Raw genomic sequence first — 57,671 nt, forward strand, 5'->3', positions numbered from 1 at the left:
GAGCAGCAAACTGGCTATCGCATCCGCTGGTAGGTCTTTAACACTTGCCGATAACGTAGTGCGCTTAGCACTTAGGCTGGTAAGCACAGCTTTAACTTATTTGGCTAAAGCTCCGTGTATGCGAGACCGGGGTTGCTTACAAGACCTTCCTACAGTAGATGGTGAATAGATCCTATCACGTTCAACTTAGGTAGGAGGCAATTCTTCACCTAAAACGTCTATACATAGTATGGACGAGGTATCCCGCCGCGAAAAATGGATGAAATGCAAACCGAAACGATTTCAGTTATTATTCCTGTTTTAAATGAAGCGAGTACGATTGGTTCGGTTTTAGAGAGGCTTATGGGTACTAATAATGTGGACGTTATTGTGGTAGATGGGGGGAGTCGCGATGAAACAGTCACCGTGGCGCGATCGCGAAATGTCCAGGTTATTTCTACCCCACCCGGTCGCGCCTGTCAAATGAATGCCGGTGCAGCGAGGGCGACGGGTGATATTCTCCTATTTCTCCACGCGGATACCCGTTTACCTGCCAATTTTGATTGTTTAGTTCGCCAAGCGCTGCAAGAACCCCAAACTATTGCGGGGGCGTTTGAATTACGCATTGATTCTCAACAGTTGGGTTTGCGCCTCATTGAACGACTGGTGAATTGGCGATCGCGTTTTTTTTCGATGCCTTATGGCGACCAAGCTATATTCTTAAAAGCGACCATCTTTCATAGCATAGGAGGTTTTCCTAATTTGCCAATTATGGAAGATTTTGAATTCATCCGCCGCTTGAAACATCAGGGACGAATTTCCATTGTTCCAGCATCTATTCTGACATCAGGACGACGGTGGGAACGGTTAGGAATCATCAAAACAACTTTAATTAACCAGCTTATTATTCTAGGGTATTTTTTCGGAGTTTCTCCTGACAAACTGGCGCGATGGTATAGGGGAAAAGGGTAAGGTCTTTGTGCCAATAAGTACCTGGACATAAATTCTGTCCGCTGTAGTCAGAAATGATAACAAGCGTCAAATGTTTACTGCTCCCTAAGCTACACCCTGACCGACCATTGTCAAAGGTTCAGGAACCGTCTGTGTCTCGGTTTCTATTGCTATTTTATAATGAGTAAATACAGGAATTACCAGTCCAGGAGCTTGCCAACCTGTCAAAGTTCCTGTATATACCTCTCCCTCTGGTGATAACAGCACTTCTCCGGCACTATTCAGTGGATTAAGACCATCACTGATCCCTAAATAGAACGTCTCGTTTTCAGCAAAATTGAACCCAACTTCTCCGATTCCTGCTGCTAGTCCTTTGCCCATTGCATCAAATAAAAACATAGACAAAGATGATAAAGATGATACAGATAATAAGGGATTTTGAACAACACGAAATTTAAAAAATGCTTGACGTTCAGATTCAAGTTGGTAGAGATCGATATCTGCCAGACTAAACAAACTGCCCTCAATTGTGTCAATCGTTGGCACTGCGATTGGACCTTGAGCGGATGAAATCAGTTGTCCTGTATCAACATCTTCAATAAAGGTTGATTCTGAGGCGGTGTTGTCTAATCCTCTGGGGAGAGTCTTCCCGCCCATCAACGTCGTTAATAATGATTTAAAATTTATCATCGGCTTTCTCCTAAAAAACGTTGAGACGAATCAAGTCAACTCAATTCGTCTGTTTGCCTAACCTTAAAATTATTTTCTTATCCTTTCAATTGATTTTATTGATTCTTAATTAAATTTAATTTAACTTGTTATTTCATTCAATAATGTTTACATTAAGTCAAGTTCTATCACCTATAATTTTACATTTAGAGACTGTAACTAACCTTATTCACCTGATACCAAGTTGCAGTTTAAAGTAGAATCTGTCATGCTGAGCAAAACGCATTGAAACCCTTAAACTCGTTCGAGGGCAGGCTCCGTGACGCGAAGCATCTGTCCAGATTATTCGCTTCGCTCTTCCTAGCTAGACATGATAGAACGCAACTTGGTATGAGATACAGTTAGACGTTTGTTTTCTGCTTTCTTCTTGTGTAAATCAGTCCCAATCCTAAAGCTACTCCTTGACCGACAATTGTAAAAGGTTCAGGAACAGTCTGTGTCTCAACCTCGATGGCTATTTCATAAGGGTTATCATTACTCTATCCTAGAGGAACGACATACACCCAATCTTGATAATTTGGATCGCGATTTTCCGTAATTGCCGTAATTTTGTCTCTCAGTTTCTCTGTGATGGGTCGGGTTTTAGGCAACTCATAATTCTCAATCCGTTTAATTGGAGTAATTTTAGCCGCCGTTCCACTTAAAAATGCTTCATCGGCAATAAATAACTCCGATTTATCCACAGGGCGTTCGATTGTGGGGATACCTAAATCCTTTGCCAGCGTCAGGATACTATCTCTGGTGATTCCTTCTAAAATATCTTGGTCATATCCCGGCGTAATCAGTTGTCCATTCCGCACCATAAAGATATTCATCCCCGATGCTTCACAAATTTTACCCTGAGAATTCATTAATAATGCTTCATCAAACCCGGATTCTACCGCTTCTGTTTTTGCCAGAGATGATGTGATGTAGGCTCCGCTAATTTTCCCTCTCAGGGGCAAACTGTGATCGGCTTGACGATACCAGGAACTAATCCGACAGCTTACCCCTTCTGGGGATAAATAATCACCAAGTTCTAATCCATAGACGAAAAAGTCTTTCTCGATCTTATGCAGTCTGGGGGCAATTCCCAAATCGGATGTATAAATAAAGGGTCGGATATAAAACGAGGTTTTAACTTGGTTTTTCTTGACGAATTCTACAATTATAGTTTTGATTTTATCAGCGGGTAAGTCGTAATGTAAATATTTTGCACTGTCACTTAATCGTTTACAATGGCGGTCTAAGCGAAACAGGAGAATTTGTTCGGGGTTTTGCGGATCAGGAATCCCGCGCAATCCGCCAAACGCGCCTGTGCCATAATGCAGCGCATGGGTAGCAATGGAAATCTTGGCATCATCGAAGGGAAGAAATTGATTTTTAAAGTAAGCGATTGGCAGAAATTTATGCATTTTTAAACTAGACAGTCAGGGCTACTGGAAGGTATGGTGATCGATTGTACTACAGCTCAGTGATTTTGCCAGGGACTAGAACATCGATTTAGAAGTCGGACAAATGAGGGAAAGGGAAGGTGGGTAGAGTTATTAATTCCCTGGGGTGTTCAACCACCCCGCTAAATTCTGTTTTTGAGTCGCTGAGGGATTTTCAATCTGTACAACTTGGTAACGGGTGGGTTGGGATTCGCCTAAGGTAACGGGTAAGGTACAAAGTTCGTCTTGGTGGAACACGGTTACCTGAATCGTGTCACCGGGATGATAATCTTTTAGGCGATCGCATAATTGATCTGCACTGACTCGCCAACCGTCTATTGCTAGTAACTGATCCCCAGCATCTACTCCGGCTATTCCCGCAGGAGAGGTGGCGTTGACAAATTTGACCACCTCTTGCCCATTTTCGCTCTTGACAATTAACCCCAAATAGGGTATTGATTCCTCGTCTTCCACCACCTTGATTTTTAAGCCAAAGGGTTTGAGATATTCATCAAAGGGCAATTCTTCTGTCCCTTCAATGTAGCGATGGAAGAAATCACCCAAATCGGTATCAGCGACAGACTCCAACACCTCTCGCAGTTGTTGGGGAGTAAAGCCAACTTCCTTGACGCCAAACTCTTGCCACATCCGCCGCATCACATCATCCAGGGAGCGCTGATTGCCATGACGCGATCGCACCAGCAAATCCAGTAAGAAGGATACCATTTCTCCTTTGAGATAATAGGAAATCTGACTATTATCACTATTGGCATCCCGGCGATATAACTTAATCCAAGCATCAAAACTGGACTCACTCAGGGGTTGCACCAAACGTCCTGGGAGCAGTTGCATCCGGGTAATTTCTTTACTCAACCCCTCTAAAAAAGTCTTGCTATCGTAAATCTTTGCCCGTAAGGGGAGGACTAAATCATAATAACTGGTTGTCCCTTCACAAAACCACAGGGATGTGGTATAGCTTTCTTGTTCATAGTTAAACCGTTCCAAGACTTTGGGTCGAATCCGCTTAACATTCCACAGGTGAAAGAACTCATGGGCGACTAATTGCATGAAACGATTGTATTTATCTTTCGCCCGGAAACTGAAACGGGGATAATTTAAGGAACAAGAGGTTTTATGTTCTAAACCACCAAAGCCTGTGGACGATAAATGCAGTAAAAACAAATATCGTTCGTAGGGTAATCCCCCATATAACTCGGCTTCTGTCTCGATAATTTTTGTCGTATCCGCAATAATCCGTTGGGGATCAGCATTTCCCTGTCCCCAAATTGCCAGTTGATGGGGTTTACCTAGAACTTCAAAATCGTAAACCTGCTGTGTGCCTATTTCAAAGGGACTATCGACTAAGGTGTCAAAATCACTTGCCTCAAAGGTATTCTCAGCACCATCGACGGCGGGTAAGGGTGTTGTCGTCTGCCAATCCGATTTAGGGGGTACAATCGTCACCTGAATCGGCTGTTGCTCAAAACCAGGGACAAACAGGAATAATGCCGCCCCATTAAAATAGCCGTGGGTTGCATCTAGGTGATTGGTGCGTACTGATAATTCATTGGCAAAGACGCGGTAGCGGACAACGATGTTTGAAGCGTCTGTAGTTTGAATCTGCCAGTGATTTTTACTCTGTTTATCCCAGGGTAAGGGTTGGTTCTCTTGGACAGATTCAACCTTGAAATCCTGTAGGTGTTTGGCATATTCCCGCACTAGATAAGACCCTGGAGTCCAAACGGGCATTTTTAAATCTAGCACTGATTCAGACCAACCATTCACCTGTAGCGTCACCTCAAACAGATGAGATTGAGGTTGAGGCATCGCGACGTGATAATGAAAGGTGGGTTTAGTCATTCGTCCTTTGTCATTCGTCATTTGTCATTCATCATTTGTCAGAGAACGGGGAACCGGGAACGGGGAAAAAGTTTTGACCCTTCACTTGGGAAAGAGGGAACCTAGCGGTAGAGGTATGTAGGGGTGGGTTTCACTTATCCTTTTTTACCTCATCCAGAGGTGGCTAAACCCGCCCCCATCTTCCCCATCTCCCCTATAGTTATCCTAAAGCCGTCCAGCTAGATGGGTTAGTTGTTTGAGATTAATCAGACAAAGTTTTTGGTCTTGGGATTCAACGTTAATCCAGCCTTTACTGTCTAGCTTTTTCATGATTTTGGCTGTATCTTCAACACTGATATCTGTAACATCAGCCAAGTCTTTATAGGGAATGTTATAGATTTCGGTTCCCTTTTCCCCCACTTGACCATAATTCTCTGCTAAGTTGACTAAAGTATTGGCTAACTTAATCGCCGGCGGTTGATGGCGTCGTTGAAAGCGGACATTAGTCTGACGTAGCCGTCTGACCATCAGTTGTAGCATCCTGTGGTGTAACTGGGGATCTTTGAACAGAGTTTGAATGAAGCGCTGGGCAGAGACGCTGAGTAATTTGACCGATGAAAGGGCGACAACATCTGTAGAACGGGGAGATTCATCCAAGATTGCCATCTCGCCAAAAAAATCTCCCCGACCCAAAATGGCTAAAGTAACGGCGTTGTCCCCATATAGGCGTCGAACTTTGACCCAACCGGACATGATAAAGTAAACAGCATTACCCCAGGCATCTTCCATTAAGACGGCTCGCCCTGTGGGATACTCATGTTCGACTCCAACTGACAAAAGCCATTCTAATGTCTCGGGGTTTGCCGTATTAAATAGGGGGAAAAGCTCACTAAAAGCTTTGGTGTGCATGAAAGGTTTATTAAAGTTGGATCATCTAAGATTCCATTACACCACACCAGAACAACAGTCCCCAACTTCCTTGAGTTAGTGGTCTGTGAGCAGGGGTGTAGGAGTGCAAAGGGGCAGAGGGTGCCGGGGGGTTAACCGTAAGTTAATTGACCAACAGTGTTTTTATTATCGCAGAGAAACGACGCGATCGCCCTTTTCTAAGTTCTCATAAATCCGCAATACTTCCTGTCTTGCCCAGCGATCGGCGGCTAGAATATCTTCTAGTCCAGGATCAGGGCAGTTGTCGTGGGCGTGGCGATCGCAGGTTTGCTCAATACACCGGGCAATGTCTAAATATTGGATTTTCTCCTCTAAAAACAGTGCCACGGCTTGCTCATTAGCGGCGTTTAATACAGCCGGCATTGAACCTCCAGCCCGCCCTGCGGCGTAGGCTAATTGCATACAGGGATATTTATCATGGTCGGGTTCTTTAAATGTCAATGTCCCCGCCTTGACTAAATCCAAGGGTTCCCAGTCTGTATAGATGCGATGGGGCCAGGATAAGGCATAGAGTAGGGGTAAGCGCATATCGGGCCACCCTAACTGGGCTAAGACGGAGGTATCTTGTAATTCGATTAAGGAGTGAATAATGCTCTGGGGATGGATGACAATATCGATATCGTCATAATCCATACCGAAGAGGAAGTGTGCCTCAATTACCTCTAGCCCCTTATTCATCAAGGTAGCGGAATCGACGGTAATTTTGCGCCCCATCGACCAGTTGGGATGCTTAATCGCATCGGCGACGGTTACCTCCCCTAACCTGTCCACCGACCAATCCCGGAAAGCGCCCCCAGATGCGGTGAGGATAATGCGCCGTAATCCTCCCTCTGGGACTCCCTGAAGGCATTGGAAGATGGCAGAATGTTCCGAGTCAGCCGGAAGCAGTTTAACGCCATGTTTTTCAATCAGGGGATTGACAACCGGTCCACCTGCGATTAGGGTTTCCTTGTTGGCTAAGGCAATATCTTTTCCCGCTTCAATGGCGGCAATGGTGGGTAGCAATCCCGCACAACCGACAATCCCAGTGACTACCGCTTCAGCATCACCATAACGGGCAACTTCTACCACACCCGCTTCTCCCGCCACCAGAATCGGTTGGGGATCAAGATCTGCGATCGCGGCTTTTAGGTCAGGTAATTTTTCAGCATCACAAATTGCTACGATTTCCGGTCGAAACTGCCGAATCTGGGCAGCTAATAGTTCCACATTGCGCCGGGAAGCCAATCCCACCAACCGAAATTGGTCTGGATGGTGAGTCAGAATCTCTAGGGTTTGGGTGCCAATCGATCCAGTGGAGCCGAGGAGAGTAATTGATTTCACAACAGTTTCTTAAGAATTCGCCGCTCTTTATTACTATAGGATTATTTTGCACATCGTTCATCAGATTTCAGCCCAGAACTCAAGTTCCGCGTCAAAGCTTAAACCCGTTAAAACGGGTTCACCGGAAACCGTAGGGGCGCATGGCGTGCGCCCGATTCAATGGTAAAATCTATTTCACAATTTTAGGTCAGTCCAGTAGATTGGGTTGACGCTAGGAAACCCAACACCATTATTGATTGGCTGGTTACGGTTTTTAGTCATGCGATCGCGTATGGCGAAGACAACGCAATGACAAGCTCAAGATATTACTCCCCTGTCTCTCTAGCAAACCAGCGCCGGATTAACTCCACGGCGATGGACAAGAATATGGTCTAATCTGGGTTTGTTGACACTCCCCGGTCTAAAGACGCGGGGATTCTTGGTTCTCCGATCCGCCGTTAGACGACAGGATTGCTCCAATCGCCCAAGAGGGCAGGTCTCCCCAAGCGTAGTTTCCGGCATGCCCTGCCGTACTCAATCCTTTTTGAAGGATGTTTAGACTGGCTGCGATATCCCTGTCTTCAATGTATCCACAGTTTCCACAAACATGGGTTCGTTGAGATAGAGATTTTTTGACTCGATAGTGACACTTTGGACAATCTTGAGAGGTGTAGTGCGGAGGAACTGCCACCGTCACCTTTGCGTATTTATGTCCGAAGTATTCTAGCCATTGCCGAAACGTAGACCAGCCAGCGTCAGAAATAGACTTAGACAAGTGACGATTTCTTACCAACCCTTTGACATTCAAGTCTTCGTATGCTACCAAATCGTTAGATTGGATAACGGAATATGCAACTCGCTTGCAGTATTCTTTTCGCTGCCTACTTACTCTTAAATGCTTCCGGGCATATCGTTTTCTTTCCTTATGATAATTTTTAGATTGTGGTTTTACTCCTTTTCGGTACTTCTTAGACTTCTTGCGATTAGCTCGATTGAGTTGCCTTTCCGATTTGCGGTAAAACTTTGGAGACTCCTCAGTGTTGCCATTAGAATCAGCTAGAAAGTATTTAATCCCTAGGTCTAACCCAATGGTTTTCCCAGTAGGCTTAGTTTCAACCCGCACATCAGCCTTAACCGCAAATTGTGCATAATAGCCATCGGCACGTCTAACCAACCTTACTCGCTTGATTTGGTCAATAGAGTAGAAGTTTAGGTCATAAGTGCCTTTCAGTTTTAGTCGCCCTATTACTTTTTTGCCGGTGAAAGTTATGGCTTTCCGATTCTCCGATAGCTTCCATCCTGATGTTTTGTACTCAACCGAACGGCTGTTTTTCTTGAACTTGGGAAAACCCTTTTTACCTTTAACCTTTTTTCGACAATTTTCGTAGAAGCGACTAATAGCACTCCAAGCACGATCAGCCGACGCTTGACGCGCTTGAGAATTGAGTTCCGCCGCAAAGCCAAACTCTTTCGCCAACACACGGCAATATTTGCTGAGGTCATACTTATCGATACCTTTGTTATCCATCCAGTACCGCAAGCATTTATTTCGGACAAACTGCGCTGTCCGAATTGCCTCATCAATAGCTGCGTATTGAGCAGGTTTAGCTTTGATTTTGAACTCAAAGACTATCATGGCCATCTTCTTGATTACGCTACTTATTATAGCGTAAATTCGATAATTGTACTAGACTCGCAACTAAAGTTGCGAAGAGCTAAACGCCTTGCTCGGTTTCATCCCTCGGATAAATCACGAGGGAGCCTGCACCATCGCTTATCATGTAATTTGTGAAAGAAATATGTTGAGGAGAGAAACTTGGAGCGGACATTTCTAATGATTAAGCCAGATGGCGTCCAGCGTAATCTGGTGGGTGAAATTATCCAACGGTTTGAGACTAAAGGCTTTACCCTGGTGGGACTTAAGCTGATGAGTGTTAGCCGCGAATTGGCAGAACAACATTATGCGGTTCACAAAGACAAGGGTTTTTTTGCTGGACTGATTGAATTCATTACCTCTGGTCCTGTTGTGGCAATGGTTTGGGAAGGCAATGGTATTATTGCCTCTGCCCGGAAAATCATTGGTGCAACCAATCCCCTCAACGCTGAACCTGGAACGATTCGTGGCGATTTTGGCGTCACCGTTGGTCGCAACCTGATCCACGGTTCGGATGCGTTAGAAACCGCCCAACAGGAAATTAAGCTCTGGTTTAAGGATGAGGAACTGGTAAGCTGGCAACCAACCATCAACCCTTGGATCTACGAATAAGGATGCTAGATAACTGTAGGGGTTTGGTAACCAAACCCCTACGGCGTGGTGAGGATGTCAAACACGAATACCCAAAGCGTTAATAGAACAAACACCCCAGACGCGGCTGGTAGTCTGGGGATTTTCATGATTGACTCAAGCAACTAAAGCTGGACGCTGATGAATCCCAGGATTTGTCGCTTCTAACCGGGTAGCTAACGCAATCAGCGTGGCTTCGGCTGCGGGGCGTCCCACAAGCTGAACCCCCACAGGCAAACCCTTTGAGTCAAATCCGGTGGGAATTGCGATCGCGGGTAGTCCACTTGCATTAAACGGAGGACAGGGCGCAATCCAACGAATAATATTTTGCAACGTTTCCTCTGGACTTAAATCCGCCCACTCACCCACACGAATCGTTGGCTGCATATAAACCGGAAGCACTAGCACCTGAAACTTCTCAAAAAAACCGACAATCTGTCGCGATATAATCTGCATTTGGGCAACGGCTTGCAAATACTCCCCAGCCGAACCGGATTGGGCAGCAATCCACTGGTTCATCGGACTCAACGCCGCCACGGGAATTCCTGTAGCCGTTACCCCCGCTTGCCACACCTTTTGAAAAGGTTCCACTAAACCACTAAAATCGGGACAACCCGGTTCTACCTCATGTCCCATATCTTCCAATCGCCGCACCGTTTCATGCACCGCCTGCTGACAAACCTCTGCGGCATCCCCTAGAGGGGGTATCGCTGTAGAAAAGGCAATTCTCAACTGACCTAGGGGTTGACGAGTGGCTTCCAGAAACGATACCTCCGGATCAGGTAACCAATAGGGATCACCCGGAATATAGCCCGACATCACATCCAGCAACGCCGCCGCATCTGCAACCGTGCGGGCTAAAGCACCATTACTGGCAATTCCACTTTGGCGATCGCCTACAGGGGCAAAGGATACTCGACCCCGTGAGGGTTTAATCCCCACCACGCCGCAGCAGGAGGCAGGTCCGCGAACTGAACCGCCCCCATCAGAACCCTGAGCGATCGCGCATAATCCGGCGGCGACAGCAGCGGCTGCACCCCCACTTGATCCGCCTGGAGTGTACTCTAAATTCCAGGGATTACGGGCTGGGGGAAATCCTGGGGGTTCGGTATAGGGAAGAGAACCGACTTCTGAGGTGGCGGTTTTGCCTAAAATAATGAATCCGGCTTGTTTAATCCGGGTGACGACTCCATCATCATAAGGTGCTATTTTATCTTTGAGAATTGGTGTGCCGTAGCTACAGGGCAACCCCTGCACAGAAGTGAGGTCTTTGATAGAAATGGGTACGCCAAAAAAGGGGGGCAGTTCAGCGTTATCTCTTATCTGTGTCAACTGTTCAGTTTTGGCTTTGGCATCTGCTAGCGCCATCTCAGTGGCGACACTAAAATAACTGCCCAGTTGAGGATTAAACTTTTGAATGCGTGCTAAATAAAGTTCGACTAATTCTAAGGGGGATAGTTGACCTTGGCGAATTAATTGCGCTTGTTCTAAGGCGGATGTGAATGCTAAATCTTTGTTTGTCATTTTTCAGGGAACTCTTAACAGGGAACAGGGAACAGGGGATAGAGAATTCTCATTCATAATTGATAATTCATACGTCCTTTGTCATTCGTCATTTGTCAAATAATTCAAAACTTAGTCGGGGCGGGTTGAGTTGCATCTGGGTAAGGTCAGAAACGATAGTAGTGAAAAGATCCCCTACACAACATTCACAATTACAATAATAGGCAATTGAGCCAATGACGCAGGGGTTTGGGTTGGTTGGGTTCTTGATAGTTATTGGGTAAGAGTTTGATCAGCGCTTCTTGTAAAGTCTCCATCGCCTTCTGGACTTCTCCAGGTTTTGGTCGGTGGGATTGGGGAAAGTGCAAAGGTTCGCCAAATCGAAGAGTTAATGGCTTGCGAAAATAAAGGTCATGGGTGCCAATCAACGCTACGGGTACAATGGGTACGCCAGCCCGTAAAGCGTACATCATACCGCCTCGCGCTAAGGGTAATTGCAATTCACCTTCAACCTCACCCAGTCTCCCCTCTGGAAAGATTAAAATGCCATCCCCACGGGCAAAAATTGCCTGAACCGCCCGTTCTACCTGTCGCATTGTACCCAGTCCGGAGTTACTTGGCACATCCTCTTCAATCGCGGTGGCTAAGTCGGCTAAATCTTCACGCCCTGATTGGGCGGCTTCGATGACTGCTTTTTCTTCTTTCCAGCGCCGTTCTAGGGGAATTACACCCCCAGCCCAACCCAAAATCCGGCGTTTCCACCAATTGTTATAGAGAGTACGAGCATCAGCCGGAGTATAGTAGTAGGGACGTCCTGGAACTTCGGCAAGAATCAGTAATGGATCAATGTGATTGAGATGGTTCGCGGCGAGTAGTGCGGGTTGAGTGGGGATATGTTCCGGATTTTCTATTCCCACGGGGAACAGAAGATGAATGAACGATCGCAGGATGAAACGCCTTACCCTTGGGCTGACTCGCTGATCACAATCCCCTTTTGCGATCGCCTCAAGATTATTCCTCGCATTTTCGACAGCATAACGCACTCTGCGATCGCGGGCAGCACTCAATCCTTCCTTCACCCGTTGAATCATTGCAGGTGTCAGGGGTGGCGGTTGGGTTTGTTGGGTTTGCTGATTCTCTACAGGGGGACTCATAAGCAATTCGGGAAACAGGGGAAACCAAGGTAGCCAAGAGAGACTTCATCATTCATCTTTGATAACGTCTTTCCGGGATAGGAGATGCAATAGCCCAGTTTTTCCTTTGTCACCCTCTTCACTCCGTTGCTTCAGTTACACAATCCTGAACGGCTTGGATTCGCAGCGGTTCAAGTCACAACAGTAGCATAGACAGTTAAAAAACTGGCATACTATTACATACCCGTTTTTTAGCTCGTTATAGGAGGTTCAGCTCCTACACCATCCTCAATCAGCCCATCTAATGTAGTGGCGTGACACATCTAATTGGATGGATTAGAACTGTAGAGTAGCACCGACGTGCGCCCGATGTAACCGTAAAATCGATTCCACCATTTTAGCTGTGTCCATCCAGTCGGATGGGTTAGACAACAGCTACAAAAGAAGCCAAACATTGAGCAATGGTACATTAGACCAAAAAAATTAACGTTTTTTCCCATGAAATCTATGAGCAAATACAGTCGATTTCTTGTTTCTCTTTTCGCCTTAATCATCGGGTTTTGGTGTCTTAACCTTCCCAACCCTTCCAGCCTAGCTACGGCTGCGCCCCTACCCCAATTCCTTACCACTACTCAAGTAAGCCTAGCATCAGTCGATTCATCCCTGTTGGAAACATTACTCAAACGCTCTTATGTGAGAGCCATTGAAGATGCCCAAGTCGCGGATGAGTCAGAAATCTACACAACTCTCCAAGCTATTTCCGCCAACAATCCCAATTTAAAATGGAGAGATTACCAGGGGCAAAAACAAGTATTAATGGTTACCTGGACATCCTGGAATGGCTATGATACTCAAATTGGCTTACCGATGGAATTAAGCCGAGAAACTTGGGTAACGTCGGTTCCTGAACTGCAAACCTTTGCCCGAACCTTAAACCTTGACTCAGAAAGCCTCGCCTTACGCCTAGAACAATACCTCGGTTTACCACCTCACAATGGCAAAACCAAATTTGTGGAAATGTGGGTGAATGTCTCTGATCTATTTCGTCCTTGTCCCGATGCAGAAACCAACGATACTCGCTGTGAGGTGAAATTCCCTGAGACTGTTGATCTGCAACATCAGGATTGGATCAATAATTTACAGTTAGCCTCTTATGAGACTAATGGTTATCCTTGGACACGATTAGGTTATAGCTATGACTGGGGAAGTCTTGAGGGTGAAATTGGTGCCAGTGAATTTGTCGTCAGAAAAGGCGCAAACATTACTATTGAATCTGTGAAAAACACTGTAGACTACTGCAAAGCTTAGGGATACCTGGAAGTAACCTAAATTACCAGGGGAGCTTCTCAGTTGCCAAAAGAAGCTCCCCAAGCTTTTATTTGCATTAATTCTCTGGAGAATCCTCATCTGTAGGAGGTTTAATGTCAACATCAGGCGCTGTAATCGTCTTTTCTTCTTGGGTAACTTCAACTTCAGGAACAGTAATGGTTTTTTCCTGAGTTCCTACATCAACTTCCGGACCCTCAACTTCATATTCGGGCACCTTCCCCGGATCTACGTTAACATCAACCTCCGGGGCTTCCCCTGCTTGCTCTTTTTCCACGCGACAACCTGTTGAAACAACAAGCAGTAAAGCCAGAGGAAGTAATAGAAGGGGTCGTTTTAGAAAAAACATAATTTTTGAATAGAATGCGTTATCTCATGGCTAGGGTATTTACCTAACGTAATAACGCTTAGAACAGAGACTCCATAATTATATCCCATAGGGTCAACTTAAGCTTATATCTTTAGGATGAAATAATTTGAAGGAACCCCTTTTTTGCCCTGGCGACTATAAGTCGCAGCTACACAAACAAAGTCCGCCTGCGCGGACTAGCTTATAAAGGGGGTGGCTAACCCGGATTTGGTATGACACCATAGCTGCTAATATTATTAATTTTGTCATCTCGGCTCATTTCTTCGAGTTCTTCAACGATGGCTAATGCTCCTTTAGTATCACCTTTTAAGAGTAGTCTTTTAAGTTCAAGTAATTCTTCCATAATAAAGTTTAGCTAGCTTAGGGACTATTATTTATTTGTTTCAAGTTTATCAAGACATTTGGCTGCGGCAATGCTCTAAACTTCTACGGACTTTAACCGTTTCTGGATGTTCGGTTCTTAGACGTTTTTCAAGAATATTCAAGGCTTGTAAATATAACTGCTCAGATTCTGTCTGGGAATAATATCCCAAAATGTGTAAATGAGCTAAACTATTGAGAAGTATTCCAAAATTTTGATGATCTTCTCCCAGAGTTTTTTGCACCAGTTCTAAAGCATCTTTATAAGTTCTCTCTGCTGCTGGCAAATTACCACACTTTAGGTAAAAATATGCAAAACTATCCAGTATACACATAGTTAAAGCAAAATTTATATCGGGAGGTAGGCTTTGACTAATTTGTAGAGCTTCCTCTAACTTCAGTTGAGCCTGATCCTGATCCCAATTATCTTGTTCACAGTAAACTTTTCCCTGCGTATTTAAGTTTGTAGCCTTACGTTCAAGAAGTTTATTGTAAGAAGTTGGATCAACTATTGAAGGTACAGTTGAACAGGATTGTAAAAGTTTATTTAAATTTACTATAACCTGATTTAACTCTTCTAATGCTTGCTCTGAAACAGATAAAGCTTGAGAGTATCTCTTTTGTTCACAGTAAATTCTCCCCAGAGTAGTGCGAATAGCTGTAGTGGGAATAGCTGCACGATAATCAATTGAAATATTATCCTTTCTTAGTCTTTCTGTCTTTTCTAAAGCTTTCATACATAAATTTTCTGCTTGAGTATAATTACTTTCATGAATATAGACAATAGCTTGATTGTTCAGCATGGTTATAGCTGGAACATTACGAGTTTCAGCGATAGAAAAGAATTCATCAAACCAATGTTTTGCCTGATCATAAAATCCTTGACTTTGGTAGAAGCTAACCAAACATAGAAAAGGTTGTGGCAAATCCTGATCGATTATAAACTCTTTTATAACTGTAGCTACTTCTTCCATGTGGGGAATAACGATAGAAAATTCTTTAATCAACTCCAAAGTAGAGTTTTGTGGTATTTCTGTTGCTACTTTTGCCATTGCTCTACACATTCCTTGTTTTATCTCATCCGCCGACTCGATTCCTTCCAGCTTATCCTTGAAATAATCCCGAATTAACGGATGTAAACTGTAGGTTGTATGTTCTCTATTAAGCAAACTTAGCTTGATTAAATTCCTTCTCGGTTTTTCCAAGTCTTCCAAATCAAACTCATTACCTTGCCAAAACTTGTAAACTCCTTCAACCAATTCCCACGGAATCGGCGCTAAAGCAAACAACGAAAGCAGACATCCCAACTGTTGAGAATTTTTATCCAAGCGTTCCCAACTTAATTCAAAAGCAGCAGCGACACCGAGTTTTGCTGTCATCATCGGATCAGCTTCCATTAAAACGGGATCTCGATGTCCTTTCCGTTGCAACCGTTCCATCATTTGGGCAATCGAGATCGGCTCATCTGCCAAATATCGCCCCACTAACTCTAACCCCAAAGGCAAATAACCCAGATCTTTACATAGTTCAGCCGCAGCGTCTAATTCTTGTTCAACTCGTTCATTCCCTAATAAAAATTTCAATAAGTCCAACGCCTGATCAGGTTTAAGGACTTCTAAGTCTAGGCGTACAATTGGCTTGCCCAATTGTTCTCGCGTAGTAATCAGTACTTTAAATCGATGTGATTCGGGTAAAGGATGTACCTGTTGCTTATAGTTAGTAACATTATCTACTATCAGTAAAACTTCACCTTCAGCCCAATGTTGCCAACAATAGCGCACTCGTTCCAGTGGAGACAAGTTATCTAAGTTGATATTGGGGAAAAAATGCGGATGGGCAAATTCCACTAACTTTGAGGCAAAATCATTCGCTGGTAACCAACAAACTCCTCCCTGATAAGTGCTTAAATGTTCCCGTGCATATTGAATCGCCAGTTCAGTTTTACCCACTCCTCCCATCCCAACAACCGCCGCCGTGATAGCAACTTGAGAATTTTGTTGCAACAAATGGTGTAGGTGAATCAGTTCGCGATCGCGCCCTTTAAACTGTTGACGCTGAATCCCTTTGCGACTCAGGTTTTCGTAGGCTGTGGGTTGGATAGGGATAGATGTAGCCGATAAAGTATTGATTTGAGACTTAGCTTTTCTTGCATACGCTTGCGATTTTTGTGGTCTCTTTTTGTCCCACTCAATCTCAAACTGCCTCAAGTTTTCTTCTTGATCCTTCTCCCACAAGTTCAGTGTGAAGTGCCAATCCTCTGAACCTTGAGTCGTTGTGCGGTGATCATCCAAAATTCCCAAGAAAACATTCAAAGACTTAATAGCCTCCCTGACTTGGGCTGCGGTTAACTTGCCCGTATACTTATCTTTAGCCGTCAATTCTTCTAGATATCTGCGCTTTGCCCTGACAACTAGCTGCTTCTCATTTTGCCACTTGTACTGAATGTCAATAGCCTTTCCATTGTCATATTTATCATTAGCGTAAGCTAGCAAATCCTCAAATAGCCGCTTTACTCGTTGCTTAACATCATCACCGCAGGTAAGCCGTGCCATCGATTACATGTATCCGTGGGAACTTTATATACATTCTGCTACAGGAATGAGTTGAGCGGCAAGTTTGCCGAAAAGTTTGGGGCGATTCCTAAACTTTGATCTACCCCAAACTGCTTAGATGCTTAGGATAAAGGCATTTTAGCGATTGTTTGGGTACTGTTGCTTTAGTCTACTGCACCAAATTTAGCCTTGCATCATCCTCAACGTAAGGCTAAATCATGAATACCAAAACTTCACAACGAATAAAAAAACAGATTATTCTTACTGGTGAATTTGCTCTCCCTATCTTGGCGGAACTCCTGTATCCCGGATTAGGATTTGCGATCAATGCTATCCTTTTTGCCTGGTACTTTTTGAAAAAAGATAACCCAAAGAATAGCAAATAGACACAAGTTCCCTAAAATACAGGATGTGGGCGATTCATGAATTGCCCCTACTGGCGTGACCCAGCTAAAATTGTGGAATAGGTTGTAGGTTGGGTTGAGGAACGAAACCCAACAAAAGATCTGACTTTTCACGGTATCTGGTGCAATGTGAGTGTGAATTGTGTAGGGGCGGGTTTCACGGCTATCTTTTCGGTTGCACAAGAGATGTAACTAAACCCGCCCCGACTCAGGTTTTTAGACTTCCCGTGAAAAGTCAGAACAAAAGATAGGGCTCGCATCCCTTACTACGAACCCAAGTTAATCTATCAAATTAGGTGTGCCACGCCCCTACTGAACCTTACACAAATCGATGCATAAACTCATAAGTCAAATCGACTCGTCCTTTACGTAACATCGCGGGGTCGAATCGTTCTGTGGTATTACAAGTCATTAATACCACTAATTTTTGCTGCGCTTTAATCCCGGTTTCATCAATCACACTTTGATATAACGTTCCATCCAGCAAACTGAGAATATGCTCCGTTTTATTATTCCATTGCGCCACTTCACTGGCTCTATTTTTGGCTAAGTTATCCGCTTCATTAATAATTAGGGCAACTCGTTCTAAATAACTCGGCGGCACAAAATTTTCTACGGCATCGTGATCGAGAATGAAAATAGTATACCCCAACGGAACCAGAATTTCCTTTGCCACTGCTTGTGTCCATACCGTTTTCCCGGTTCCCGGTTCACCATGCACCACAATCGCTAATTGATTTTGGTCTAGAATTGCCTGCTGAACTGTATCCGTAAAGCGTTGAATATCACTGGGAAAATCTCTAATCTGAAACTGACTGTAAACCTGTCCCACTCGACTTTGATAGCCACTCAGCATCACCGCTACATTATACGTAGCTTTATTCACCAAAGGTCGAATATCATCAGCCATTAAACAGTAGCAGCGCCGTCCTTGACCCTGGTTATTAATTTGTAACCAAATTTCTGGATTAGACCAGTAGCCATAGACTGTGCCGAAAACCTCTAAGCGTTCCCAGTTGACAAACTTTTCTATGGGATAATAAAAGCGGCGATCCATGTAATCTTGAGTAATTAAATCGGGATTGCCCAGAATATTCAAAACTTTAAATAAGGTGACTTCTTGCAGTCGATTCAGGACATACTCAATGGGAATACTCTCGCGGGTGACTGTTTGGGTGACGGGCGTATTGACGAATATCGCTTCTCTCTGAGAATGATTGGGGGCTGGCGGGTCAGGGGTAATGTACTCCCAAAACTCATCCCACTCATAACGCATATTTTCGGAAAATAAGCTCAAAACATTGGCAAAAATATTATAGTGATTTCGCCCTAATGTATCAGCAATATCACTGGTAAAATCCAGGGTTTTTTGCAATAACTCTGAGGTGTCATTTTGAAGTAAATGTAAAATAAAATCCAAATCAAACTGCCGAGATAAAGGACGCCAACCCGCTCCCAATAAACCCTTAGCTTGCCGATCGTTCTGATGAGAATTTTCTTTAGACCAAACCTGTTCTGAATTCATCACTATTTTTTCCTGCTGAGTTTGAGACTCCTGGCGGATTAGAATTGCTGTAGATATTCAGGGGGAACAAAATCTACCAACCACACCCCATTGTCGGAACAGTAGAATGTATGACCCTTCTCGGACATCGCTTTAGCATCGATAACCAAGACTACCGGACGACCATGACGCTGTCCTACTTTTTTTGCGGTTGCGATATCCTGGGATAAGTGGACGTGATGCCGGGACATTTTACATAAGCCTTGACGCTGAATCGATTCAACACTTGGGTGACCTGTCCCGTGATAAAGTACTTCTGGTGGAATGGTTGGTTCTAACTGTAAATCAACTGAGATACTATGCCCTTGATTGGCGCGAATCCGTGTTTGTGTCCCATCAAAGGAAAAGCGTTGTTTATCATTTTGGGCAACGACTTCTTTAAGTTCATTGAGAGTAAGAGGAAAGGAATACTGTTTACAGGCGGATAGCAGTTGATCAACTTTGACCCAACCCCCTGGTTCTAAGGTTAACCCAATCCGTTCGGGTTGATGCCGCAGATGTTTGCTGAGATATTTGCTAATTTTAACCAGGCGGGTAGAGTTCATGGTTGATTGATTCAATAGCTTTTAATTATGGTTTAGCTAACCATAAATAATGGTTGGGTAACCTTGTCTTAAGTCTGAGTCGGATCAATGGGTTTATACTCAGGGGTGAGGATTATGTGAACTTGTATTATATAATACTACAATTGATAAAAATTGTCTACCTGTAAACTATTCTGTCGCGATTGAATCAGTTCTCGCGCCGAGAACCCTACTGGTAACTCGTTGGGCATTGTTTGGGGTTGCATGGCTTTGCCAACAGGATCATACTTTTGAGGATTCCTTGGTGAGAGAGAATTGGGGACGAGGAATGCCTGTTTCTATAGCTGAGGGAGTGTAATTAACGCCACCTGCTAAGGGATGAGTTGCTAGGGATGTAAGATTCATCCTTCGGATATAGATACTCCGCGATCGCACGATAGTCACGATAGCCACGGTAGTGTAGTGTAAAGATGTTTTTTTCCGGGTGAGTTGATACAATTAACCAGGCGTAGGATGATTCTATGGCAAATCCATCAACCTCTAGCTATGGTGTAGTCTTGGTAACGGCAACGTCAAAAGAAGAAGCAGACGCGATCGCTTCATCCTTGGTGGAAGCGCGAATGGCAGCTTGTGTCAGTATTACGCCCGTGCGATCGATTTATACCTGGGATGGAAAGGTGAATCGCGATCAAGAGTGGCAATTGGTGATTAAAACAGATTTATCTCAATTTGACCAGTTAGCTGCCAAAATTCAGGAGTTGCATAGTTACGAGGTTCCCGAAATTATTGCCCTGCCGATTATTGCTGGATCTGAGGCTTATTTACAGTGGATTTCAGAAAATGTATCTGTTCGATGAGAGATACAAGCCTTTTGATTGTTGAAGGTTGTAGGGGCGGGTTTTACAACTATCGTTTCTTTTAGACCCAGATTTGACTAAACCCGCCCCTACCACTGGGCTAGTTTAGGGACTTTCGTTTTGCCATTGATGATAACGTTGAATCAAAACCCGCCCTGACCTAATTTTAAATGTATGTATAGGGATGAGGGATAAGTAATTTCTTGATGCCCTTTGTCCTCAGATGTGGGATAATCAGACTTTTGAGGAAGTCGCCAATTTTTTCAAGTTGTACACCGTCACATTTCACTCTGTTTAATGTCTACTTATGACCTCTCACAGCGTATCCAATCCTTCTGGAAATTTCTGGTCAAATTATTAACCCGCCATTGGCGTTCTCTGGTTTTATTATTTCTGGCTGTCTATGTCCCCGTGCAAATCTTCGGAGAATTAGCTGAGGAGATTTGGGAAAAGGAAGGGGGTTTTCCCTGGGATGTGCCAATTTTATTAGCGATTCGTAGTACAACCTCACCCCAACTCGATGGGTTTGTGATAACCCTGACGAACTTGGGTGCCTATTGGGGGGTATTGCCCTTATCTGTGGCGATAGTACTCCTATTGGCATTCCGACGCCAGTGGCGATTCCTCACCTATGCGCTGATAACTTTATTAGGCAGTGTTATTATTAATCGTGCTGCTAAGTTAACTTTCCAGCGAGTACGCCCGAGTTTGTGGGAATCCCCTGCGCCAGAGCCTGATTATGCGTTTCCCAGTGGACACGCGATGGGAAGCATGACGTTTGCGATTGTATTAATTATTTTGACCTGGAATACCCGTTGGCGTTGGCTGACGGTTATTGGGGGTCTCATGTTTGCGATCGCGATCGGTTGGACTCGGATGTATTTAGGGGTTCACTACCCCAGTGATATTATTGCAGGTTGGATGGCATCCATTGCTTGGGCGGTTGGCGTCTGTTTGGTGATTAGACCCCACAGGAGTCAGCGACGACTTGAACAAGAAGAGACAATACCAAACGTATAGCAACCGCCACAACAGTTGGGACACCAACGGTGTATCGAAACAATAGATTGACACTCCCATCGCTTTCAGCGATGGATTCTTCTTTAAGCCAAACACCGAACCGTAGGGGCGCACCGACGTGCGCCCTTTTACCACACCAATGTGCGCCCGATTTAACTAAAGTTACCTCAAATTTAGTAACCTTTGAGAATATCACGTATTAGACGGTAAAGTACGAATCCTACTATATAAATATCCTAATGCAATTGATTTTAATATAATAAAAAGATATGTTTTTTTCACTGGACGTTGTGAAATTGCAATGCTACAGTTAAGTAAAAGTTAAGATTTAGTAAAAAATTAAATTGATACCAGCTTTTTGAACAAAATTACTGATGAAACGTGAAATATGTTCAATGAGTAATTGAATCAGGACTCCCATCTATTAACGGTAAAGCATCAGATTTTTGCAGTGTTTCCTTTACTCGTGCATAACGGAAAAAATTACTGATCACCTCCGTGTCCCCAGAAAAGTAGAAGATCAGAACTGATTTTCCATTGTCAGGTATTTTTTCCTGCTTGCCCTGTAATATTTAATTAGATTTAAACTATATTTAAACAGCGGTCAAATAACAGTAACACTCTTTAAATTATCCTATGTATGAATGAAACAGATTTTCAGATTAGCTCTCGTTTTACTAAGCTTACAATTGTTAACATTATCTCCAATATTATTGTTCCGTTAGTCGGGTTAGTCGATCTAGCCTTCTTAGGACATTTAAGCGATATTCGCTATCTAGCGGGAGTCGCTATTGCGGTCATTCTCTTCGATTACCTTTACCGCACTTGTAAGTTTTTACGCATGGCAACGACTGGTTCAACGGCTCAGGCTGTGGGACGTTCAGACCACGATGCTGTGTTATTGATCTTGTTGCGAAACGGTTTAGTCGCACTCGTGGTTGCGGCAATTATTCTACTCTTACAGTACCCCATTAGAGAACTCGGTTTTACCCTACTCAGTGCGGCACCAGAAGTAAAAGCCGCTGCGAGAGACTACTACAATACCCGGATTTGGGCAGCACCCGCCGCGTTATCTAATCTCGTGCTAATAGGTTGGCTTTTAGGGCAATCTCAGAGTAATAAAGTGCTAGCTCTATCCATCATTAGCAATGGCACCAATATTGTTTTAGATTACTTATTTATTGTCCAGTGGGGATGGAATAGTGCGGGAGCGGGTGCAGCAACGGCAATTAGTCAGTATGTGATGTTCGTTTTAGCGCTAATACTGATAGCTGGAGATGGTTATTTGCAAAAACTACCAGCCGTAGCCAGACAAATTATTGACCCTGTAGCGCTAAAATCCACATTTCAGATGAATTTCGATGTATTGATCCGCTCGCTGGGAACAATTACAACGTTTGCGATCTTTGCAAGCTTGAGTGGTTTTCTGGGAACCGTCGTTTTAGCGGGCAACAGTTTAATGGTGGAAGTGGTCAATCTCGCCGTATTTTTAATTGAGGGTTCAGCATTTGCGACGGAAACCTTAGCTGGAAATTTTCACGGTGAGGGGTGCCACGAGAAGTTGCTTCCCCTACTGCGCTTGTCTGGGGGAACGAGCTTGAGTTTAGGATTAGCTCTGGCATTGGTTTTTATTTCCTTTCCCGAAAAAATGTTTGGCTTATTAACCAATCATTTAGAGGTAATTGACCAAATTAATGACTATGTTTTATGGCTATTTCCTGTGTTAGTTATGGTAGGATTTGTGTATATGCTAGAAGGATATTTTTTGGGGTTAACTCAAATGTTTGTCCTCCGAAATGGTATCCTAGCCGCGTTTTTTATCGGATTTGTTCCTTTAGTGATTGCGGCATGGCAGTTCCAGAATGTTCATCTATTGTGGTTGGGGTTATTAGTGTTTATGCTGATCCGAGCGATTACATTGGCTCTCTACGTACCGTCAACTCTAAAACCGGATGATGGTTTGGAGTTCAATCTAGGTACAAGAGTAGGCTCACTGAAAAATAATTAAGGGAATAAAACAAGATGAATCAAACTAAAACCGCCGCCAAAAAATCACCGATGATGGCTTTTGTTGAACTGGTGAGTGGATTTTGGATTTCCCAGGCGATGAATGTAGCGGCTAAATTAGGTATCGCTGATTTATTGACAGAAGAAGCGAAGAGTGTTGACGAGCTGGCACAAGCTACCAACACTCATGCGCCATCGCTTTAATGGTTGGAAACTTTTTCTGTGGGGACTCCCAGCAGCCTCATGGAATTAGCACCCGTGTAATTGTCATCTAAAAAATTTACCACTATTCACGTTTAGAAGAGATTTAAATGACGAAAGAAATTAACTATCACATGTCCCCCGAAGAATTTCGTCGTCGGGGATATCAAACAATTGATTGGATCGCTAACTACATGCAGAAGGTAGAGGATTTACCCGTTCTGTCTCAAGTTAAACCTGGAGAGATTAGAGCCAATTTGCCCGATGCTGCCCCCCAAACCGGTGAATCCTATGATGCGATTTTAAATGATATTGATCGGATCATTGTGCCGGGACTAACCCACTGGCAATCGCCTAACTTTTTTGCCTTCTTTCCAGCGGGTGCGTCTGCTCCCTCAATATTAGGAGAATTAATGAGTGCGGGTATGGGGGTGTTAGGATTTTTGTGGGCAACCTCTCCCGCTTGTACAGAGCTAGAAACCCATGTACTCGACTGGCTGGTTGATATGTTGGGATTACCCTCCCACTTTAAATCCTCAGAAACTGGGGGAGGAGTATTACAAGATTCAGCCTGTAGCGCGGCTGTGGTTTCTCTGATCGCCGCTAGAGAACAAGCTCAAGCTGATATTAATCGGTTGGTAGCGTACACGTCAAAAGAGGCGCACTGCTCCATTGAAAGAGCCGCAAAAATTGTTGGGTTGCGTCCGGAAAACGTGCGTTTAATTGAGGTGGATGAGCATTATGCGATGTGTCCAGAAGAACTCCAACAGCGTATTGAAGCAGATATCCAAGCTGGTTTGATTCCCTGTTACTTAGCCGCAACCGTGGGAACCACCTCCTCCAACGGAATTGACCCGATCGCCAAGTTGGGAGCGATCGCGCAAGAATATCACCTCTGGTTCCATGTGGATGCAGCCATGAGTGGTACCGCTGCTTTATGTCCAGAGTTCCGCTGGATTCACCAGGGATTAGAACAAGCTGATAGCTATTGCTTCAATCCCCATAAATGGATGATGACAAACTTTGACTGTAATTGCTTCTATGTCAAACATCGGGAAAAATTAGTTCAAGCCCTCTCGATCATGCCAGACTACCTGAAAAATGAAGCCACGGAATCTGGACAGGTGATTGACTATCGAGACTGGCAGATTCCCCTCGCTCGCCGCTTCAAAAGCCTCAAGTTGTGGTTTGTGATTCGCCATTATGGGATTGAAGGTTTACAACATTATATTCGCAAACATGTTGCCTTAGCCCAAGAGTTTGCCCAATGGGTCAACTCTGATCCACGCTTTGAGTTAGTTGTCGATCCTCCCCTGAATTTAGTTTGCTTTCGACTCAAGGGTGGCGACTCCGTGAATCAGGCACTGCTCCAACATCTGAATGCGTCTGGAAAACTCTACTTAAGCCCAACCCGACTCAATCATAAACTCACCTTACGTCTGTCAATTGGTCAAGCCCAAACCGATCGAAATCATGTTAAGCAGGCTTGGCAATTAATCTGCAATTATGCTGATGTATTAATCCAACAACCTAGCACAAAGTTTGTTGAAGTAAAACTGGCTAACCATTTCCGATAAAAACATCAACGTTACGATCAAATATCTTGACACTTTAGCTGCAATTTGAAAACAGAATCAACAACCATCATTACAAATACACACCATGATTCAATTAAAACCGCTCACAGTTGGACCCATTCTCGGACATGTGACTGACCAAAGCGCCCGTATATTTGGACGGGCTGAATATCTGCCATCACCTCATGCGTTACCCCCAGGGTGGGGTGTGCAAACCCATCAACTGTTTCAACCCTGTTTTGGTGTAGCTCGTATCCGTGCCGTGGGAGAGTCAGAGTTTCAGCCATCCCAATTCTTTAAAATGAATCCAAATTTTGATATGTCTGGGGTCATCACGTTTACCGGACTCAAACCTGAAACCGACTATGAGTATCAAATGGGTTGGTTTGTCTGTGAAGATGAACCCGATTCCAAACTAAAAATAGACTGGTCAAAAGCCAATCAACAACGCTTTAAATCCGGCAGTAATGATTCCCAGCGTCCTCGTTCCTTTGTCTATGGAGCCTGCCGTTATATGCAGCGACTAGCGCCCGGAGTGTGGCGATATGTCGAAGATGGAGAGCAAACCTTTGCGGCAATTAATCAACAAATTGAGCAAGGGATTGCCACGGATGCGTTTCTTTTACTGGGTGACCAAATTTATGCCGACGATAACTTCGACGAAGTTGCTGACACTGACTTAACCGTTGAGCGATATTTTGACCGCTATCGAACCACCTTTTCGCAACCCAACGTGCGGCAACTGATGGCACAAGTCCCCACCTACATGACCCTGGATGACCATGATATCCTGGACAATTGGCCCGGTAATGCTGGGGACAAAGAATGGCAACTTGTGTATCCCGCCGCGCTTCAAGCCTATGAAACCTACCAAATGAGTCATGGTCCTTTATTCCCTGCACTCGAGGAGGATGAACGAGAACGGTATAGTGGCTACTGGGGGAATTGCCGCCTGTGGTACACCTTTGAAGATGGCTGCTGTGACTTTTTCGCCCTAGACTGTCGCACAGAACGGCAGTTAGGTGATACGACAGAAACCCGTGCCATGCTAGGCGAGACACAAATGGAGGCTTTAAAAGCCTGGTTATGTGATGGTTCAAGTCGGGTTAAATGTGTGATGACGTCCGTTCCCTTTTTTCCGGATAAGTTGTCTGGAGAGGGACTCGATTCAGACAAATGGGGCGGGTTTCTAAAGCAACGTACAGAACTGCTCGATTTAATTTTCGACCATGATATCAAACGGGTCGTCTTTTTAGCCGGAGATGTCGCTTGTGGCATGAGTGCGGAATTACGGTGTCAGGAGAAGCCGGATTTTAAAATAATTTCGGTTATCTCTTCAGGTCTGTCTTGGCCCCTGATTCACAGGAAAGCGAAGCACTTCCAGATGGAGGGTAAATTGGTCACGCTTTCAACTCACCGTTACGAGTTAGCTGAAGCCGGTCCAGTGGTTTCCGTTGATCTGTTCACACGAGTCACCATTGATTTAGATGGATTGACGGTGGAGATATTTTCTAGCCAAGGAAAATTGATGAATAAAAAAGTACATAAGTTTTAAGGAGAATATCACTGATTTAATCTAGGTTTGTAGTTGCGCTTTAGCGCCTTAACGCCCAATCGTTGACTACAAAAATTTAGGTCAGTGATAGTTTTGGCAAGTGGAATGTCGCTAATTTTCTAAAGATAGTCCACTTTAAGTTGTTTAGCTAATGTTTGGCTTTCGATCAAATTTGGCGGTTCAAGTCCCACACGACTACATTTGATCGAAGCTGTAGCTGTCGCAAACCGTGCCATCGTCTCCAAACTCCACCCCTTAAGATAGCCGTAGATAAAACCGGCTGAGAACGTAGCACCTGCACCAAATGAATCAATTGCCTGAATTGAGGGAGCATGAACCCGAATCGCCTTCTGCTCCTGTGCGACCAAGCATCCTTCTCCGGCTAGAGTGATCAGTGCTGTTTTTATGCCCGCATCCAACAAGGTTTGGGCTACCGCTAAAGGCGATTGATCACCCCGTTGGGCAGAATCTGTAATGGCTTGACACATTGTCGCGCGTCCCGCATAACGGGCTAAAATATCGGGATCTTCGTGCAAATGTTCCAGGTTTAAAAAGACAGGAATATTGAGTTTAATCGCTTCATCCATAGGACGGAGAATGTGATCTTCGTCATACCAATCGACATACAGGAGACGGCTTCCGTTTAACAGAGACAAATCAGCCGTATCTAACGTCGCCAATAATTTTTTATCCGGTTGCCAAAAGTAAGTGCGACCCCCCATAGCATCTGAAATCAACACCACGGGTACTGTTGAAAGTTGCGAATCTAGGCGCACTTCACCTAAGACACCTGCCGATTTAAGGTGTTCTGCCAGCCATCGTCCTCGATAGTCTTCCGCCAAGGCTGAACCAATCAAACCACTATGAATATCCCACCCGTGCAATATTGTGGCAATCATGGCGGCATCTTGTCCCAAACTATCTCGTTGTTCCTGATATATGCAGCCAAAATTCCGTTGGGGCCATTCATCGATTACGAATAACTCCATTACCATCAGCGAACCAAAACAAACAATTTCTGCTGTGGTTGGACGTTTGACATCACGTTGGGTATATTTTTCTGTCGTCACTTTTGTATTTTCTAATTTAACTCGATACAATTAGATAGTAGGGGTGTCCTGCTAATAGCTCAGGGATAATTAATTCGTTAGGACTATAATATCATTTATGAGTGTCAACTGAAAGCTGAAGTTCCTCTGATTAACATCTGTACCACCCCGACGCCGATTTCGCGATCGCGCTACCCCACCTACTTCAGATATGCGCCCGGTGATGAAACTTAAGTCTCAGGGATTGAGGGGGCAAAATAGTCGCTTATGGCACTAAAGTGCCTACTACGAACCTAAATGAAGTCTGGGACATTCTATTCAAATACGTCATCGTCTATAAAAATATTTTTCGCCTGAATTCCTTCGTCAAAGGGTGAATTGTAGGGGCGGGTTTAGCCATTAATGTCAATTATTCACCAATAACTGAACAACAAAACCCGCCCTTGTCCAACGATAAACCCTAAAAAACCAGCCTTTGTTAATCATTCATAATCAAAAAATTTTAGTTGCGAATATTACCATTGAATTTGTTTTTTGAATTGAATTTAAACGCCAGTCGTAAGGGATGCGATTCTTCAATTTGGTTGGGTTTCCTATCGTCAACCCAACCTACAACCTGTTCCACGTAGGGGCGCACCGACGTGCGCCCGGTTTAACCGTCAAATCTATTCCACAACACAATTTTCGCCGTGCCGCGCCAGTGGAGGGCGACCCGATCCAATTAAGTTTATTGGTGTTGTTCATTAGTGCAAGTAAAGCCCCTACAATGACCAATAACCAATGACCATCAACCCGTATTCCGCATTCCTGCAGCAATACCGTTAATCGTCAACAAAGCACCCCGCAGTAACTCACCTTTACTATACCGAGATTGAACAAACCCCGATGCCATCTGAGTGCTATGCTGGCGCAACCGTTTCAGCAAAGAGACTTGCAAGAAACCCAGGGGAACAATCGTACCATTCCGCAATTGTACCGATCGCTGTAACTCTGGATCACCATCCAGTAACTGCTTGTGTCCGGTAATTAACGAGATTAACTCACGAGTCAGGTTAAATTCATCGGTAATTTGCTGGAATAACCGATCAAACCGTTCTCGATCATCGGGATGGGACAATTTCTCCACATAATGACCCGCAATTTGCAGATCCACTTTTGCCAACGTCATCTCTACCTTAGAGATAACCATCTTAAAAAAGGGCCACTTGAAGTAAAAATAACGCAACAGCTTCAAATTTTCTTCGGGTTCCTCATCCAAAAACCCTTTCAACGCCGCACCCACACCATACCAACTCGGTAATAAGAAACGACTTTGCGTCCAACTAAACACCCAAGGAATTGCCCGCAGACTGGTAAAATCTTTCTTACCACCGCGACGGGTGGGACGGGAACTGATTTGCAACTGACTAATTTCCTGAATTGGCGTCACTTCATTAAAGAAATCCAAGAAATCCGGCTGCTCATACACAAACCCCCGATAATGTTGGCGCGATCGCACCGCCAATTCTTCCATTATTTCGTTCCACGGTTCCAGGTTATCAAAGCCGCTTCCCAGCAAACTCGCTTGAATCACCGCCGTGGTTACGGTTTCTAGGTGATAAAGTGCCAACTCCGGCAAAGAATACTTAGACGCGAGCACCTCACCCTGTTCCGTAATCTTAATCCGTCCCTGGATACTCCGCCCCGGCTGCGCCAGAATCGCCTCATAGGTCGGTCCACCGCCACGCCCCACGGAACCGCCGCGTCCGTGGAAAATACGTACAGCAATCCCATAGTCTTCCGCAATTTGCTGTAGGGCTTTTTGCGCTTTGTGAATTTCCCAATTACTGCTTAAGAACCCAGAATCCTTGTTACTGTCTGAGTAGCCCAGCATTATCTCCTGCAACGGTTGAGGATAAGAGGGGAAAGTCGGGGAACCCTTTTCAGCTATCGTCTTTTCGTAATCCTTCAGCGCCTCATAACCACCTGCTAAACAGGCTCGATACAGGGGTAACTCAAACAGGGATTTCATCACCTTTGGCGCCCGTTGCAAGTCGTCTACCGTTTCAAATAAGGGGACAACTTGAATAGTACTCTTCCCAGTTGCTGGATCATAGAGTCCAGCTTCTTGAGCCAAAAGCAACACTTCCAACAAGTCACTGGCTTCGTGGCTCATGCTAATAATGTATGTTTGGCAAATTTGTTCACCAAACTCTTGTTGCAGCCGTCGCAACATGCGGAAGGTTTCAATAATCTCGCAGGCTTCGGGAGAAAAGGGGAGTTCACCAGGAATTAAGGGGCGTCGTGTGGGTAACTCGTTAGTTAACCATTCGGTGCGTTCGGCTTCAGATAATTCGTTATAGGGCTTGGGTAGAATTTGCAGATAGTCGGTAATCTCGTGCATCGTATCACTATGACGAGAACTTTCCTGCCGAATATCTAGGTGTGCCAGATTAAACCCATAAATTTCCACCTGACAGATCAGCGTATCGAGTTCCTGACAACTTAATCCCGTCTCCGCTAAGTTACGTTGAATTAATTGCAACTCTGCCAAAAATTCCTGATCCGATTGGTAAATGCAGGGGTTAGTCGTTTCCAGAGCCATTGGCTGTAGCGGTTGGCTCTGAGAAAGGTGGAGATTACGCGCCAGGGTATTTTCCAGTCGTTGCTGAATATAGGAGAGTTTGAGACGATAGGGTTCTTGGCGGTAGCGAATTGCCAGTTCCTCATAAACCTCCGGTATTTGGGAGCGATCTTGCTCCAGAGAGTCCAATAATTCGGGTAAGACATCACTCCAGTGCAATGACAAGCTCAACAAATTGGTCAGATGTTTAACGGAGTGGATATATTTTTCCAGAACCAGATTTCGCTGATAGCAAGCCGTTTGCCAGGTCACTTCCGGTTTAACGGAGGGGTTCCCATCTCGGTCAGATCCCACCCAAGAGCCAAACTTACAGAAATTTTTCCGGGGTGGATTCAGCCAAGGAAAGGACGATTGTATACTCTGTTTTAAGCGGTGATAGAGTTGGGGAATGGCATCAAACAGGACTTCTTGAAAATAGTGGAGGGTGTAATCCACCTCATCCAAAACCGTGGGCTTAAATTGATGCAGTTCATCGGTACGCCACCACAGCCGAATCTCTTCTCTGAGTTGTTCGGTGTAGTCTTCCACTTCCCAGGATGAGTTGAGACCTAAGGCGCGGGATGCTTCCTCCGCTTGGTCAAGCTGTTGCAGGATTGTCGAAATACGCCGTTGTTTTTGCCGAATCGTGTGTCGGACAATTTCTGTCGGGTGCGCGGTAAAGACTAGGCGAATATCCAGATTGTCAATTAGCCGCTGAATATGCTGGGGGGGTACGTTGAGGTCGCGCAGATAAGGAAATAGCCAATGGAAGGTACTGTTGGTATTTGCGGATTTTCTATCGTCCTGCCAACGTTTTTCTAATAAATCCGCCATCGGTTCACTCCCGGATGGTTTAGCATCGTCACTGTTGTTGGATGCTTCGAGTGAACTGCCATTAGCTTTCATCGAGGTGCGATTGCTCCCCGCTAATGTATTGTAGGTAGCCCGCCGTAAAAGTTGTTGATCGCGTTGTTCGTAGTGTTGTTCGACACCGTTAATCAGTTGGAAATAAAGCGCAAAAGCACGAGATGCCCGAATCGCGGCGTTGAGGTCAAGCCGTTCGATCACTTCCGGAATCGATGAAAGCGAAAACCCTGTGGCTTGTCCTTCTGGCGAACTTAATTGGCGCAAAGACGCCAGCAAATCGACCAGTTCCTGACCGCATTCAGAAAGGAGAACCGACTCCCACAACTGTTCCACAACTTTGATGCGATGACGCAACAGGAGCTTGGATGTAGATGGGATGGCAAATTCCTGATCGGATGAGTGGAGGAGGGAACTCATAGGGTCTGTTTGCAGTAAGACAAGGATGATCCATTTTAGGGGGTTAATGCTAACCTGTATAGTTTTATTCTTGACAAATTTCTGGGAAGGGAATCTCGAAGGGAACAGGGAACGGGGAAAACAGGTACAGCAGGGTACAGGTGCTCATGAAGCTAAGGACAAATAATCACCCATGAGGATCACAGCCGTTAACTTGAAATTTTCCCACCTACTTAGTCGTCGTTAGAGGATGAGGGAGGCGTATCCGGGAAGGGAAGAATCGGTAAGCGCTCCCCACGAAAAACTTCTTCGCTGGCTTCTCCTACTTGTTGCAGCCATGAACCAATCCTGTTTAGGGAAATCACCCCCACAAGCATCGGGCCTGTGGCTAAACTTAAGAAGAGTTCTGCTGAATGTTTAACGGACTCCGGTAATGGGTTAACTTTTACCTGTGGATTTTGGTTCACCGATGCCATATATAAAATTCAACCTCCCACGAACAACGGTTAATCGTATACAAAAGACCTACCCCATATTTGATCATAGAGTGAAATTGGGATAGGTGCATCTCAATGCCAGCAAAATTAGGGGAAAGAAAAGCCACAGTGCAAGCGTAAACATCTTAATCGCTGACTTGATTTTACTCCCCTCCCTAACTCAAAACTTGGTTGGGGCGGGCGCGAGTCACATCTGAGTGAAAAGAAAACTATAGTAGTAAAACCCGTCCCTACACACTCAAAACTCAAAACTCCCCCCCCAACTCCCCCGTTTTTCACTCTCATGTGCAATCATGAGAGGAAAAATCAGCCGCCGTTATCAGTCCAGGTAACAAATTTGTAATGTTGGATGTCGAAGAGCGCAACTACAACAATCGTCCGTCCTCTTTGGCTCAATGGGTATACGATACCATCGGTCAACCGGGGGTGTGCCTGAGAGTCCGGTTACGAGGGAATAATTTGCATATTCTCTGTGAAAGCCGTGAAAGTATTCCGGCTCAAAGGGTAGTCAATCAATTGCTCCAAGCTCTCAAACCGGAAACCGCGACTTTTCCTGTCGATCTGGAAAGCCCTATCTACCAAATTATTATCTACGGGCGTAAAGTTTCCCAGGCACATCCAGAATGGGTCAAGGAAATTCGCCTCAACACAGATACCAATAACACAGAATCTGTCCCTGAACCATCCTGGGAAACGACACCCGCTCAATCGGCGTTTATCATCTCCCATGAAAGTCTCGCCCGTTCCGGTTCCCCAGACGCGATCGCACGGTATCTGAGTGCTAATCTGAGTCATTTGGGTGTGAGTGTCAATATCCAGATTCAGGACTTGCCAACTAAGGACAATCGAGAACAGTCTCTGGTCAAGCAAAAACCCAAAATCCCCTCCCAGTCCTCACCACCTTACCATCGGCGGCTGTGGGTTATCTGTACCTCGAACTATAGTCCCGATTCAGCGTTACTGTCTGAGCCAATTGTTCAGCTTTTACGCTCTCTAGAACTGACTGAGTTTAGAGACGCCGCCATAAGCGCTCAAGTGAGGGGAGAAGCCACTCCAGAATGGATGGTGCGGGTGGATTTGACGCCCACTGACGTGATGCTAAAGGATTGGGCGCGTTGGGGAGATGTGCAAGCGATCGCGACGCTATCGAATCAGATGCTAGCGCAAGTCGGGATGACGGTGCGGGCTGTATTGAAAGAGACAACTCTACATCTGTTTTGCTCTGCCTTGGATCTGGGCAAAACCCCCGTTCCGGATCAAGCCACTGCCATGAATGCGATCGCGCCTCTACTCAAATCATTAAAGCCCCAAGGCATTAAAGCGGCAACTATTTATGGCGTTGAATCCGATTACTTTTCCCTCGAACCCGAACCGGAAAAACCTGTCTGGGTGGATTGGGTAACTTTACCCGCGAGTGAACAACCCCAACTCGCCTCATCCAGCTATTCCTTAGGGCAACAAGGCAATCTTAATGCCCTGACCTTTTTGCTACAACGGTTGCTCAATCCCGATTTGGAGCAGCGACTAGCAACGGGTGGGATTCAGATCAAAGTGCGCCGTCAGCAAGACTTGCTGCACATTATGAGCGAAGCACCCTTATGTCCCTCTAAAGCCCAAGTGAGTCTACCCATCGTTCGGTTTGTGCGTCAGCTTGCCATCTCCACTATCGCTGGAGTACGGATTTACGGACGCTCTGCTGGCGCAACATCTCCCGCCTGGAATTATGGTGTAGATTTTGCGGAACGCCGACGGTTGGCATTAGAAACTACCCCAGAATTTGTTTCATCGGATACAGACATTAGCGAGCTAGTGGTTCCCACCGAGGAATCGGTGTCACGTCCGCATAGAACAGACAAAACGCTCAAAGAGGGTTTACCACGTCAGTCAAATACCGCCGTTGGCACAATTGGACGTTGGTTGTGTTCGAGCCAACTTTTTGTTCCCACCCCAGACAATCAACGTGTAGCAGTTGATACTCAACGCACGAGTTCTGAATCGTCACAAGCGGTTAAAGTGGCATTGGTGTGGGGGATTATGGGATTATTGCTGATGTTTCTGTTTGATCGACCCGTTGGTCGCATCCTGCAACCCCAAGGCAACTTTTCCCAGCGAGATGCTGTATCGGCAGCACAGGAGTCACCGATTCCTGTAGACTTGTCCCAACTTTCGTTACAACAGGATAACAATCAGAATAGCCAAGACTTCAACGCCTCTGGGTTTACCCGCGAAGGAGACAAAAGTATCATCATTGATGATTCCTTGCCCTCCCAGCGAAAAGATGCGACTCAAGCTGCCATGTTAGCCCTCGCCCGTTCCTCTAATCCCCCGTTTAATAACCAACTGCTCGATCAAAAGTTAGCCCTTTACCAAGAGCGCCTGCAACAAGGAAATCGCCCCGATGTGCTAATTATGGGCAGTTCTCGAGCCATGCGCGGCATTGATCCGGTGGCATTAGAAGAGGCATTAGCGGTTGAGGGGTATTCAGACATTGATGTCTTTAATTTTGGCATTAATGGTGCCACGGCTCAAATTGTGGACTTAATGACGCGCCGGATTCTCACCCCGGATCAATTACCGAAATTAATTATCGTGGCAGATGGCGCTCGCGCCTTTAACAGTGGTCGAGTTGATGCTACCTTTGAGGCGATCGCGGATTCAGAAGGCTACCGTCAGCTTAATGCTGGCACATTTCCCGGTACCTCCACTCAGACGTCCGCCCAAGCCAACCAAACCTCCCAACCGTTGGCAGCGTTGAAAAGAAGTTATCAATCCATTGACGATGGGATGAATCAACTTCTGGCAGGATTATCCTCAACTTACCCCCAACGGGATCAACTCAAATCCCTGTTAAGAGATCAGTTTGTCTCCGTGGTTAAAACATTGCCCAATACCTCCAATTCAACTGAAGCCGAGCAAGGCTTAGACAAGGATATGTCCATTGATATGGATGGCTTCCTGCCCTTATCCATTCGCTTTGACCCAGAAACGTACTACCAGAACCATCCCAGAGTGACGGGGGCGTATGATGGCGATTATCAATCCTTCCAACTTCGGGGTAAGCAAGATCAGGCATTTGACGCCCTATTAACATTTGCTCAGGAACATGACATTACTGTAGTTTTTGTGAATCTACCCTTGACCAACGATTACTTAGATCCAGTCCGCCTTAAGTACGAACAGCAATTTAAGCAATACATGCACGCGAATGCTGTTGAACGGGAACTCATTTTTCGGGATTTAAGTGGATTGTTATTCGATAAACCCGATCATTTTTCTGACCCCAGTCATCTCAATCGCTTCGGAGGGTATGAAGTTTCTAATCAGTTGGCAAAAGACCCGATGATTCCCTGGGCATTATTCGCTGGGGATTAGTTATTGGTCATTTGTCATTGGTCATTTGTCATACTCGCTCCCGAAAAGAAGCAAGCTACGTCATTCGTCCTTTGTCAGGGAATCGGTAAGGTAGAACTTTGAGTTAACTCCCCCGGCTCCCCCAGCTCCCCCAGCTTCCCCGGCTCCATATTCCCTGTTCCTTGTTCCCTATTTTAAAAAATGGCATTTATTTCCATCACTTATGGATTCTTTCTGCTGGGTGTCCTGCTGATTTACTGGACTCAGCGTTCTTCATCAGGGCGATTATGGGTACTCCTAATTGCCAGTTTACTCTTTTACAGCAGCTTACAAATTCAATACATTCCGCTGCTCTTATTCGTAGTTTGGCTCAATTTTTACTTAGGGCAGAGAATTGCGGTCAATACATCACCTGGGTCGCATCTCAACAATAACCATCTCTCCAATGAAGAGTGGTTAATGGAACAGGAACTTTGGAATCAGAGACGTTTGAGACTCCTGTGGCTGGGGATTGGATTAAATATTCTCTGTTTAGTCAGCTTCAAGTATGTTCCGTTTATCCTGACGAATATCTCCGCCCCCTTGAATTTACCCGTGGCGCGAGAGGGGGCAAGCTGGATTAGCGATCACTTAATTGCTCCCTTGGGACTTTCGTTTTTTGTTTTTGAATGTATTGCCTATCTAATTGATGTATATCGGGGGGCACCCGCCACACGCCAAAGCTTACAATTTGCTACCTACAAATTATTTTTCCCGAAACTAATTTCAGGACCCATTACTCGCTACCATCAGTTTTCTAGCGAGTTGAAAGATATCCAATTTCCCAGTTTTGACCGCCTGAGTGAGGGGCTATGGTTGATTGCCAGTGGTGCGGTTAAAAAGGCACTTTTAGCGGATCGGATCGGAATTTTTGTTGATCTGTGTTTTGGCAGCGTAGAACGGGCAGGTAGTGGTGATTTGTGGCTGGCTATTTTTGCCTATGGTTTACAACTGTATCTGGATTTTAGCGGCTATGTGGATATTGCCCGGGGGAGTGCTATCCTCATGGGATTTAACCTGCCAGAAAACTTTAATTTTCCGTACTTTAGTACCAGCATTGCAGATTTCTGGCGACGCTGGCATATTACGTTAGGCGATTGGATTCGTAACTATCTTTATTTTCCCTTAGGCGGGTCACGCAAAGGATTAGGTCGAACCTGTCTGAACTTGTTTGTTGTCATGCTAATTATTGGCATTTGGCATGGTGCGGCTTGGGGATTTGTCGTGTGGGGAGGATTGCACGGTTTAGCTTTGGTGGTGCATCGTTTAACCCAAACCCTATCAGACCGCTTTGCTTGGTTAAAGGGATGGTGGCAAACCGGATTCGGTGTGCTAGTGGCGTGGGCAATTACTCAATGGATGGTGTTCATGTCCTGGATTTTCTTCCGCTTACCTAATCTCAAACAAGCCGGCTTTGTCATCCAGAATCTCTGGGGTCAACCCGCCGATGTCCAGTTTGCCGAAAATGTTTATTTGACTGCGTTTGGCTTACAACGCTTTGAGTTGACACTGCTGTTGGTCATCGTCGCCCTTTTAATGGCGGGTGTTTATGGGATTCATCGGGGTCTGAAGTTACAACTCAACTGGCCCCTGAAGTTGCTATTGGTGCCTCTATGCCTTTATACGGTGTGGTTGTTGGCGCCTTCAGGCGGTTTACCTTATATCTACTTTGACTTTTGATTGATAAGTTAACCTAATGCAAGTCATACAATGAATTAATAAAACCGTTGGATGATTCAAATGAATATGAATACCATTAAAGGTAGGGCAAAAGTTTTGCCTTGCTTCAATCAATCGCTAATGAAGTAATAGCACTAATTGAATTATGACTACCACAGTACAACGTCGCGATAGCGCGTCTTTGTGGGAACGGTTCTGTAATTGGGTCACTTCCACCGAAAACCGCCTGTATATCGGCTGGTTTGGTGTACTGATGATCCCAACTCTCTTAACCGCCACCACCTGTTTCATCATCGCCTTCATCGCCGCTCCCCCTGTGGACATCGATGGAATCCGCGAGCCTGTTGCTGGAAGCTTACTGTACGGTAACAACATCATCTCTGGTGCTGTTGTACCTTCCTCCAACGCCATCGGCTTGCACTTCTATCCCATCTGGGAAGCTGCTTCCTTAGATGAGTGGCTCTACAACGGTGGTCCTTACCAGTTGGTAGCCTTCCACTTCCTCATCGGCATCTTCTGCTACATGGGGAGAGAGTGGGAACTTTCCTACCGCTTAGGTATGCGTCCTTGGATTTGCGTAGCTTACAGCGCACCTGTAGCTGCTGCTACCGCCGTGTTCCTCATCTACCCCATCGGTCAAGGTTCTTTCTCCGATGGAATGCCTCTGGGCATCTCTGGAACCTTCAACTTCATGTTCGTGTTCCAAGCTGAGCACAACATCCTGATGCACCCGTTCCACATGCTCGGTGTGGCTGGCGTATTCGGCGGTGCATTGTTCAGCGCGATGCACGGTTCTTTGGTAACCAGCTCTCTGGTACGTGAAACCACCGAAGTTGAATCTCAGAACTACGGCTACAAGTTCGGGCAAGAAGAAGAAACCTACAACATCGTTGCCGCTCACGGTTACTTTGGTCGGTTAATCTTCCAATACGCTTCCTTCAACAACAGCCGTTCTCTGCACTTCTTCTTAGGTGCATGGCCCGTGGTTGGTATCTGGTTCACAGCACTGGGTATCAGCACCATGGCATTCAACCTCAACGGATTCAACTTTAACCAGTCGATTCTGGATTCCCAAGGTCGTGTAGTCAACACCTGGGCAGATGTACTCAACCGCGCCAACTTAGGCTTTGAAGTCATGCACGAGCGCAACGCTCACAACTTCCCCTTAGACTTGGCGGCGGGTGAAACCACCCCGGTAGCATTGACTGCTCCTAGCATCAACGGCTAATCAGAAACAAAGAGGACGGCGCGACGAACGTAACACAGATGCGACTGTTCGCGTCACCTTAACTGAATAAACACAAAAAGCGCTCTCCCATAACGGGGGGCGCTTTTTGGTATGGATTGGCGCAGGACATGCAGTGGCAAAGACATTCCGCAGCAATGCAGCAATGCAGTAATGCAATAGTGCAGTAAGTAATGCAATAATGCAGTAATTACGCACTTAATTCATTATTCGCCTTAACCCTAAGAGTCATTCGTGGGCAAAATTATAGGCTTCTTGAACCAAAAAGGCGGCTGCGGCAAATCCACCACAGCCGTTCACTTCACGCATTGGCTAGCCACCAAACAGAAAAAAAATGTGCTGCTCGTCGATGCCGATTCCCAGCAGTCCAGCTCAGCCTGGTTAGCCGGCATGGAATTATCCATTCCCTATAAAGTGGTGCAAACTCCTGATGACTTACTCGAACGCCTGCCAGAACTAGAAAAACAATACGACCAGCTCGTTGTCGATGGTCCAGCCTCCTTAGCCGAAGCCACCCGAGCCATTCTGTTTCGCGCTGTCCTGGCTATCGTCCCCGTTCAGCCCACAGGTGTAGATTTGCGATCGGCGTCTGATGCAGTGCGGTTAATCAAACAAGCCCAGTCCGTTCGCGGCGGTCCCCCCATGGCGGCGATGTTTGTCTCCCGAGCCGTCAAAGGCACCAAACTCAAAGATGAGGCGATCGCGCTTTTGAGCCAAACCCAAGACGTCACTCTACTCAAAACAGTGATTCATCAAAAACAAGCGATCGCGGATACCTCCGGTCAGTCCGCAACCGTCTGGGATTTGCCCAGTCGCCCCGCCAAAGAGTCAGCGCGGGAATACGAGCGATTGTTCAAAGAAATTATGGCACTATTATGAGTCAAAAGAAAAATCGCAAGCCCCTTACCGATACCCTGGCACAACAGTTTGTCTATGGTGAGAACCCCAAAGACACTACATCAGACTCTTCCCAGAAACCAACACCCACTCAACCCAAAGAAGACAAAACCCCACCCAGAAGGAGCGAAACCAAACGCGATCGCTCTTCGAGTCAAGCGCTCTTCCCAGATAGCACTCCTTCCACCTCAGAACCCATGTCAGAGAACAACTCCAAAACCTTGGGGGTCAAACTCCCTTCCCAGTCTAAACTGATGGATAAGTTCCAAGTACCCTCCAAAGAGGCGACGGTACGCTTTACAGTAGATTTGCCCATATCAATGCACCGCAAGCTGTCACTCTTAGCCGCGAGGACTGGTAAGAAAAAGGCGGAGATTGTGCGAGTGTTATTGGATGAGACATTAAAGGATTTAGAGAGCGATTGACCGCTAATCAGCCAATTCGCGTAGTCATATTAAGAAATATTGCTGATGTAGGCATCATTGAACAGAGACGATAATTGTATCTAGGCACCGAGAAATAAATTGGCATACCGGGGTTTGCGCCGTGAGAATTCAGTCTCCGAATCGATACGCAAGCCCTTTGTTTCTTGATATCTTTGACATCCTCCCCGCGAAATCATACCAAGTTGCGTTCTAACGTGTCATATTGAAATTTCTCTTCCAGCACCAAGGTTATCCAGATTAACAGGGACAACTCATGAAAAGCTTGGGTAAAGTAGAGATCAGCAAAAAGCTTTTCTTTGCTCATTGCCACTCCTCTAAAACATGAGCAGTTATTCCCTCAGCAATATTCTCTTACCGGCTGTATTTATCTCCAGTGCTGTCTTTTCTACATTGACAGTACCCTTTGCTTTAATCGGGAAAGAACCCGTCATTATTGAACTCTCCCCCTTTTATAGTGGGGAAATTCAACCGATCTTTGATGGCAATCACAAAGAGGTAGCCATTCCCTATATCGGATTCTCCATCGTCGTCAGCGTAGGAGCTGGCATGGCTACAGTCGAAATGATTCGACGGTGGAATCAATGGAGTGAATCAACGACTGAAGAAGAGGAGTCATCAAATTCGCCGCCCAATTCACCCGAAAACCCAATTCAGCCCGAACCCCTCGACCACCCAGAATACCGACCGGAAGTTTCGGCAATAGACCTACCCCCTTCAGATGAGGGTTTCGACAGTCCATTGCTAACGCCTCCAGAAGCCGTTGGAGAAGAGCCAGACGTACCTGTTGAACCTGAACCACTCTTAGTTCAGCCTCCACCCACTCTACCTCATCCGACAGGGGCGCTGAGTGTCATGTCAGAAGCACCCGACTTATCCCCAGTGCCAGAAGGGAATAAGGTGATTCAGTTTACACCACGTCACGCCAATCAATCTGCTACTCTTTCTTTAGACGTAATTGAAAGTGAAATCCTAGAATCTCGCGACCAGTACAAAACCTGCCGGATTCAAACACCCCATTTAAAACGACGCTTATTTGCCATCGCCGTTGAGGGTCAATACTACAGCTTTTTGAGAGCCGAGAAAACCAAAGAGAAGGTACTAGAAATCCTGACCCGGCTAGGTGATAGCGTTCAGAAAACAGTGATTACGAAAACGGAAAAAGGCTATGTAATATGGGCTTGGGAGCATGAAGTTTCCTGACACCAATTATTTTATATTTCTATTGAGATGAATGCTGACGAAATAATAGAAAGATATATACAAGGGGAACGAGATTTTAGTGGAACCGACTTAAGTGGAGCTTCCTTGAGTGGAGTAGACCTGCAACGAGTCGTGTTGTGGCGAGCCAACCTCAGCAAGGCTAACTTAACAGGTACAAACCTAAGTGGGGCAGATTTATTAGGAGCCAATCTGAGTGAAGCAAACTTGAGTCGTGCTGTACTCTGTGGTGCCAATCTGAGTGAAGCAAACTTCAGTAATGCGCTGCTGCATAAAACCAATTTTCATACCACCCTTTACAACAAAGCCACTCAGTTTCCTGACAATTTTGACCCCGTAAAAGCAGGGGCTTATTTAATTGCACCTCAGAGTTTACTTCCCGAAGCTGACCTGAGTGGGGTAGACCTAAGTAACGCCAACTTAACCGGGGCTAATTTGAGTCGTGCTGACCTATGGAAAACTAACTTGAGAGAAGCGTCTTTGCAGGAGGCGAATCTAAGCGAAGCTTGTTTAATGGGCGCTGACTTGACGGGAGCTGACTTGACGGGAGCTGACTTGAAACAATCCAATCTATTGGGAGCTGATTTGCGGGACGCTACCCTTCTAGAGATTGACATAAAAGGCGCACTCTACGACGAAACGACTCAATTTCCCAAAAATTTTGACCCAACCGAAGCCGGAGCGTACTGTATTACTCCTGGCGCTTCACTGAGGCGAGTCAACCTCAGTGGCGTCAACCTCAGTGGCGCCGATTTGAGTGAAGCCGATTTGAGTGAAGCCGACTTGAGCGGGGCAAACTTGTTTGGTATTGCACTTTTGAAAGCCAATTTGAGAGGAGCCAAGTTAACCAATGCAATTCTGTGGGACGCCGAACTGATTGGCGCGTCTTTGCAGGAAGCTGTGCTCAGTGGAGCCGACTTGTGGCAGGCGGATTTACGGGAAGCTGACTTAACCGGAGCTGACTTGAGGGGAGCTAACCTGTTTGGGGCTTCTCTGAGTGAGGCTAACCTGCAAGGGGTGAACGGGATGGGCGCACTCTACAACGAAGCGACGCAATTTCCTGTCAAGTTTAACCCAACTGAAACTGGGATGTACTTAATTGCTCCGGGTGCGTCACTTAGGGGAGTCAATCTGACGGGAGCCGACCTGAGGGGAGTGGATTTGAGTGGTGCTGATTTGAGGAAAGCAAAATTGTTTGGCGTCAATCTTCAAGATACCACTCTAGAGGCAACCCAGCTTGAAGCCGCACTCTACAACGAAGCGACACAATTTCCGGTCGGGTTTGACCCACTCAAGGGTGGCGCGTGCTTAATTGCCCCTGGAGTGTCACTTACTGGGGTGAATCTGGGTGAAGCTGATCTAAGGGGAGCTGACCTAAGTCAAACCAACCTGTGTGGGGCAGATTTGAGCAATGTCACTCTGGATGGTGTTAGCGTCAAAGCCGCCATTTACAACGAAGTGACTCAATTTCCTTCAGGTTTCGACCCAAGCGAGGGCGGCGCGTACTTGATTGCCCCCGGAGCGTCCCTGAAAAAAGCCGATTTAGGGGGAGCCGATTTAGGGGGAGCTGACCTGAGTCAGGCGAACTTGAGTCAGGCTAACCTGAGTCAGGCAGATCTGTGGGGTGCCAATCTGAGTCAAGCGAACTTGGAAACCGCTAATCTAGAAGGCGCTAACTTATTAGGTGCCAATTTAGTGCGTGCTAACTTGAGCCATGCCAATCTGAGTCAAGCGAATTTGGATGGGGCAGAGCTGACTGAAGCCAAGCTTAAGGGGGTAGACCTGAGTCAGGTTGACTTAGACGGAGTGATTTTGAGTGGGGCAATCATGCCCGATGGCACAGTTCATACTTAGCCAGTGACATCTCCTACACCAACTGAGTACAGTATGGTGTAGGCTCTAGAGCGACTCCAGCTATTGAGCCTCGGACATTGACTGAGCTTTATTAACGACACGGGATGCCCCACCGCGCCGGACAATACAAAAGTTTTGTCACCTGCTCCTTGTACTGCTGGAATTTTACCCGCCCACAGATGCTTTCTACCTGTAGTCTGTTTCTGGACCCAACCCCATATTCCAGGTTGTCTTGGTTCAGAGTACAGGCAAGCGGTTAGCTTTTAATTTATTTAACCTGCACCTTATAAGGGTAGCAAATTGAAAGTTTTCTGAAAACCATGAAACAGGTAACAACGCGAGTATCAGATAGGGAATATGAGCATCTAGCCAAGTTCTGCAAATTAACACTGAAGTTCCCAATCTGATGTAATTCGCGAATTGATACGCAAGTTGTCAATCTCTGGGGTATTGAACCCCATTGATTGACCGCCTATCCATCTCACGCCAATCTAAATACAGATATGGCGTGAGGCGTTAGGCGTCCAGCTAACCTAACAAAACCTTTTCCTGGGACAGATCCGATGAGCTACTGAGCGAGGAAAATTTGGCTGAGAGCATACTGAGAAGGATGGCAATCTGGGCATGATCTGCCTTATCGATTAATTGTTCTATCTCTTCCTCAAAAGAGAGCGATCGCTTCGGTACAGATGCCCCAAGCACTAGCGAGAAGTAGTATTCTCTTGCCTCAGTCGATAATTTCATCAAAAGCTTACCCAGGTTTTCAGTAGTCATCGGCTGCCTACCTTTCCTGAAATAGGAAATGGTCTGCTGAGACAAACCTGTCTGTTCGGAGAGCCACTTGGCGCTAACTCCGTAAGTTCTCAGCGTTTTATCGAAAGCTTTATTCCAGTCCATATTTCGATTTTACGCTTTTTTAGATCAATTAATTATAGATTTAATTGACAAAAAAGTTAAACTGTTATTTAATTGATGAGGTTCACCTAGAAAAATTATAGGGGATAAAAAATTCGCCCTACCCAAAATAGGGCGGGGCAATCCTTCATTATATAGGTAAATTATGACACAACACTACCGCATGACTCAAGCCGACGCGATCGCCCAGTACAAAGATGGGCTGATTTCTTCCACGGCGTTGATCTACTACTACCTGAAAATCAAGCTGGCTCCAGACTGGAAGATGACTCTACACCAACGTTCAGTCTGCAAAGAACTGGGAATCAGCAAGGCAGCTTTCTACAAGGGTATTCAACGCTTGAAGGACAAAGGTCTGATTGATTGGGAGGCTCCCAACGGTGTAGTCGTGAGCTTTGCACAAAGCCAAGACACTTGTGACCAATTGAAAACTGTTGAACGGAGTACAGACGCTTGTGATCAATCGGAGACGGTAAAACAGAGCGAAGACTCTTTAGACAAATCAGAGACTTGTTGGACAGATCAGAGACTTGTTGGACAAATCGGAGACTCGTTGGACAAATTGGAGACTCATTGGACAGATCAGAGACTCGTTGGACAAATTGGAGACTCGTTGGACAGATCGGAGACTCTGTTGGACAAATCGGAGACTCTGTTGGACAGATCGGAGACTTCATTGGACAAATTGGAGACCCCCACCCCCCCCAACCCCGCTCATATAAACCATTCCCCCGATTCCCCATATTCTTATCAGATTTTTATCAACTCTCTCTCAGATTGCGAGAGAGAGAGCTTTTTTGAGTTTGGAATGAAAAAGGCAGCAGAGCTACCTAAGCCACCAGTACTCCCTAAAAAGTGGATTGAGCGAAACTGGCTTGAACTGAGTTCTGAATTTAAAGCTGTGTCATCTCCAGTGTCATCTCCAACACCAAACCAGGTTGACCCAGAGCTTTATGAGCAACAACGACAAGAACTCCTCTTTGCAGCTTCCCAAGAACTAGCTGAACTTGAAGCTCAGCAGCAAAGATGGAAACAGCAGAAGGCAGAGCAGTCAAATGCTCCTGGTTACAAATCTTCTATGGGAACACCAGTTTTGTAGTTACACAGAAGCGATGGTGAAAGCCCCCGTCTTTTTAGCGGGGGATGAAACCGAGCCAAGCGTCTAGCTAGCAAACTAAAGTCTGCCTGTCTAGGTTCGGGGAGTTTGGCAATCATTGAAACAGTAGATCAAAAACCAAAGCCGTCCTTGAAGGACGGGGCTTGTGACCCAAATTTTTGGTCAAATGGACAAACTTTTTTTTTCATCGATTCAGAACGGGCCTCTGCCTCAGAATGTTGATGCTGAGGAGTCGATTCTAGGCGGTATAATGCTCGATCCTGGAGCGATGGGTCGGGTGGTTGACCAGCTAAAGCCTGAAGCCTTCTACATCAGCGCCCACCAAGAAATCTACCGAGCGGCATTGACTCTATACAACCAGGGAAAGCCAACAGATTTGATGAGTGTCACCACCTGGCTATATGACCATGGCTTATTGGATAAAGTGGGAGGTCAAAGTAAATTAGCACAGCTTGTCGATCGCACGGTGTCAGCGGTCAACATTGACCGATATGCGGCGTTGGTGATGGACAAACACCTGCGCCGTCAGTTAATCTTTGCAGGTTACGAAATCGCTCACCTCAGTTACGAGACATGGACAGAGTTAGCTACTATTTTAGAGAAGTCGGAGCAGAAGATTTTTAACTTGACGACTATTCAGTCAAGAACTCGCTATCAGCTAGAAGACGCACCCCAGATGAGCGCCCAGCTATTCGTCAATATCGAGACAGGAAAAAGGGCAGGTGAGGTCGTGGGGTGGTACGACCTTGAGGCATTAACGGGTGGGAAGCACCGCAAGACACTAACTGTGATTGGTGGTGCAACTTCGATGGGAAAGACTCAGGTGATGCTTTCTCTTTCCCACGCCATCATGACCAAGCTCAATCAGCCTGTTTTGTTCTTTTCCTGTGAGATGGACAAAGACTCCATTAACCAAAGGCTCCTGGCTCGTCTTTCAGGAATCGACAATAGCCGCCTATTTAGAGGTCCACTACCTGGAGGTATAAGAGAGGACGAGTGGAAATTCTTAGCACAGGCAATAAAGATATTTAGCGAGCTACCCTGGATGGTCTATGACGAACCTAATCCATCGATTACTACCATTCGCTCCATTGTCAAGCAGGCGATTTTAAGACAAGGGCAGCTAGGTGCAGTGTTTCTGGATTACGTGCAAATGCTCAATCTGGGGGGGACGGCTCAAAACCGAAACTTAGAACTGGGTCAGATTACGCGAGAGTTAAGAGCGATCGCAAAGGACTTTGATGTGGCGTTGTATCTTGGCTCTCAGATTAATCGGGATGTGGAAAAACGCCGCAACAAGCGTCCCACAAAGGCGGACTTGAGGGATTCTGGGGAGATTGCAGAAGCAGCAGATGCTGTGATTATGCTTTACCGCGACGCTTACTACAGCAAAAATCCTTACGACAAAACGATTGAGTTCATTGTTGATAAAAACCGGATTTACGGAAAGGTTGGCACAGCCAAGATGCTAGTCAACCTGGAAACCTCCAGGTTTTTGCCCATTGTTGGCAATCCGGTACACGAAGAAAACATGCGACACAAATACATCTGAACTACCCAGACCTCCACGAAGTAGGTCTGGGTAGTTCATATTGTTAACAGCCTCCGGTTCGATCACTGAGTATAGCGAGAGTACCTAAGCGAGACGTAGACTGGGTTGAGGAACAAAACCCAGCCCAACCTTGAAGCTGTGGGATTTCGCTGACGCAAAGACTTAACGTAATCGCGGGAGTTCGCTTTCCAACGGTTGTTGTAGTTTCCGTTGTGTCCCCAACGCCTACTACTTCTTGTCAGGCTTAGACTCAGATTCTGGTTCTGGCAGAGACCTGATGAACTCTCGCAGAATATCTGTCTTAGTTCTGCCAGTGCGCTTACTATAAGCCTCTATCCGGTCTAACTCTATTTGAGGTAGCCGGATAGTTAGTTGTCGAGATGTCGTTGACATTGCTGTATAAAGCGTGTACTGTAAGTCTACGAGACATGTACAATTCGCATACAGCCTATGGAGCAGACTAAGAGCAAGTGAACAGCTCCCAAGTCGGCATGACTACTGTGGATACCCCACCCAAAAAAAGGGCTTCAAGAGAGTACCCATAGAAACACGCCGCCGATCCAATCCGGGTCAGAAGCCCACCCATGCATAACCGAATGCATAAGGACTTGCCACGACCCCCAGACAAGGAATCAAGCAGAACCTGGGAAAGCTTAAAAAAGCTTGTGTCCAGGACAGATCCCCTATCCGGCTAGAACCCATTCTAAGCCCAAGGAAAGTAGACGCTTCTCACAAAGAGCGTCTAACCCGTCATGCACATATTCCCAAAAAGCCAGGGCTGACGCATAGCCCCTCTGGAAAAGAGGGCAGATTGGAAAGCCCATCACCCATCTGCATCGCCATGAATAATTGGACAAGAAAACACAACAAATTTAGCGTACAGAATCGACTCACCCCCACCGCCAGAGAATTATGGCAGTGGCTGCTCGATGAAATGCCCGAAGGCAGCAACGAAATTATCGATCTGCGTGACAAGCTTTCAGCCATTCGCTGTGCTGCAAGGGGTAAAATTTGCCCGGAACCTTCGTATTCTGCGTCATCTTTGCTATTTTTGATTTAACTGATTGGTGAACCAATTCGCTAATTAGTTAAAATAATTATGGTTTATAATTCGCTTATCAGTGAATTAACCTTTATAAAACTTTACATGGCTAAACCCATAACGCCCCTTTTAGAATGGCTGTGCGATGAGCAAGGCGACATCTCTGGCAAAGATTTAGCTGAGGTTTCAGGTATTGCACCACAAACTTGGAGTAAAGTCAGACAAGGCAAGCAGGATTTGTCGAGTGATTTAGTCTGGCGGGTAATGTGTGCGATCGCATTACTTCGTCCCAATTCTGAGGCGGCGCGAGTCGTGTCTATCGTAGAAGGGAAACCGTCTCAGACTCATCAAAGCATTAGCGCCAGTCTCTCTGAGATGATTAGGGTTGCGGACGAGGAAGAACTGGAAGCTGCCATGTTGCAAATTGTCCGTCGAATGTTCCGGCGTCAAACAGCACAGACGCGATGAAAGAAGCGCCTGCTAGGATTTTCTTATGGACTTGAGGAAAGAGTTATTTGAAGCAGTCGAACGATGTGGTTTAACGGCGAAGGAGTTAAGCCAGCGCTCTGGCGTCAGCGAGGCTCAGATTTCTCGCTTTCGTTCGGGTGGAAATATAGCTTTTAGGAATTTTCAAAAGCTGGTTGATGGGTTACCGCCTGGTGCGTTCCTGCCGACATCCTCTGAATCGCAAACTAGCGAGGAAATAGCCAACGCGCTAGAGCGGCTAGCTCAAAAAGTGCGGCGTCGAGTTAAAGAAAAATCTCCTAGTACCAGTGAATCCACTAATTCGGATCTACAAGAAGCACTGGTAATAACGAAATGTAAATAAATTACGGTAGACATAGTTGAACCTAAACCCTTACACAATCTAGGTTTGGGAGTTAGCAATAATTTTACTACTAAAGCAAAATGGTATTACTGTGTTGTGCCAGTTCGTTTAATGACTCAACTCTCGTTCGAGGTTTTATCCAAAATGGCTGTGAACCATTATTTCTTACAAACTGTCCAGTGTGCCAGTTAAAAGGGCGGAATCTGGGTTGAGCTAAGCTGTAGCTCTAATGAGCTACTAAGTAGTCATCACAGAGAGTGCCAATTTCACGTCAGTTAGGCTAAACGCGAAACGAAGCAGGAACCGAGTAAGGAGAGTGTGATGGCGAAAGAACGGATGCGGGATCTTGTGGTGCTGTTACCTGGAGTAATGGGTAGTGTTCTACAGAAAGATGGGAAGGATATATGGACTACTGGTCGGGCTACCAGAGCTGCATTGACTGGCTTAGGTTCTTCGTCGTTGCAGCAACTTAAGCTGGAGGAAGATGACCCTGATGTTGATGATTTGGAGGATGGAATCCAGGCAAATTCTTTGATTACAGTTCCTCATTTAATTGCAGGGCTGACCAAAATTGACGATTATTCAGCGCTCTCACGTCTGATTACTGATAACTTTAATGTAATTAAAGCAAATGCGGATGACGACCGACCGGCGAATTTTTTCGAGTTTCCCTACGACTGGCGTCGTGATTGCCGGGTTAACGCTCGGTTATTAAAAAAGCTGATTGACCGACGGTTACCGCAGTGGCGAGAATACAGTGGTGCTAAAGACGCGAAAGTAATCCTACTAGCACATAGTATGGGAGGCTTAATTTCCCGTTATTATTTGGAAGTGTTAGAGGGGTGGCGCGACTGCCGAACTCTAGTAACTTTTGGCACCCCTTATCGAGGTGCAGTTGACGCCGTGAACTACCTAGCAAATGGATACAAAAAACTATTTGTTGAGCTAACTGAGGTGGTGCGTTCGTTTACCTCCATCTATCAGCTACTGCCAATCTACGAGATGGTTAACGTTGCTGGCAAGTACCAGCGAGTAGCGGAGACAGACGGTATCCCCAATGTGGTGAAAGAGCGAGCAGAACAGGCTTTAGCATTCCATCGAGAGATTGAAACTGCTGTAAACGAACACCGGAAGGATGAACAGTACCGAGAGTCAGGATACAAAACGATACCAGTGGTCGGTACTAGGCAGGATACTCTCCAATCCGCTGAGCTATCTGATGGAAAACTTACAGTTAACCACGAACTACCAGCATGGATCGATGATCCTCTTTTGGGAGAAGGAGATGGAACCGTACCTCGCTTATCAGCCATTCCAATTGAACTTTCTGACGAGTATCGGGAAACCTTTATTGCAGAGCGGCACAGCTCCTTGCAGAAAAGCTTACCAGTATTAAATGATTTGCGCGATCGCCTCAAGCAGATGCAAATCTCATCAAACTTGAAGGCAATTCGCGGTCCCGAACCTAGTAAGGAAGCGGCAGAACGGGCAGCTATTAGTCTTAATCTCGATGACCTATATATAGCCAGTGAACCCGTTGATCTACGTGCTAAACTTCTGAATTTGAGCGCAGACCCTGGAGTGCTCATAGCAAACATCACCCCTGTTAGTGGGGATGGAAAGCGGCTCAAGCTTGAGTTTCAAGAACAGGAACAGCAGTGGGTACTAGCTCTCGATGATTTGGCTCCAGGGCTATATCGTCTAGAAGTACGGACTCGCAAAGCTGGTTCCTTAGCTCCAACACCCGTACACGACCTGTTTGAAGTAGTTGGGTGAGCTTTACTCAAAGAGGGCGTAATGGATTGGCGATGGTCGAGAGCTAACCCCAAAGATATAGTCCGATACGTCAACAGGAATGCAGCTAACTTAGTCAGGTTGGCTGAGAATCGATACGATTTGACTCAAAAGTTTGAGGGGCGTCGCCAGTTGATTGAAGCAATCTACAATGCTCTAGTCAATCGAGAGAAAAAAGTGCGCTACGCTCTAGAACCATATCATCCCTCAAAAGCTTTCCAGCTAATCCGTACCCCGCCTGAAGTTTTGGATACTCCAGGTGAGGGAACTTGTCTCGATCTGGCAATTCTCTTCTGTGGGCTGTGTTTAGGAAACGAGTTGCTACCGCTTTTGATTGTGCTTGAGAACCATGCCCTAGTAGCTGTGTCGCTAACTCACGGTCTACAAGGGTGGGATGCTCCAGATCGACGGGAAACAGAACTTTTCAGAAATGAGAAACCGCTTACTGATATTGAGCAGTTGCGCGAACTGATTGATTCTGATATCTACCTCGCTCTCGAATGTACTGGCTTTGCTCAGAGTGAGAGCTTGTCTGAGTCAGAGACTGAGGGCGCTGGTCGAATTAACGGGTTCTTGCCGTTTGATCGAGCAGTTGCTGCTGGTCGCGAACAACTTGACCGACCAGACCGACCTTTGCGATATGCCTTCGATATTGCCATAGCGCACTACGGTTGGAGGATCGAACCTATTGAGATTCCTAAGCCAGATGTCCGCTATACCCCAGAAATTGATGAGGTTACGTCCCCAAATTCTACAGCCAGTCAGAATACAGAGGTAATCTCACCTCCGCAACCTCCCCCAACTCTCTCAACCTTTGAGTTTGAAGTGGTGGCTGTGAATGCTCAGGGGCAAAAAATTAAATGTTGCTGCAAACAGGCACAATACTTCATAGAAAGTTTGGGTGGTGCGGTTGAGCTAGAAGTGGTTTCTATCCCAGGCGGCAAATTTCAGATGGGAGCACCTAAAGATGAGGAAGCATCGCAAGAGGATGAACGTCCTCAACATCTAGTTGCTGTAAAACCTTTCTTTATGGGTAGGTATCCCATCACTCAGGCGCAGTGGAGAGCGATCGCAACCCAGCCGGAAATCAAACGCGAACTTAACCCTGACCCATCCTGTTTTAAGGGGGATAACTTACCTGTTGAACGAGTTTCCTGGTATGAAGGAATGGAGTTTTGTGAGCGACTGTCGAAGAAAACAGGAAGAGAGTACCGATTACCTAGTGAAGCTGAATGGGAATATGCTTGCCGCGCCAGAACATCAACTCCATTCCATTATGGTGCAACAATTACAACGAATTTAGTAAATTCTTGTGGACAAGATCGGAAAATAAGAAGTCGTTTTTTCAAAGGAACTTATGCTCGTGAATCCAATGGAGTTTTTCAAAAAGAGACAACCCAGGTTGGTAATTTTCCTGCTAATGCTTTTGGATTACACGATATGCATGGCAATGTCTGGGAATGGTGTGCTGACTATCGGCACGAAGGCTATCAAGGCTCACCATCTGATGGTAGCGTATGGCTGACTAATGGAAATGAAGCATATCGAATATTGCGAGGTGGTTCGTGGAACTCTCCTCCTAGTATCTGTCGTTCTGCATTTCGTTCCCTTGATAACCCAAGCAACAGCAACAATCAGATTGGCTTTCGAGTTGTCTGCTCTTTTGCCTAAACCTCTTCTGCTACTTTAGGGGCTATGGGTGAGAGCCAAGTATTTATGTATGAGGCTTTTGAGTATTTTTCACACAAAGGCTCTGCCCATATTTAAAAGTACTCTTGAATGAATCCATCAATATCTTCCTTTAGTAATGAAATTGTTGAATAATCCGAAAGACATACACTAGTTTCTCGACGTATTTGAAACGCTGGATTAACTAATGATTTATTACAGAAATCGCGATACTGATGAGAGAGCCAATTCCAGCTTCCTACTACTGCAAATTTATTATCCCAAAACAAGATTCTTTGATTTGTTCCACCACTACGCGAACGGAGTAGACTAGAACCTAATACATCTTTAAGTTTTTTCTCAGCTTCAGCATCATTATCATCATTGTTGGCATCATTTCCATTCTCATGACTAAGATATCCATAAATGACTGTTACATTAACACCTCTTTCTACGGCTGAAACAATACTATCGGCAAACTTTTTGGGTTCATCACCTCGAATCCAGGGGGTAACTATTATGAGTTCTTGTTCTACTTCCTGAATCGCTCTATTGAAATAATCCAAATGTTCACAATCACACACTAGAGAACTGCTAGAGGATTGGTAAGGATTGTTTATTGCAGGTTTATACTCTAAAATATATCCATGCTCTCGGATATGCTCAACAAGCTGTCGGGTATAGCTTCCAGCTTTTTCTAGCCTATAAATATTACCCATCAAAATAAAAAGTTCTTTGGCTCTAGATACAGCGACATTTAGAAGATTTGGTCGTCTGTTAATCCAATTAACATTATCTTGTGTTCTACAGATCTTTGTAGACAAGATAATTACTTTCTTCTCAGACCCTTGAAAAGTGTGAATGGTTCCAATCGATTTTTTATCTAACCCAGGAAATTGCTTGGGTAAACGCTGTCTCAATGCATCAGCTTGAGCGCGAAAAGCTGAAATCACACCGATATCTTCTAGTGAGTAACCTTTCTTACACAAATGCTGGATTAAATCACATATTGCATCGACCTCTTCTTCATTGACATTACCCTTGATGTTTCCCTCAACATGGTAAGCAATTAAGTTTGATTCCAATAATGGAGTAACTGGTTCAGACTTAACCTCCAATCCATAGTTACCATAGTTAGCGATTTTATTGCAATATTGTATGATGCTATGCTGACAGCGATAATGCTCAGTCAAACAAATTCCTTGACCTTTATCGTTGTCTTCTCCACTTGCTCCTGCGGCGCGATGATAGGAAGTTGCGCTATATTCTTCCTCTGGACTGTAGCGGTGGTAATCAATTTCAGTTAATCCTCTGTCGAGAAATGCTGTTTGACGGTAGTTATGGCGTCTCTGGTCACTTAGAGAGATTATAGGCTCAATTTGTAAAGGGTCTCCAACAATAATAGCTTTGTGCGATCGCACCAGTAAGGGAAATGTTTGATGCAGCGGAATCATTCCGGCTTCGTCTACGATTGTGCGGTCAACACATTCTTCAACCCACGGGAGCATATTTCGTATTGAAAGCAATGCACCAGTGATGACAGGAAACATTAAACTCAGAGCTTTAATATGCTCATCTAAGTTTTCTGCCATCTTATATTTATCTTTCCGATTTCCTGAGAGAATGCTTGAATATAGTTCTAAACTGGATTTTACGTGGCCTTTATGCTGGAGAGCTTGCTGAGTAAGAAATTCTTGTGATAGCTGAAATAGCTCCTTATGCTTGTCATGAAAATTTTGATGAAAGGAAGCATAAAAATCTTCCAGTGGAGTTTCTAACTTACGTTCTATAGCGGTTATCTCCGAGAACACCTCATATCTTTCTCGCTCTGTACTGCTTAACTTATTAGCAAGTTCTTGTAATCTTCCTTGTATAGTTATTAGCTCATCTGCTTTATTTAGTCGTCCTCTAACTAACCGTGCTTGTTGAATTAAATCAATCCTATTTCTGGGATTTGCTACAGGAAAAGGGGTATTGAAGGTGTTTTCGATTGCTGACTGACAAGCTAAAGCTGCCTTGTCTACAATCTGTTTTTCTGTCTTCCCAGTCAGCCAATGCCATAAACGAATCCACCAAGGTAATCTTCCTTCAGGTAACTGTCGTTCCGCATTATCAAAGTGCAAGTCTATTTTTCGATAAGCGTCTATTGGAAGCTGCTCATAGTCTGCTAATTCATTTGCTCGTCCCTGAAAGTTGTTTCTAGCGGTTATCGCTTCTTCTAAGCTATGTCGAAGTGTAGGTATTTTTTCTAGAAGATGAGGCAATCTTTCTTCATCTAAAGCTCTTTGCCTACGTAATCCTAAATAATTAGATTCCTCAGCTAACAGCTCATGCTTAATCCGTATTATTTGCTCCTGTATAAAGTTGATTTTATTCTCATCAAAATCATTTATATTCAGATAATCTATGGCTTGCTGTAGCTGCTCTATAGCACCTCCGGCTGAGGTAATATTAGTTTTACTTCCCCCTTTTAGATAGAAAAAAACTTTTGTTGATGATTCTTGCTGTAACAATTCATCTAGCTTTTCAATGACATTCTCAACAGCTTTATTATTGGTACTACTAACAAACGTTAGGTTGTTGATGTCCTCACCTACTTCAATTAGGCTGAGTGCGCGTTTGACTACCTGTTGAGCGATAATATGAAGAATAAGGGTAGTTTTCCCAGAACCTGGCGGTCCTTGCACAGCCGTCATGGGTTCTGTTTGAGCGTGTTTCAGTACTGTTAATTGCGAGTGAGATGGTACCTTGGTTGGGAAAGCACCCATGTAAGTGACTTCGTGTTCTTCTCGAAGCTGAGGCACACCATGCAGATATTCATAAGCTGGATGACCTGGGTTAAGCCATTTTTTTGAGCCGGATTTGATATCTTTTAGGTCTCGCCTGAGATTTCCAGAAAATCTGCCTCCTAGAAACTTAAACAAGTACGGCTGCCGCTGAATTTGGTTACGAGAGCGACGAGGTATAACAACCCGCTCCATCCACTCCTGATAGGTATCAAATGTTAGCTCAAAGGTTGTTTCGAGAAATCGTCGCAGTCCGTCTTGGGTAATCAATTGCTCACGCTGTTCGTCATCCAGTCCTAGGAAGGTGGCTAAGTTATCTCCTGCTTCTATGAGTTTCAGGCTGTCTAGGTTCCATCCTTGTTCTTGATACTCTCCCTTGAGGATAGATGTAACATCTAAGCTGAACAAAGGACAAAAATGAGTTTTTCCTTTTTCTACATCTAAAACTTGCGGAAAGGACAAAACCCATACTGCCTCTTGTTGACCTTGCTGCCTTTGGTTAACTTTTAGTTGCAGTTCTGAAAAAGTAGCTGGCTTAATTAATACATTGTCACGTACTAGATTTACAGTGTATTGCTCGGCTACTTCAATCCTAGCGTTACTATAATCATCCAAAGCAATGTAGTCGAACCATGCATCGAGAATCGCATCTACCTTCCTAGCTTCGTTCAACATCCCCTCCAGGCTACCCTGTATACATTACTGTCCTTTCTAGCATCTTCTAATTCCAATAGCCCAAAACTGGGAGCGATCGCGTGGCAGTACTTGACCCCGATAGATGCGAAATATAGCATTAAATGAGATACTTGATTAAATGCTTTATTAAATCCGATGGGAACCAAGATTAATCTTGAGAATATTCAAACTCTGACTGACTTTAAGCGAAACGCCAAAGAGTATGTAGAACGGGTCAAAGCGACAAAATTGCCCCTGGTGCTGACGGTGAATGGGAAAGCTGAGGTGGTGGTGCAAGAAGCACGAGCGTTTCAGGAGCTTCTCGATCAGTTGGAGCATCTTGAAGAGGAAGTTCACCAGCTTAAGCTGGAAACGTTGCGACGTGAGATTGGTATCGGCATAGAGCAGCTTGAGAACGGTCAGTACACCGAACACGATGAGAAGTCTCTGGAAGCCTTTTTTGACGGAATTAAGGTGAGGGGACGGCAGAAGTTGGCTCAAAAAAGCACTCTATGAGCCGATTTAAGCTTTCTGACCAGGCAGCGCAGGATATTGAGGATATCTGGAACTACATTGCTCAAGAAAACCCACAGGCTGCTGATAATATCCTTGATAAGCTCCGAGAACGGTTTTTCCTATTGACCAAGTTTCCAGAGTTGGGACGAGTACGTCCTGACTTAGCTCCTTCTGTGCGGGGTTTTCCAGTGGGTAACTACATTATTTTCTACCGTTCTCTAGAACAGGGGATTGAGATTGTGCGTGTGCTTCGCGGTTCGCGAGACCTAAGACGAATTTTTCAAGTGGCAGAAGAGACGGAGACAGAAGATACAGAGTGAGCTTCAGGATTATTCTTCCCACTGCTGCTCTGCCAGATTCATTCGTCCCCCACAACTCTCTTGTAGGTAGCTTCTGGGTTCTCCATTATCCTACAATCAATCTGTAAGTCAGTTATTTCTGCATTTGGATCTTTTACTTCCTTGCTGATGCGCTCCCTGAGTAATTTCAGAACCTGTTGCAGGGCATCTTCTATAGACTCTGCTCTGGGTTTCCAGGCTTTTGAGCCTTCTACAAAGTTACCGTTTGGGCTGATCGCTGAGTAGTCAACCATCGCTCTGTACTTGTGTTCCACCTTGTCTATCTCCAGCTACTCTCTGATAATACTGATTTTGCGTTAAATCTAGTCATTCTGGATTTACTGTCAGTTCGGATTCACTCGGCTCTTGTATTTAAGACGCCCTGGGTTAGGCTGTGGTATCTTTGCAGAGCTTTTGATTTGGCTGGTCGGGGATGTGTCATCTTGCCTGTTCACTTCCTATGCCAGGTTCTCCATGTTTCTCTTAGTCGGTTGCGTCAGTGGATCAAAATTGGTAAGTGTTGTGGTGCCTTTAGAAGATGCAACCGAGTTGATGGATGTTTCTGTATCTGGTTAGGAAGCCTATCTAAAGTTTGTCAAGCCCTGGGCTTAAGAAACTGGGGAGCCGTCGCTACAGTACCCCTGTTTGATATCCTGACACGGGCTGGCTTGAAAGCCGCCGCCGCAGGAATCCAAGCCCAGCAGCTACAACACAAATCTCACGTAGCAGCTAAATTAAGTCTGCCATCGAAAGAGCGAAAGTTTCACAGATTGTCTGAGGTTGACCAAATCTTGGGGTGGGGAAAGGAATCCTCCCAGAATCCGGTAGGGGGGCAAGTTCCTTTTTTGCTTCATGTTGGTCCGTCTAAGGCATTTGTGAGTAAGGGGTTCATCCCCTTTGGTGGATCGCAAGAGACGATCGCCGAATACCTGGGTGTATCATCCAGGACTGTCCGACGACATCTGATTGGGGTGGATAGGCGGCAAATTGTGCAAGCTAAAGCTGCCTATCGGAAGATTGAGCAAGCAATGCGCTGGGATGCCGATTTCTACCGCGCTGAGCCTTCTATTTGGGTTAAATGCGTTGAGAATGCCCCTTGGGGAACTTACGCTTTGCACGAACCGAATGGAGTGAGTTCAGCATCTCGCCCCGGTGGAACCGAAGTCACCAGCGATCGCTTTTTTGAGTACATGGATAAAACGTGGATTTATCGGTGTAATCTCTACGATTTGGACTACAACCTCAATTCCATGCAAAGAAGCCGTCGGAATTTCATAAGGGAAGCTAATCGATCGCAAACCAGCGAGCCTGGGGTGGGTTCTAGCCTTTTGTAAATAAGTTTTCCTTATGAAAGACAAGATAAGCCAAACGGTAGCACCGCCCCCCCGACCGGGATAAGAAGGACAAAAGTCACACTTTATTTCTGAGGTTGAAGGGGGGGAAGGGAACCCTTTTGTCTCCCTATCCCCCTACCGAATCAATACCGCTCCCAATACGGTTGAAACCCCCGCCGCTTCAAAATATCCACCTCCAACCGCTGAATCCGGTTCGTCAACTGCGGGTTCGGTGTCCCCGTCTCCGCCTCCTGTTCCTCATTCAGCGCCTGAAACTCCTCCAAAGCCGTAAACGGCTGATCCAACGCCACATTCAACTCCGCCAGAGTTTGACGCGCCGCCAAATAATTGGGATTAATCTCCAACACCCGCTCATAATAAGGCTTCGCCTCCAGATAAAGCTGCTGGGTAAAACGTACTCCACCCATCGCCATCAGCGCCCCAATATTATCCGGTTCCCGCGCCAAAATCTCCTGATACGCCTCACTCGCGAGTTCAAAATCCTCCAGCGCCAGGGCGAGTTCCCCCTTGACAAAATAGGCACTTAAGTTATCAGGATTGCGGGC

Annotated in this window: 51 protein-coding genes (1 of these 51 running past the window's edge); 27 read left to right on the plus strand and 24 right to left on the minus strand. The window is 45.5% G+C overall.

Features of this window, described 5'->3' with window-relative positions; translation table 11 throughout:
• Window positions 1-264: 264 nt before the first annotated feature.
• The gene (locus tag RID09_RS01825; protein WP_446334306.1) at window positions 265-951 is read left to right on the plus strand and encodes a TIGR04283 family arsenosugar biosynthesis glycosyltransferase; all 687 of its coding nucleotides are present in this window, start codon (window positions 265-267) and stop codon (window positions 949-951) included.
• A gap of 84 nt (window positions 952-1,035) precedes the next feature.
• On the opposite strand, the gene RID09_RS01830 is transcribed toward RID09_RS01825, so the two are convergent.
• The 7 genes from RID09_RS01830 to RID09_RS01860 all read right to left on the minus strand — a co-directional run bounded on the left by RID09_RS01830 (window position 1,036) and on the right by RID09_RS01860 (window position 8,796).
• Window positions 1,036-1,620 carry a hypothetical protein gene (locus tag RID09_RS01830; RefSeq protein WP_446334244.1) on the minus strand — a complete coding sequence of 195 codons (585 nt, stop codon included), beginning with the start codon at window positions 1,618-1,620 and terminating at the stop codon, window positions 1,036-1,038.
• Between the two features lie 380 nt (window positions 1,621-2,000).
• On the minus strand, window positions 2,001-2,117 hold the full coding sequence (locus tag RID09_RS01835) for a PEP-CTERM sorting domain-containing protein (protein ID WP_446334307.1): 117 nt from the start codon (window positions 2,115-2,117) through the stop codon (window positions 2,001-2,003).
• A 21-nt stretch (window positions 2,118-2,138) separates the two neighbouring features.
• Window positions 2,139-3,053, minus strand: a complete 915-nt coding sequence (locus tag RID09_RS01840; protein WP_446334245.1) for a branched-chain amino acid transaminase — start codon at window positions 3,051-3,053, stop codon at window positions 2,139-2,141.
• Between the two features lie 132 nt (window positions 3,054-3,185).
• A complete protein-coding gene (locus RID09_RS01845; protein WP_446334246.1) occupies window positions 3,186-4,952 on the minus strand; it encodes a M61 family metallopeptidase in 1,767 nt (588 codons plus the stop codon).
• A gap of 183 nt (window positions 4,953-5,135) precedes the next feature.
• Entirely contained in the window at window positions 5,136-5,819 is a 684-nt protein-coding gene (locus tag RID09_RS01850) for a Crp/Fnr family transcriptional regulator (protein WP_446334247.1), read from the minus strand.
• Window positions 5,820-5,984: 165 nt separating this feature from the next.
• A complete protein-coding gene (gene dxr, locus RID09_RS01855; protein ID WP_446334248.1) occupies window positions 5,985-7,181 on the minus strand; it encodes a 1-deoxy-D-xylulose-5-phosphate reductoisomerase in 1,197 nt (398 codons plus the stop codon).
• 400 nt (window positions 7,182-7,581) lie between these two features.
• Complete coding sequence (locus tag RID09_RS01860) at window positions 7,582-8,796, minus strand: RNA-guided endonuclease InsQ/TnpB family protein (RefSeq protein WP_446334249.1); 1,215 nt, start codon at window positions 8,794-8,796, stop codon at window positions 7,582-7,584.
• Window positions 8,797-8,976: 180 nt separating this feature from the next.
• Between RID09_RS01860 and ndk the strand changes: the two genes are divergently transcribed.
• Complete coding sequence (ndk, locus tag RID09_RS01865) at window positions 8,977-9,426, plus strand: nucleoside-diphosphate kinase (protein ID WP_446334250.1); 450 nt, start codon at window positions 8,977-8,979, stop codon at window positions 9,424-9,426.
• Window positions 9,427-9,561: 135 nt separating this feature from the next.
• On the opposite strand, the gene RID09_RS01870 is transcribed toward ndk, so the two are convergent.
• Together RID09_RS01870 and RID09_RS01875 are read right to left on the minus strand one after the other, a co-directional pair.
• Complete coding sequence (locus tag RID09_RS01870) at window positions 9,562-10,968, minus strand: amidase (RefSeq protein ID WP_446334251.1); 1,407 nt, start codon at window positions 10,966-10,968, stop codon at window positions 9,562-9,564.
• A gap of 191 nt (window positions 10,969-11,159) precedes the next feature.
• Window positions 11,160-12,101 carry a lysophospholipid acyltransferase family protein gene (locus RID09_RS01875; RefSeq protein ID WP_446334252.1) on the minus strand — a complete coding sequence of 314 codons (942 nt, stop codon included), beginning with the start codon at window positions 12,099-12,101 and terminating at the stop codon, window positions 11,160-11,162.
• 486 nt (window positions 12,102-12,587) lie between these two features.
• Between RID09_RS01875 and RID09_RS01880 the strand changes: the two genes are divergently transcribed.
• Complete coding sequence (locus RID09_RS01880) at window positions 12,588-13,388, plus strand: hypothetical protein (RefSeq protein ID WP_446334253.1); 801 nt, start codon at window positions 12,588-12,590, stop codon at window positions 13,386-13,388.
• A gap of 76 nt (window positions 13,389-13,464) precedes the next feature.
• Here RID09_RS01880 and RID09_RS01885 read toward each other — a convergent pair whose 3' ends face one another.
• The 3 genes from RID09_RS01885 to RID09_RS01895 all read right to left on the minus strand — a co-directional run bounded on the left by RID09_RS01885 (window position 13,465) and on the right by RID09_RS01895 (window position 16,688).
• The gene (locus tag RID09_RS01885; RefSeq protein WP_446334254.1) at window positions 13,465-13,755 is read right to left on the minus strand and encodes a hypothetical protein; all 291 of its coding nucleotides are present in this window, start codon (window positions 13,753-13,755) and stop codon (window positions 13,465-13,467) included.
• A gap of 217 nt (window positions 13,756-13,972) precedes the next feature.
• Entirely contained in the window at window positions 13,973-14,119 is a 147-nt protein-coding gene (locus tag RID09_RS01890) for a hypothetical protein (protein ID WP_446334308.1), read from the minus strand.
• Between the two features lie 49 nt (window positions 14,120-14,168).
• On the minus strand, window positions 14,169-16,688 hold the full coding sequence (locus tag RID09_RS01895) for a tetratricopeptide repeat protein (protein WP_446334255.1): 2,520 nt from the start codon (window positions 16,686-16,688) through the stop codon (window positions 14,169-14,171).
• Window positions 16,689-16,906: 218 nt separating this feature from the next.
• Between RID09_RS01895 and RID09_RS01900 the strand changes: the two genes are divergently transcribed.
• Window positions 16,907-17,074 carry a hypothetical protein gene (locus RID09_RS01900; protein ID WP_446334256.1) on the plus strand — a complete coding sequence of 56 codons (168 nt, stop codon included), beginning with the start codon at window positions 16,907-16,909 and terminating at the stop codon, window positions 17,072-17,074.
• A 337-nt stretch (window positions 17,075-17,411) separates the two neighbouring features.
• Here the strand turns inward: RID09_RS01900 and RID09_RS01905 are convergent, their stop codons facing one another.
• The 3 genes from RID09_RS01905 to RID09_RS01915 all read right to left on the minus strand — a co-directional run bounded on the left by RID09_RS01905 (window position 17,412) and on the right by RID09_RS01915 (window position 19,633).
• Window positions 17,412-18,617: an AAA family ATPase gene (locus tag RID09_RS01905; RefSeq protein WP_446334257.1), complete on the minus strand. Its 1,206-nt coding sequence runs from the start codon at window positions 18,615-18,617 to the stop codon at window positions 17,412-17,414.
• A gap of 38 nt (window positions 18,618-18,655) precedes the next feature.
• Window positions 18,656-19,201 carry an RNA 2'-phosphotransferase gene (locus RID09_RS01910; RefSeq protein WP_446334258.1) on the minus strand — a complete coding sequence of 182 codons (546 nt, stop codon included), beginning with the start codon at window positions 19,199-19,201 and terminating at the stop codon, window positions 18,656-18,658.
• Window positions 19,202-19,462: 261 nt separating this feature from the next.
• Complete coding sequence (locus RID09_RS01915; protein ID WP_446334259.1) at window positions 19,463-19,633, minus strand: hypothetical protein; 171 nt, start codon at window positions 19,631-19,633, stop codon at window positions 19,463-19,465.
• A 68-nt stretch (window positions 19,634-19,701) separates the two neighbouring features.
• Between RID09_RS01915 and cutA the strand changes: the two genes are divergently transcribed.
• The 6 genes from cutA (at window position 19,702) to RID09_RS01945 (ending at window position 26,397) form a co-directional block, all read left to right on the plus strand.
• Window positions 19,702-20,037 carry a divalent-cation tolerance protein CutA gene (gene cutA, locus RID09_RS01920; RefSeq protein ID WP_446334260.1) on the plus strand — a complete coding sequence of 112 codons (336 nt, stop codon included), beginning with the start codon at window positions 19,702-19,704 and terminating at the stop codon, window positions 20,035-20,037.
• A 297-nt stretch (window positions 20,038-20,334) separates the two neighbouring features.
• Entirely contained in the window at window positions 20,335-21,057 is a 723-nt protein-coding gene (locus RID09_RS01925; protein ID WP_446334261.1) for a phosphatase PAP2 family protein, read from the plus strand.
• Between the two features lie 640 nt (window positions 21,058-21,697).
• Window positions 21,698-23,065: a guanitoxin biosynthesis MATE family efflux transporter GntT gene (gntT, locus tag RID09_RS01930; protein WP_446334262.1), complete on the plus strand. Its 1,368-nt coding sequence runs from the start codon at window positions 21,698-21,700 to the stop codon at window positions 23,063-23,065.
• A 14-nt stretch (window positions 23,066-23,079) separates the two neighbouring features.
• Window positions 23,080-23,268, plus strand: a complete 189-nt coding sequence (locus RID09_RS01935) for a methyltransferase family protein (RefSeq protein WP_446334263.1) — start codon at window positions 23,080-23,082, stop codon at window positions 23,266-23,268.
• A gap of 107 nt (window positions 23,269-23,375) precedes the next feature.
• On the plus strand, window positions 23,376-24,842 hold the full coding sequence (locus RID09_RS01940) for a pyridoxal-dependent decarboxylase (protein ID WP_446334264.1): 1,467 nt from the start codon (window positions 23,376-23,378) through the stop codon (window positions 24,840-24,842).
• A gap of 85 nt (window positions 24,843-24,927) precedes the next feature.
• Entirely contained in the window at window positions 24,928-26,397 is a 1,470-nt protein-coding gene (locus RID09_RS01945) for an alkaline phosphatase D family protein (protein ID WP_446334265.1), read from the plus strand.
• Between the two features lie 119 nt (window positions 26,398-26,516).
• Here RID09_RS01945 and RID09_RS01950 read toward each other — a convergent pair whose 3' ends face one another.
• The 3 genes from RID09_RS01950 to RID09_RS01960 form a co-directional block, all read right to left on the minus strand.
• Window positions 26,517-27,467 carry a carbohydrate kinase family protein gene (locus tag RID09_RS01950; RefSeq protein WP_446334266.1) on the minus strand — a complete coding sequence of 317 codons (951 nt, stop codon included), beginning with the start codon at window positions 27,465-27,467 and terminating at the stop codon, window positions 26,517-26,519.
• Between the two features lie 766 nt (window positions 27,468-28,233).
• Window positions 28,234-31,332 carry a phosphoenolpyruvate carboxylase gene (gene ppc, locus RID09_RS01955; RefSeq protein ID WP_446334267.1) on the minus strand — a complete coding sequence of 1,033 codons (3,099 nt, stop codon included), beginning with the start codon at window positions 31,330-31,332 and terminating at the stop codon, window positions 28,234-28,236.
• 212 nt (window positions 31,333-31,544) lie between these two features.
• Complete coding sequence (locus RID09_RS01960) at window positions 31,545-31,787, minus strand: hypothetical protein (RefSeq protein WP_446334268.1); 243 nt, start codon at window positions 31,785-31,787, stop codon at window positions 31,545-31,547.
• A gap of 363 nt (window positions 31,788-32,150) precedes the next feature.
• On the opposite strand from RID09_RS01960, the gene RID09_RS01965 reads away from it, so the two are divergent.
• The 5 genes from RID09_RS01965 (at window position 32,151) to RID09_RS01985 (ending at window position 39,446) form a co-directional block, all read left to right on the plus strand.
• Entirely contained in the window at window positions 32,151-35,180 is a 3,030-nt protein-coding gene (locus tag RID09_RS01965; RefSeq protein ID WP_446334269.1) for a DUF1574 domain-containing protein, read from the plus strand.
• 180 nt (window positions 35,181-35,360) lie between these two features.
• Window positions 35,361-36,878, plus strand: a complete 1,518-nt coding sequence (locus RID09_RS01970) for an MBOAT family O-acyltransferase (RefSeq protein WP_446334270.1) — start codon at window positions 35,361-35,363, stop codon at window positions 36,876-36,878.
• Window positions 36,879-37,023: 145 nt separating this feature from the next.
• Window positions 37,024-38,106, plus strand: coding sequence for a photosystem II q(b) protein (gene psbA, locus RID09_RS01975; RefSeq protein ID WP_446334271.1), 1,083 nt, complete (start codon window positions 37,024-37,026; stop codon window positions 38,104-38,106).
• A gap of 252 nt (window positions 38,107-38,358) precedes the next feature.
• Window positions 38,359-39,003 (plus strand): AAA family ATPase, encoded by a 645-nt coding sequence (locus RID09_RS01980; protein ID WP_446334272.1) that lies wholly within the window; start codon window positions 38,359-38,361, stop codon window positions 39,001-39,003.
• Window positions 39,000-39,446, plus strand: coding sequence for a hypothetical protein (locus RID09_RS01985; RefSeq protein WP_446334273.1), 447 nt, complete (start codon window positions 39,000-39,002; stop codon window positions 39,444-39,446). Before RID09_RS01980 ends, RID09_RS01985 begins: the two co-directional genes overlap by 4 nt.
• 193 nt (window positions 39,447-39,639) lie before the next feature.
• Here the strand turns inward: RID09_RS01985 and RID09_RS01990 are convergent, their stop codons facing one another.
• Window positions 39,640-39,771: a hypothetical protein gene (locus RID09_RS01990; protein WP_446334274.1), complete on the minus strand. Its 132-nt coding sequence runs from the start codon at window positions 39,769-39,771 to the stop codon at window positions 39,640-39,642.
• 17 nt (window positions 39,772-39,788) lie between these two features.
• Here RID09_RS01990 and RID09_RS01995 point away from each other — a divergent pair, with 17 nt between their 5' ends.
• Entirely contained in the window at window positions 39,789-40,667 is an 879-nt protein-coding gene (locus RID09_RS01995) for a TetR family transcriptional regulator (protein WP_446334275.1), read from the plus strand.
• A 27-nt stretch (window positions 40,668-40,694) separates the two neighbouring features.
• The gene (locus RID09_RS02000) at window positions 40,695-42,539 is read left to right on the plus strand and encodes a pentapeptide repeat-containing protein (protein ID WP_446334276.1); all 1,845 of its coding nucleotides are present in this window, start codon (window positions 40,695-40,697) and stop codon (window positions 42,537-42,539) included.
• Window positions 42,540-43,067: 528 nt separating this feature from the next.
• On the opposite strand, the gene RID09_RS02005 is transcribed toward RID09_RS02000, so the two are convergent.
• Entirely contained in the window at window positions 43,068-43,313 is a 246-nt protein-coding gene (locus RID09_RS02005) for a hypothetical protein (RefSeq protein ID WP_446334277.1), read from the minus strand.
• A 286-nt stretch (window positions 43,314-43,599) separates the two neighbouring features.
• Between RID09_RS02005 and RID09_RS02010 the strand changes: the two genes are divergently transcribed.
• Complete coding sequence (locus RID09_RS02010; RefSeq protein ID WP_446334278.1) at window positions 43,600-44,553, plus strand: hypothetical protein; 954 nt, start codon at window positions 43,600-43,602, stop codon at window positions 44,551-44,553.
• 184 nt (window positions 44,554-44,737) lie between these two features.
• Entirely contained in the window at window positions 44,738-46,123 is a 1,386-nt protein-coding gene (gene dnaB / locus RID09_RS02015; RefSeq protein ID WP_446334279.1) for a replicative DNA helicase, read from the plus strand.
• A 228-nt stretch (window positions 46,124-46,351) separates the two neighbouring features.
• Here dnaB and RID09_RS02020 read toward each other — a convergent pair whose 3' ends face one another.
• Window positions 46,352-46,516, minus strand: a complete 165-nt coding sequence (locus RID09_RS02020) for a ribbon-helix-helix protein, CopG family (protein ID WP_446334280.1) — start codon at window positions 46,514-46,516, stop codon at window positions 46,352-46,354.
• Between the two features lie 448 nt (window positions 46,517-46,964).
• Here RID09_RS02020 and RID09_RS02025 point away from each other — a divergent pair, with 448 nt between their 5' ends.
• The 5 genes from RID09_RS02025 to RID09_RS02045 all read left to right on the plus strand — a co-directional run bounded on the left by RID09_RS02025 (window position 46,965) and on the right by RID09_RS02045 (window position 51,459).
• On the plus strand, window positions 46,965-47,183 hold the full coding sequence (locus RID09_RS02025) for a hypothetical protein (protein WP_446334281.1): 219 nt from the start codon (window positions 46,965-46,967) through the stop codon (window positions 47,181-47,183).
• Window positions 47,184-47,222: 39 nt separating this feature from the next.
• Window positions 47,223-47,633, plus strand: a complete 411-nt coding sequence (locus RID09_RS02030) for a hypothetical protein (protein WP_446334282.1) — start codon at window positions 47,223-47,225, stop codon at window positions 47,631-47,633.
• Between the two features lie 25 nt (window positions 47,634-47,658).
• Window positions 47,659-47,994: a helix-turn-helix domain-containing protein gene (locus RID09_RS02035; RefSeq protein ID WP_446334283.1), complete on the plus strand. Its 336-nt coding sequence runs from the start codon at window positions 47,659-47,661 to the stop codon at window positions 47,992-47,994.
• A 321-nt stretch (window positions 47,995-48,315) separates the two neighbouring features.
• Window positions 48,316-49,770 (plus strand): lipase/acyltransferase domain-containing protein, encoded by a 1,455-nt coding sequence (locus tag RID09_RS02040; RefSeq protein ID WP_446334284.1) that lies wholly within the window; start codon window positions 48,316-48,318, stop codon window positions 49,768-49,770.
• Window positions 49,771-49,791: 21 nt separating this feature from the next.
• Complete coding sequence (locus RID09_RS02045; protein WP_446334285.1) at window positions 49,792-51,459, plus strand: SUMF1/EgtB/PvdO family nonheme iron enzyme; 1,668 nt, start codon at window positions 49,792-49,794, stop codon at window positions 51,457-51,459.
• 92 nt (window positions 51,460-51,551) lie between these two features.
• Here the strand turns inward: RID09_RS02045 and RID09_RS02050 are convergent, their stop codons facing one another.
• Window positions 51,552-54,917, minus strand: a complete 3,366-nt coding sequence (locus RID09_RS02050; RefSeq protein WP_446334286.1) for an AAA domain-containing protein — start codon at window positions 54,915-54,917, stop codon at window positions 51,552-51,554.
• Between the two features lie 156 nt (window positions 54,918-55,073).
• On the opposite strand from RID09_RS02050, the gene RID09_RS02055 reads away from it, so the two are divergent.
• Window positions 55,074-55,433: a type II toxin-antitoxin system Phd/YefM family antitoxin gene (locus RID09_RS02055; RefSeq protein ID WP_446334287.1), complete on the plus strand. Its 360-nt coding sequence runs from the start codon at window positions 55,074-55,076 to the stop codon at window positions 55,431-55,433.
• Complete coding sequence (locus RID09_RS02060; protein ID WP_446334288.1) at window positions 55,430-55,753, plus strand: type II toxin-antitoxin system RelE/ParE family toxin; 324 nt, start codon at window positions 55,430-55,432, stop codon at window positions 55,751-55,753. The genes RID09_RS02055 and RID09_RS02060 overlap by 4 nt, the downstream gene beginning before the upstream one ends.
• A 38-nt stretch (window positions 55,754-55,791) precedes the next feature.
• Here the strand turns inward: RID09_RS02060 and RID09_RS02065 are convergent, their stop codons facing one another.
• Window positions 55,792-56,025 carry a hypothetical protein gene (locus RID09_RS02065; RefSeq protein WP_446334289.1) on the minus strand — a complete coding sequence of 78 codons (234 nt, stop codon included), beginning with the start codon at window positions 56,023-56,025 and terminating at the stop codon, window positions 55,792-55,794.
• Between the two features lie 189 nt (window positions 56,026-56,214).
• Between RID09_RS02065 and RID09_RS02070 the strand changes: the two genes are divergently transcribed.
• Window positions 56,215-57,105: a hypothetical protein gene (locus tag RID09_RS02070; protein WP_446334290.1), complete on the plus strand. Its 891-nt coding sequence runs from the start codon at window positions 56,215-56,217 to the stop codon at window positions 57,103-57,105.
• 143 nt (window positions 57,106-57,248) lie between these two features.
• Here RID09_RS02070 and RID09_RS02075 read toward each other — a convergent pair whose 3' ends face one another.
• A protein-coding gene (locus tag RID09_RS02075) for a tetratricopeptide repeat protein (RefSeq protein ID WP_446334291.1) crosses the window boundary here: on the minus strand, window positions 57,249-57,671 show its end. Its footprint extends 2,016 nt past the window's final position; only the last 423 of its 2,439 coding nucleotides appear in the window; the start codon falls outside the window, past its right edge; it ends in the stop codon at window positions 57,249-57,251.

Source organism: Coleofasciculus sp. G1-WW12-02 (genome assembly GCF_040219735.1).
In the GTDB taxonomy this organism is placed as follows: Bacteria; Cyanobacteriota; Cyanobacteriia; order Cyanobacteriales; family Coleofasciculaceae; genus Coleofasciculus.

What these genes read in the sequence shown, in the direction of transcription:
- RID09_RS01825 (WP_446334306.1), top strand. Translation starts at nt 265, where the DNA reads ATGCAAACCGAAACGATTTCAGTTATTATTCCTGTTTTAAATGAAGCG.
- RID09_RS01830 (WP_446334244.1), bottom strand. Translation starts at nt 1,620, where the DNA reads ATGATAAATTTTAAATCATTATTAACGACGTTGATGGGCGGGAAGACT.
- RID09_RS01840 (WP_446334245.1), bottom strand. Translation starts at nt 3,053, where the DNA reads ATGCATAAATTTCTGCCAATCGCTTACTTTAAAAATCAATTTCTTCCC.
- RID09_RS01845 (WP_446334246.1), bottom strand. Translation starts at nt 4,952, where the DNA reads ATGACGAATGACAAAGGACGAATGACTAAACCCACCTTTCATTATCAC.
- RID09_RS01850 (WP_446334247.1), bottom strand. Translation starts at nt 5,819, where the DNA reads ATGCACACCAAAGCTTTTAGTGAGCTTTTCCCCCTATTTAATACGGCA.
- RID09_RS01860 (WP_446334249.1), bottom strand. Translation starts at nt 8,796, where the DNA reads ATGATAGTCTTTGAGTTCAAAATCAAAGCTAAACCTGCTCAATACGCA.
- RID09_RS01870 (WP_446334251.1), bottom strand. Translation starts at nt 10,968, where the DNA reads ATGACAAACAAAGATTTAGCATTCACATCCGCCTTAGAACAAGCGCAA.
- RID09_RS01875 (WP_446334252.1), bottom strand. Translation starts at nt 12,101, where the DNA reads ATGAGTCCCCCTGTAGAGAATCAGCAAACCCAACAAACCCAACCGCCA.
- RID09_RS01880 (WP_446334253.1), top strand. Translation starts at nt 12,588, where the DNA reads ATGAGCAAATACAGTCGATTTCTTGTTTCTCTTTTCGCCTTAATCATC.
- RID09_RS01885 (WP_446334254.1), bottom strand. Translation starts at nt 13,755, where the DNA reads ATGTTTTTTCTAAAACGACCCCTTCTATTACTTCCTCTGGCTTTACTG.
- RID09_RS01890 (WP_446334308.1), bottom strand. Translation starts at nt 14,119, where the DNA reads ATGGAAGAATTACTTGAACTTAAAAGACTACTCTTAAAAGGTGATACT.
- RID09_RS01895 (WP_446334255.1), bottom strand. Translation starts at nt 16,688, where the DNA reads ATGGCACGGCTTACCTGCGGTGATGATGTTAAGCAACGAGTAAAGCGG.
- RID09_RS01900 (WP_446334256.1), top strand. Translation starts at nt 16,907, where the DNA reads ATGAATACCAAAACTTCACAACGAATAAAAAAACAGATTATTCTTACT.
- RID09_RS01905 (WP_446334257.1), bottom strand. Translation starts at nt 18,617, where the DNA reads ATGAATTCAGAACAGGTTTGGTCTAAAGAAAATTCTCATCAGAACGAT.
- RID09_RS01910 (WP_446334258.1), bottom strand. Translation starts at nt 19,201, where the DNA reads ATGAACTCTACCCGCCTGGTTAAAATTAGCAAATATCTCAGCAAACAT.
- cutA (WP_446334260.1), top strand. Translation starts at nt 19,702, where the DNA reads ATGGCAAATCCATCAACCTCTAGCTATGGTGTAGTCTTGGTAACGGCA.
- RID09_RS01925 (WP_446334261.1), top strand. Translation starts at nt 20,335, where the DNA reads ATGTCTACTTATGACCTCTCACAGCGTATCCAATCCTTCTGGAAATTT.
- gntT (WP_446334262.1), top strand. Translation starts at nt 21,698, where the DNA reads ATGAATGAAACAGATTTTCAGATTAGCTCTCGTTTTACTAAGCTTACA.
- RID09_RS01935 (WP_446334263.1), top strand. Translation starts at nt 23,080, where the DNA reads ATGAATCAAACTAAAACCGCCGCCAAAAAATCACCGATGATGGCTTTT.
- RID09_RS01940 (WP_446334264.1), top strand. Translation starts at nt 23,376, where the DNA reads ATGACGAAAGAAATTAACTATCACATGTCCCCCGAAGAATTTCGTCGT.
- RID09_RS01945 (WP_446334265.1), top strand. Translation starts at nt 24,928, where the DNA reads ATGATTCAATTAAAACCGCTCACAGTTGGACCCATTCTCGGACATGTG.
- ppc (WP_446334267.1), bottom strand. Translation starts at nt 31,332, where the DNA reads ATGAGTTCCCTCCTCCACTCATCCGATCAGGAATTTGCCATCCCATCT.
- RID09_RS01960 (WP_446334268.1), bottom strand. Translation starts at nt 31,787, where the DNA reads ATGGCATCGGTGAACCAAAATCCACAGGTAAAAGTTAACCCATTACCG.
- RID09_RS01965 (WP_446334269.1), top strand. Translation starts at nt 32,151, where the DNA reads ATGTTGGATGTCGAAGAGCGCAACTACAACAATCGTCCGTCCTCTTTG.
- RID09_RS01970 (WP_446334270.1), top strand. Translation starts at nt 35,361, where the DNA reads ATGGCATTTATTTCCATCACTTATGGATTCTTTCTGCTGGGTGTCCTG.
- psbA (WP_446334271.1), top strand. Translation starts at nt 37,024, where the DNA reads ATGACTACCACAGTACAACGTCGCGATAGCGCGTCTTTGTGGGAACGG.
- RID09_RS01985 (WP_446334273.1), top strand. Translation starts at nt 39,000, where the DNA reads ATGAGTCAAAAGAAAAATCGCAAGCCCCTTACCGATACCCTGGCACAA.
- RID09_RS01990 (WP_446334274.1), bottom strand. Translation starts at nt 39,771, where the DNA reads ATGAGCAAAGAAAAGCTTTTTGCTGATCTCTACTTTACCCAAGCTTTT.
- RID09_RS01995 (WP_446334275.1), top strand. Translation starts at nt 39,789, where the DNA reads ATGAGCAGTTATTCCCTCAGCAATATTCTCTTACCGGCTGTATTTATC.
- RID09_RS02000 (WP_446334276.1), top strand. Translation starts at nt 40,695, where the DNA reads ATGAATGCTGACGAAATAATAGAAAGATATATACAAGGGGAACGAGAT.
- RID09_RS02005 (WP_446334277.1), bottom strand. Translation starts at nt 43,313, where the DNA reads ATGACTACTGAAAACCTGGGTAAGCTTTTGATGAAATTATCGACTGAG.
- RID09_RS02010 (WP_446334278.1), top strand. Translation starts at nt 43,600, where the DNA reads ATGACACAACACTACCGCATGACTCAAGCCGACGCGATCGCCCAGTAC.
- dnaB (WP_446334279.1), top strand. Translation starts at nt 44,738, where the DNA reads ATGGACAAACTTTTTTTTTCATCGATTCAGAACGGGCCTCTGCCTCAG.
- RID09_RS02020 (WP_446334280.1), bottom strand. Translation starts at nt 46,516, where the DNA reads ATGTCAACGACATCTCGACAACTAACTATCCGGCTACCTCAAATAGAG.
- RID09_RS02025 (WP_446334281.1), top strand. Translation starts at nt 46,965, where the DNA reads ATGAATAATTGGACAAGAAAACACAACAAATTTAGCGTACAGAATCGA.
- RID09_RS02030 (WP_446334282.1), top strand. Translation starts at nt 47,223, where the DNA reads ATGGTTTATAATTCGCTTATCAGTGAATTAACCTTTATAAAACTTTAC.
- RID09_RS02035 (WP_446334283.1), top strand. Translation starts at nt 47,659, where the DNA reads ATGGACTTGAGGAAAGAGTTATTTGAAGCAGTCGAACGATGTGGTTTA.
- RID09_RS02040 (WP_446334284.1), top strand. Translation starts at nt 48,316, where the DNA reads ATGGCGAAAGAACGGATGCGGGATCTTGTGGTGCTGTTACCTGGAGTA.
- RID09_RS02045 (WP_446334285.1), top strand. Translation starts at nt 49,792, where the DNA reads ATGGATTGGCGATGGTCGAGAGCTAACCCCAAAGATATAGTCCGATAC.
- RID09_RS02050 (WP_446334286.1), bottom strand. Translation starts at nt 54,917, where the DNA reads ATGTTGAACGAAGCTAGGAAGGTAGATGCGATTCTCGATGCATGGTTC.
- RID09_RS02055 (WP_446334287.1), top strand. Translation starts at nt 55,074, where the DNA reads ATGGGAACCAAGATTAATCTTGAGAATATTCAAACTCTGACTGACTTT.
- RID09_RS02060 (WP_446334288.1), top strand. Translation starts at nt 55,430, where the DNA reads ATGAGCCGATTTAAGCTTTCTGACCAGGCAGCGCAGGATATTGAGGAT.
- RID09_RS02065 (WP_446334289.1), bottom strand. Translation starts at nt 56,025, where the DNA reads ATGGTTGACTACTCAGCGATCAGCCCAAACGGTAACTTTGTAGAAGGC.